48 protein-coding genes and 3 pseudogenes (1 of these 51 only partly in view) are annotated in these 56,461 nt (G+C 72.0%); 32 read left to right on the top strand and 19 right to left on the bottom strand.

Translation table 11 applies throughout. The annotated features are described in order from the left end of the window. Positions 1–64 precede the first annotated feature (64 nt). Positions 65–505, top strand: coding sequence for a MarR family winged helix-turn-helix transcriptional regulator (locus tag ACFXKG_RS02480; RefSeq protein WP_384830987.1), 441 nt, complete (start codon positions 65–67; stop codon positions 503–505). 84 nt (positions 506–589) lie between these two features. Here ACFXKG_RS02480 and ACFXKG_RS02475 read toward each other — a convergent pair whose 3' ends face one another. Together ACFXKG_RS02475 and ACFXKG_RS02470 are read right to left on the bottom strand one after the other, a co-directional pair. Continuing rightward, positions 590–892 (bottom strand): ABC transporter permease, encoded by a 303-nt coding sequence (locus tag ACFXKG_RS02475; RefSeq protein ID WP_384830985.1) that lies wholly within the window; start codon positions 890–892, stop codon positions 590–592. A 92-nt stretch (positions 893–984) separates the two neighbouring features. Continuing rightward, a pseudogene (locus ACFXKG_RS02470) lies at positions 985–1,419 on the bottom strand (ABC transporter permease); the annotation flags it as partial. A 1-nt stretch (position 1,420) separates the two neighbouring features. Between ACFXKG_RS02470 and ACFXKG_RS02465 the strand changes: the two are divergent. After that, positions 1,421–1,624, top strand: a pseudogene (locus ACFXKG_RS02465) (ATP-binding protein); the annotation flags it as partial. Between the two features lie 39 nt (positions 1,625–1,663). Here the strand turns inward: ACFXKG_RS02465 and ACFXKG_RS02460 are convergent. Both ACFXKG_RS02460 and ACFXKG_RS02455 read right to left on the bottom strand, forming a co-directional pair. Next, positions 1,664–2,173, bottom strand: a complete 510-nt coding sequence (locus ACFXKG_RS02460) for an excalibur calcium-binding domain-containing protein (protein WP_384830982.1) — start codon at positions 2,171–2,173, stop codon at positions 1,664–1,666. A gap of 214 nt (positions 2,174–2,387) precedes the next feature. Next, positions 2,388–4,259, bottom strand: coding sequence for a potassium transporter TrkA (locus tag ACFXKG_RS02455; RefSeq protein WP_384830980.1), 1,872 nt, complete (start codon positions 4,257–4,259; stop codon positions 2,388–2,390). A 259-nt stretch (positions 4,260–4,518) separates the two neighbouring features. On the opposite strand from ACFXKG_RS02455, the gene ACFXKG_RS02450 reads away from it, so the two are divergent. The 8 genes from ACFXKG_RS02450 to ACFXKG_RS02415 all read left to right on the top strand — a co-directional run bounded on the left by ACFXKG_RS02450 (position 4,519) and on the right by ACFXKG_RS02415 (position 13,372). Next, positions 4,519–6,180 (top strand): hypothetical protein, encoded by a 1,662-nt coding sequence (locus tag ACFXKG_RS02450; protein WP_384830978.1) that lies wholly within the window; start codon positions 4,519–4,521, stop codon positions 6,178–6,180. A 125-nt stretch (positions 6,181–6,305) separates the two neighbouring features. Continuing rightward, entirely contained in the window at positions 6,306–6,953 is a 648-nt protein-coding gene (locus tag ACFXKG_RS02445) for a C39 family peptidase (RefSeq protein ID WP_384830975.1), read from the top strand. A 230-nt stretch (positions 6,954–7,183) separates the two neighbouring features. Beyond that, a complete protein-coding gene (locus ACFXKG_RS02440; RefSeq protein WP_384830972.1) occupies positions 7,184–7,357 on the top strand; it encodes a hypothetical protein in 174 nt (57 codons plus the stop codon). A 245-nt stretch (positions 7,358–7,602) separates the two neighbouring features. Continuing rightward, positions 7,603–8,349, top strand: a complete 747-nt coding sequence (locus tag ACFXKG_RS02435; protein WP_384830969.1) for an SDR family NAD(P)-dependent oxidoreductase — start codon at positions 7,603–7,605, stop codon at positions 8,347–8,349. Positions 8,350–9,011: 662 nt separating this feature from the next. Further along, entirely contained in the window at positions 9,012–10,127 is a 1,116-nt protein-coding gene (locus ACFXKG_RS02430; RefSeq protein WP_384830966.1) for an ABC transporter substrate-binding protein, read from the top strand. A gap of 42 nt (positions 10,128–10,169) precedes the next feature. Next, on the top strand, positions 10,170–11,021 hold the full coding sequence (locus ACFXKG_RS02425) for an ABC transporter ATP-binding protein (RefSeq protein ID WP_384830963.1): 852 nt from the start codon (positions 10,170–10,172) through the stop codon (positions 11,019–11,021). Beyond that, positions 11,018–11,818: an ABC transporter permease gene (locus ACFXKG_RS02420; RefSeq protein ID WP_384830960.1), complete on the top strand. Its 801-nt coding sequence runs from the start codon at positions 11,018–11,020 to the stop codon at positions 11,816–11,818. The genes ACFXKG_RS02425 and ACFXKG_RS02420 overlap by 4 nt, the downstream gene beginning before the upstream one ends. 84 nt (positions 11,819–11,902) lie before the next feature. Further along, positions 11,903–13,372 carry a dihydroorotase family protein gene (locus ACFXKG_RS02415; protein WP_384830957.1) on the top strand — a complete coding sequence of 490 codons (1,470 nt, stop codon included), beginning with the start codon at positions 11,903–11,905 and terminating at the stop codon, positions 13,370–13,372. Positions 13,373–13,478: 106 nt separating this feature from the next. On the opposite strand, the gene ACFXKG_RS02410 is transcribed toward ACFXKG_RS02415, so the two are convergent. The 5 genes from ACFXKG_RS02410 to ACFXKG_RS02390 form a co-directional block, all read right to left on the bottom strand. Beyond that, complete coding sequence (locus ACFXKG_RS02410; RefSeq protein WP_384830954.1) at positions 13,479–14,507, bottom strand: alpha/beta hydrolase; 1,029 nt, start codon at positions 14,505–14,507, stop codon at positions 13,479–13,481. A gap of 18 nt (positions 14,508–14,525) precedes the next feature. Then, positions 14,526–14,876, bottom strand: a complete 351-nt coding sequence (locus ACFXKG_RS02405) for a hypothetical protein (protein ID WP_384830951.1) — start codon at positions 14,874–14,876, stop codon at positions 14,526–14,528. Continuing rightward, the gene (locus ACFXKG_RS02400; RefSeq protein WP_384831765.1) at positions 14,851–15,396 is read right to left on the bottom strand and encodes a TetR/AcrR family transcriptional regulator; all 546 of its coding nucleotides are present in this window, start codon (positions 15,394–15,396) and stop codon (positions 14,851–14,853) included. The genes ACFXKG_RS02405 and ACFXKG_RS02400 overlap by 26 nt, the downstream gene beginning before the upstream one ends. Positions 15,397–15,477: 81 nt before the next feature. Continuing rightward, positions 15,478–16,443, bottom strand: coding sequence for a pirin family protein (locus tag ACFXKG_RS02395; RefSeq protein ID WP_384830949.1), 966 nt, complete (start codon positions 16,441–16,443; stop codon positions 15,478–15,480). A 46-nt stretch (positions 16,444–16,489) separates the two neighbouring features. After that, complete coding sequence (locus ACFXKG_RS02390; protein ID WP_384830946.1) at positions 16,490–17,896, bottom strand: NADP-dependent succinic semialdehyde dehydrogenase; 1,407 nt, start codon at positions 17,894–17,896, stop codon at positions 16,490–16,492. 233 nt (positions 17,897–18,129) lie between these two features. Between ACFXKG_RS02390 and ACFXKG_RS02385 the strand changes: the two genes are divergently transcribed. Further along, positions 18,130–18,576 carry a DUF5709 domain-containing protein gene (locus ACFXKG_RS02385; protein WP_384831763.1) on the top strand — a complete coding sequence of 149 codons (447 nt, stop codon included), beginning with the start codon at positions 18,130–18,132 and terminating at the stop codon, positions 18,574–18,576. Between the two features lie 10 nt (positions 18,577–18,586). Here the strand turns inward: ACFXKG_RS02385 and ACFXKG_RS02380 are convergent, their stop codons facing one another. Together ACFXKG_RS02380 and ACFXKG_RS02375 are read right to left on the bottom strand one after the other, a co-directional pair. After that, on the bottom strand, positions 18,587–19,096 hold the full coding sequence (locus tag ACFXKG_RS02380; protein ID WP_384830943.1) for an ATP-binding protein: 510 nt from the start codon (positions 19,094–19,096) through the stop codon (positions 18,587–18,589). 640 nt (positions 19,097–19,736) lie between these two features. Further along, a pseudogene (locus tag ACFXKG_RS02375) lies at positions 19,737–20,636 on the bottom strand (amino acid ABC transporter permease); the annotation flags it as partial. Between the two features lie 743 nt (positions 20,637–21,379). Here ACFXKG_RS02375 and ACFXKG_RS02370 point away from each other — a divergent pair. The 11 genes from ACFXKG_RS02370 to ACFXKG_RS02320 all read left to right on the top strand — a co-directional run bounded on the left by ACFXKG_RS02370 (position 21,380) and on the right by ACFXKG_RS02320 (position 32,662). After that, complete coding sequence (locus ACFXKG_RS02370) at positions 21,380–22,516, top strand: LLM class flavin-dependent oxidoreductase (protein ID WP_384830940.1); 1,137 nt, start codon at positions 21,380–21,382, stop codon at positions 22,514–22,516. Next, positions 22,513–23,040 (top strand): GNAT family N-acetyltransferase, encoded by a 528-nt coding sequence (locus ACFXKG_RS02365; RefSeq protein WP_384830937.1) that lies wholly within the window; start codon positions 22,513–22,515, stop codon positions 23,038–23,040. The genes ACFXKG_RS02370 and ACFXKG_RS02365 overlap by 4 nt, the downstream gene beginning before the upstream one ends. A 12-nt stretch (positions 23,041–23,052) precedes the next feature. After that, positions 23,053–24,000: an ABC transporter substrate-binding protein gene (locus tag ACFXKG_RS02360; protein WP_384831760.1), complete on the top strand. Its 948-nt coding sequence runs from the start codon at positions 23,053–23,055 to the stop codon at positions 23,998–24,000. 16 nt (positions 24,001–24,016) lie between these two features. Beyond that, positions 24,017–25,063 carry an amino acid ABC transporter permease gene (locus tag ACFXKG_RS02355; protein WP_384830934.1) on the top strand — a complete coding sequence of 349 codons (1,047 nt, stop codon included), beginning with the start codon at positions 24,017–24,019 and terminating at the stop codon, positions 25,061–25,063. Between the two features lie 59 nt (positions 25,064–25,122). Continuing rightward, positions 25,123–25,875: an amino acid ABC transporter ATP-binding protein gene (locus ACFXKG_RS02350; RefSeq protein ID WP_384831757.1), complete on the top strand. Its 753-nt coding sequence runs from the start codon at positions 25,123–25,125 to the stop codon at positions 25,873–25,875. A 129-nt stretch (positions 25,876–26,004) separates the two neighbouring features. Further along, positions 26,005–27,015: an ABC transporter substrate-binding protein gene (locus ACFXKG_RS02345; protein WP_384830930.1), complete on the top strand. Its 1,011-nt coding sequence runs from the start codon at positions 26,005–26,007 to the stop codon at positions 27,013–27,015. A 511-nt stretch (positions 27,016–27,526) separates the two neighbouring features. After that, positions 27,527–29,470, top strand: coding sequence for an APC family permease (locus ACFXKG_RS02340; protein WP_384831754.1), 1,944 nt, complete (start codon positions 27,527–27,529; stop codon positions 29,468–29,470). 117 nt (positions 29,471–29,587) lie between these two features. Next, positions 29,588–29,755, top strand: coding sequence for a hypothetical protein (locus ACFXKG_RS02335; RefSeq protein WP_384830927.1), 168 nt, complete (start codon positions 29,588–29,590; stop codon positions 29,753–29,755). After that, positions 29,752–30,519 carry a hypothetical protein gene (locus tag ACFXKG_RS02330; protein ID WP_384830924.1) on the top strand — a complete coding sequence of 256 codons (768 nt, stop codon included), beginning with the start codon at positions 29,752–29,754 and terminating at the stop codon, positions 30,517–30,519. The genes ACFXKG_RS02335 and ACFXKG_RS02330 overlap by 4 nt, the downstream gene beginning before the upstream one ends. 152 nt (positions 30,520–30,671) lie before the next feature. Then, complete coding sequence (locus tag ACFXKG_RS02325; protein WP_384830921.1) at positions 30,672–31,595, top strand: DUF6895 family protein; 924 nt, start codon at positions 30,672–30,674, stop codon at positions 31,593–31,595. Next, a complete protein-coding gene (locus ACFXKG_RS02320) occupies positions 31,592–32,662 on the top strand; it encodes a serine hydrolase domain-containing protein (RefSeq protein WP_384830919.1) in 1,071 nt (356 codons plus the stop codon). The genes ACFXKG_RS02325 and ACFXKG_RS02320 overlap by 4 nt, the downstream gene beginning before the upstream one ends. A gap of 91 nt (positions 32,663–32,753) precedes the next feature. On the opposite strand, the gene ACFXKG_RS02315 is transcribed toward ACFXKG_RS02320, so the two are convergent. Continuing rightward, positions 32,754–34,121, bottom strand: a complete 1,368-nt coding sequence (locus ACFXKG_RS02315; protein WP_384830916.1) for an LCP family protein — start codon at positions 34,119–34,121, stop codon at positions 32,754–32,756. Positions 34,122–34,447: 326 nt separating this feature from the next. Between ACFXKG_RS02315 and ACFXKG_RS02310 the strand changes: the two genes are divergently transcribed. Further along, positions 34,448–34,927: a hypothetical protein gene (locus ACFXKG_RS02310; RefSeq protein WP_384830913.1), complete on the top strand. Its 480-nt coding sequence runs from the start codon at positions 34,448–34,450 to the stop codon at positions 34,925–34,927. Between the two features lie 49 nt (positions 34,928–34,976). Here the strand turns inward: ACFXKG_RS02310 and ACFXKG_RS02305 are convergent, their stop codons facing one another. Continuing rightward, positions 34,977–38,222, bottom strand: coding sequence for an alpha-L-rhamnosidase (locus ACFXKG_RS02305; protein WP_384831751.1), 3,246 nt, complete (start codon positions 38,220–38,222; stop codon positions 34,977–34,979). A 253-nt stretch (positions 38,223–38,475) separates the two neighbouring features. Here ACFXKG_RS02305 and ACFXKG_RS02300 point away from each other — a divergent pair, with 253 nt between their 5' ends. The 6 genes from ACFXKG_RS02300 (at position 38,476) to ACFXKG_RS02275 (ending at position 45,404) form a co-directional block, all read left to right on the top strand. After that, positions 38,476–40,236: a hypothetical protein gene (locus tag ACFXKG_RS02300; RefSeq protein WP_384830910.1), complete on the top strand. Its 1,761-nt coding sequence runs from the start codon at positions 38,476–38,478 to the stop codon at positions 40,234–40,236. Positions 40,237–40,369: 133 nt separating this feature from the next. Continuing rightward, complete coding sequence (locus ACFXKG_RS02295; protein WP_384830908.1) at positions 40,370–41,377, top strand: ABC transporter substrate-binding protein; 1,008 nt, start codon at positions 40,370–40,372, stop codon at positions 41,375–41,377. Next, positions 41,374–42,159, top strand: a complete 786-nt coding sequence (locus ACFXKG_RS02290; protein ID WP_384830905.1) for an ABC transporter permease — start codon at positions 41,374–41,376, stop codon at positions 42,157–42,159. Before ACFXKG_RS02295 ends, ACFXKG_RS02290 begins: the two co-directional genes overlap by 4 nt. Beyond that, a complete protein-coding gene (locus ACFXKG_RS02285; RefSeq protein WP_384830901.1) occupies positions 42,156–42,992 on the top strand; it encodes an ABC transporter permease in 837 nt (278 codons plus the stop codon). The genes ACFXKG_RS02290 and ACFXKG_RS02285 overlap by 4 nt, the downstream gene beginning before the upstream one ends. Then, positions 42,989–44,593, top strand: coding sequence for a benzoylformate decarboxylase (mdlC, locus tag ACFXKG_RS02280; RefSeq protein ID WP_384830898.1), 1,605 nt, complete (start codon positions 42,989–42,991; stop codon positions 44,591–44,593). The genes ACFXKG_RS02285 and mdlC overlap by 4 nt, the downstream gene beginning before the upstream one ends. A gap of 7 nt (positions 44,594–44,600) precedes the next feature. Beyond that, positions 44,601–45,404 carry an ABC transporter ATP-binding protein gene (locus ACFXKG_RS02275; RefSeq protein ID WP_384830895.1) on the top strand — a complete coding sequence of 268 codons (804 nt, stop codon included), beginning with the start codon at positions 44,601–44,603 and terminating at the stop codon, positions 45,402–45,404. Here the strand turns inward: ACFXKG_RS02275 and ACFXKG_RS02270 are convergent. From ACFXKG_RS02270 to ACFXKG_RS02250, 5 genes are all read right to left on the bottom strand, one after another. Then, the gene (locus ACFXKG_RS02270; RefSeq protein WP_384830892.1) at positions 45,388–47,244 is read right to left on the bottom strand and encodes a hypothetical protein; all 1,857 of its coding nucleotides are present in this window, start codon (positions 47,242–47,244) and stop codon (positions 45,388–45,390) included. The two genes, ACFXKG_RS02275 and ACFXKG_RS02270, sit on opposite strands and share 17 nt — an antisense overlap. A gap of 28 nt (positions 47,245–47,272) precedes the next feature. Next, positions 47,273–48,202: a carbohydrate ABC transporter permease gene (locus ACFXKG_RS02265; RefSeq protein WP_384830889.1), complete on the bottom strand. Its 930-nt coding sequence runs from the start codon at positions 48,200–48,202 to the stop codon at positions 47,273–47,275. Further along, positions 48,199–49,149 carry a carbohydrate ABC transporter permease gene (locus tag ACFXKG_RS02260; RefSeq protein ID WP_384830886.1) on the bottom strand — a complete coding sequence of 317 codons (951 nt, stop codon included), beginning with the start codon at positions 49,147–49,149 and terminating at the stop codon, positions 48,199–48,201. Before ACFXKG_RS02260 ends, ACFXKG_RS02265 begins: the two co-directional genes overlap by 4 nt. Before the next feature lie 2 nt (positions 49,150–49,151). Then, positions 49,152–50,396, bottom strand: coding sequence for an ABC transporter substrate-binding protein (locus ACFXKG_RS02255; RefSeq protein ID WP_384830882.1), 1,245 nt, complete (start codon positions 50,394–50,396; stop codon positions 49,152–49,154). A gap of 133 nt (positions 50,397–50,529) precedes the next feature. Beyond that, entirely contained in the window at positions 50,530–51,450 is a 921-nt protein-coding gene (locus tag ACFXKG_RS02250) for an ROK family protein (RefSeq protein ID WP_384830879.1), read from the bottom strand. 106 nt (positions 51,451–51,556) lie between these two features. Here ACFXKG_RS02250 and ACFXKG_RS02245 point away from each other — a divergent pair, with 106 nt between their 5' ends. From ACFXKG_RS02245 to manD, 3 genes are all read left to right on the top strand, one after another. After that, the gene (locus ACFXKG_RS02245; protein WP_384830877.1) at positions 51,557–52,759 is read left to right on the top strand and encodes an ROK family transcriptional regulator; all 1,203 of its coding nucleotides are present in this window, start codon (positions 51,557–51,559) and stop codon (positions 52,757–52,759) included. A 162-nt stretch (positions 52,760–52,921) separates the two neighbouring features. Further along, positions 52,922–54,481: a mannitol dehydrogenase family protein gene (locus tag ACFXKG_RS02240; protein ID WP_384830874.1), complete on the top strand. Its 1,560-nt coding sequence runs from the start codon at positions 52,922–52,924 to the stop codon at positions 54,479–54,481. 65 nt (positions 54,482–54,546) lie between these two features. Then, positions 54,547–55,761 (top strand): D-mannonate dehydratase ManD, encoded by a 1,215-nt coding sequence (gene manD / locus ACFXKG_RS02235; RefSeq protein WP_365809385.1) that lies wholly within the window; start codon positions 54,547–54,549, stop codon positions 55,759–55,761. Between the two features lie 83 nt (positions 55,762–55,844). On the opposite strand, the gene ACFXKG_RS02230 is transcribed toward manD, so the two are convergent. Then, positions 55,845–56,461 carry the end of a dihydrolipoyl dehydrogenase family protein gene (locus ACFXKG_RS02230; protein ID WP_384830871.1) on the bottom strand. The gene runs 817 nt beyond the window's last position, so only the last 617 of its 1,434 coding nucleotides appear in the window; its start codon lies off the right edge, out of view; the stop codon is at positions 55,845–55,847.

The raw sequence follows: 56,461 nt of genomic DNA, 5'->3' as shown, positions 1-56,461 counted from the left end.
CTGGATATTGCCCGAGCCTCCAGTTAAAGTCAAGCTGAAACTTTCCGAGGGGGAATGAGGAATCGTGACCGCCCAGCCACCGCCCACCAGCACCGCCTTCCTGCTCGCCGCCCTGGGGCGACGAGCACGTCAGGACGTCGAACGGGCCCTCAAGCCGACCGGTTACACGCTGCGTCATCTCTCGGCCCTCGGCCACCTGTTGAGGGAGCCGGGCATGTCCTACAGCGAACTGGGCCGTAGGGCGGGCATCACCGCACAGAGCGCCCAGGCGACCGTCCGGCAACTGGAGGAGCGCGGTGCCGTCGAGCGCCGCACCGACCCCGGACGGGGCCGCACCGCGGAACTCCACGTCACGGCGACCGGCCAGGATCTCCTGCGGGCGGGGCGCGATGCCTACGCCGAAGTGGATGCCGCCCTGGAATCCGTGCTCGGGAAGCAACGGCGCCAGGACCTGACCGGGCTTCTCCTGTCGGCGTTGTCCGGAGGCTCCTCAGGAAAGGGCTGAGCCGCTCGGTGCGATACGTGTCGGCCCGCCTCCGGATGCGGTGGCAGCCGCACCCGGAAGGGGCAGTGAGCCCTCTCCCGCGGCTCACGTCGCCGCCAGGGCTTCGGTCGGGGCCAGGCCGGAAGCACGGACGGAGGGACAGAGGCCCGCCCCCATACCGACCACCAAGGCGCCGAGGCAGCCGCCCGCCACCGCCAGGAGCGGCACCACCGGAGGCCAGTCCTGGTAGGCGGCGTAGCCGACCGTGGTGAGGATGCCCAACAGGGTCCCGGCCAGCCCTCCCAGGCCGGAGAGGGCCACGGATTCGGTGAGGGACCGGACCCGGATCTGACCCCGGCTCGCGCCCAGCGCTCGACGCAGCCCGATCTCCCGGCGGCGTTCGAGCACCGAGATGAACATCGTGTTGGCCAGCCCGATCCCGCCGCCCGGACGTAGATCACCGTGGGGTTACCGCCGAACCGCAGCAGTTCCCGGGCGGCCGGCCAGCCCACGAGGACGGTCCGGTCGAAGTCGGCCGCCAGGGGAACCGGGTCGAGGACACCGATCACGGTGAACCAGCGCTGGCCGATGCAGATCTGCGGATCCGGTCCGCCCGGCGTGAGCCCCCCGATCCCGAGGCGGGCCGCCGCGCGGGAGCCGAGGACCGCGGTGGGGAAGCGCTCGTCGGCCTGGCCGAGGAACCGGCCGGAGGCCACGGCGCCGCTCACCGCGTCCAACAGGTCAGGTCTGGCCGCCAGTACGGTCGGGCCCGAGAAGTCGCTGGCCGCGATACGGTCGGACCGGCGGACGATGGCGTGGGTGTTGGCGACCGCGCTCACCTCGGTGACCGGGCCGATACGTCGCACCATGCCGATCGACTCCTCCGGCAGCAGCACAGGTGACTGCTGCTCGGGGACGGGTTCCACCCGCAGCATGGCGGAGAAGTCCCGCAGCAGAGACAGCGGGGGCAGCGGAGGCAGCGGCCTGGATCTCTCCATCGTCAGGCAGCTCGTCGAAGCCCATGGCGGAACGGTCTCCGCGACGAGTGTGCCCGGCACGGAGACGGTCTTCAGCCTGCGCCTGCCCGCCGCTCCACCGTCGGCCGGTCCGAAGTCGGCCGGTCCGAAGGCCTGCCCGTAAGTCGGCCGGCCTCAGTGCGTCGAGGGGCGGCCATGACGTCTACTCACAACCGACGCCGTCTCCGTCGCGGTCGAGGTGGCGCCCGTACCCGGGATCCCCGGCACGCACCGGCGCCGCACCGGCGGCTCGGGCGGCGGTGCAGTTCTTGTAGTACACGGACTCGTCGTTGCCACCGCCGGCGTCGACAGCAGGCTCGGCGGTGACCTCAACCGTCTTCGTCTCCGTCACGGTCGGCGCCGGCTTCGGCTTGGCCGTGACGGTCTCGGTGACCGCCGGCACAGGTGCGGCCGTCTCGGTCGTGGTCGCCGTGACAGTCTCCGTGGGTGCCGCGGGTGCCGCTTTGACGCTGGAGGCCTTCTCGGACTGGGCCGGGTCCTCGCCCGTACCGATACCGATGCCCGCGAAGAACAGGAGCCCGGCGGCCGGGAGGAGGACACGCTTCCGGGTCCACTTGGGGCGGTTGGGGGAACCCGGTGCGATGTACGGGTTGGTGCCTGATTGGGGTGACTGACCCCAAGGTGTCGGCTGCGAAGGCGGATTGTTCGGCATGAGTCCCCCTGAGGTGGTTCGTGAGCGATGACCGTAACGGGGGATGTAAGCATCAGGTGACAGATACGCGTGAGTGGTGACCGATTTGTAATCAGAGAGTGGAGGAAGCCGCAGGACTGACCGATGACGAGAAGGCACGAAGCAGCAGGCAGGAGCCGGCCCATCAGCTCGACGGAAGCAGGGACCGGCACTCCGGGCGGCGTGAAACCAACTCCTAGTCCTCCGCGAGCACCACGACCGTGTCGCCCCCGCGCAGGGTCAGCGGCGCGGTCTTCGAGGGGTTGAGACTCACCCCGTACAGCGGCGGTTCGTCGCTGCGCTCCGCGAGCCGGTAGCCGATGGCCGTCTCGCCGCGCTGCCGGGCCGCCTCGATCACGGTGGCGAAGTTCGCCTCGGCTCCCGGGAGGAGATAGCTCGGCGCCGGTTTGAGGTAGATCTCCGAACCCTCGGGGTCGAAGAGGTCGGCGAACACCGCGACCAGTTGGCGGTTCTCGCTGAGCTGGGTGAGCAGCAGGCTGATCACCTTCGTGCTGACGATGAAGTCGTCGGCCTTGGTGACCTGCGCGACCTCGCGGTTGGCGTCGTCGTTCATCTCCGTGACGATCGAGTACGGATCGCCGAGCCGGATCTCGATGTCCCGCAGATGGAGCAGGGTGACCAGGGTGCGGTCGTCGGCCCGGCCGGGATCGATCGTGTCGTCCGTGAGCACCACGATATGGCGATAGCTGTCCAGCTCCAGGGACTCCAGTGACGGCCGGCTGACCGGGTCGCAGTGTTTGAAGCCGACGGTCAGGTTCTCCAGTCGCCCGGTCAGATCCTCCCGCGGCTGCCGGGGGGCCGCGATGTCCACCGCGGAGCCGGGCTGCACCAGACGGTCGAGCAGTGAAACGATCTCCGCCGCCCGGGGGTTCCAGCCGATGATCAACGTCCGGTCGGGCAACGGCTCCGGAGCCTCGGCCGTGGTGATCGCCGAACGTACGATCGTGGGCGGGGCAGCCGCCCGCTCGATGAGCAGATCGTCCTCGGCGACCATCAACAGCCGGTCACCGCGCTCGACGACGGTGTCCATCGACGGGTTGACCTGTATCTTCCCGTCCTCCCGCTGCAGGCCGATGGGGATGCCGCGTTCGAAAGCCGTCAGTGACTCCCCGTAGGTGGCACCGGCCAGCGCCGGCTCGCTCCAGGGGTAGATCTCGTTGCCCATGAAGCTGAGCAGTTCGTTGAAGACGGTGGACAGCCCGGACTGCCGGTGGGCCTGCACGATCAGCCGTACGGCGATGTCGTCGACATCGATCACCAGCGCGGCGTCGCCCGCTGCCAGCCGGGCCGCCGCCAGGTTGGTGGAGTTCTGCACGGCGGCCACCACGGTGGGGCGCCGCCCGGGCCATCTACGGTTGTTGAGCAGCAACAGCACCTTGATGACGTCGATATCGCTGTCGTCGGTGAGCGGCGGCAGCACCATGATCGCCTTGGCGGTGTCCGGACTGACCAGCTCCAGGTCCTCGCGCTGCAGGGGGCTGCCGGAGCGGCAGATCACCCGGGTCTTCCCGGTGTCCGGGATGCGCCGCCGGATCTCGTCGTCCATGTCGACCTTGTCGCGGTCGGCGAGGATCACCACACAGGAGCGCCGCTCGCTCTGGTTGGCCTCCACCAACTCGGCGATCACCGTGAAGATCTGGTCCGACCAGCCGAGCACGATGGTGTGCCCGCGCTCGATCAGTTGGGACTTGCCCTTCCGCAGTTCCTGGATATGGGTCTCCAGGCCGGTCGTGATCACACCGATCAGCGCGCTGACGATGAAGATCCCCCCGATGGTCACCGTGAGCATGAGGATCAGGAACAGCGGCTGCCCGGTGTCCCCGCCCATCGTGCCCGGATCGAGGGTACGCAGCAGGCTCATCCAGACGACGCCCGCCCAACCGCCGTTCTCCTCCGTGTCCTTGTGGGCCAGCACCACCACCGCGCTGGAGACCAGGGTGATCAGTGCCAACGAGGCCAGCCCCAGCCAGCCGATCAACGCCGGGGTGCCACGGTCCATCGTTCCGTCGAACCAGTACCGCAGCCGCTCCCGCAGCGTCTTGCGCATGCCGTAATCCTCCGTCGTTCCATCCGCCGCCGTGCCCAACAGGGCGGTCCGGACGGCGTGTTACCCATAAGAGGGTGTCGCCCATCCCCTGACCACGCCAATCGCGGTGACAAAGTCGGGCAGAACGCGGCACGCGCCCACCCCCCGGACGGCGACGGGCGTGATCGGAACAGCCACGCCGCACAACCATTCGCCGCACCCATCTGTCACACCAGGCATCTGCGAGAAGGCTTCCACTGAACGGAAGGGTGTATGCCACATGTCATTCCCCGGACGGCACCGGCGCTTTGCCGCCCTGACCGCCATCGCGGTGGCCCTGCTCGGCGTCGGGCTCGGCGGCGCTCCCGCCCAGGCCGAACCGTCGGGCGGCAGCGCCGCGCAGTACGGTCCGGAACTGAACTTCACCGTATCCCGGGACAAGATCGGTGTGCCGCAACCACTGGTCTACCCGGGCGATCCGGCGCAGATCAGCTGGGGCCTGCCCGGCGATCCTGACGGTGGCACCGCCAAGGACGTGGTCGTCACCATCGACGTGTCCGGCATCTCCGCCTTCGCCGACGTCAGGGGCGTCAGCTGCCGCGAGAACCTGTGTTCCTGGCCGGTCAGGGACATCGAGGCGGACGGTTTCGCCGGCGGCCTCCTGGAAGTGCTGGCCAAGCCGGACGCTCCGCTCCGCACCACCGGGACCGCCCGGCTCACCGCGACGTCCTCCAACGCGACGATCGCCCCCCTCACCGTGCAGGTCACCGTCGGCACCATAGAACTGGTCGTCAACCGTCTGCCGCAGAAGGACGGTGCGGAGCCCGGGACTTCGCTGGCAGCCCCGATCACCGTCGCCAACATGGGCTCGCTCACGTCACCCGGCGTGGAACTGAAGCTGACCACCACCCAGGGCCTCGGCTTCGCACCGCGGTTCGCCAACTGCGCCTACGGTACGACCGACAACCCCCCCTACGGCCACGGGCGGACGCTGGAATCCGCCGTCTGCCGGATCGGCACACCGGTCGAACCGGGCAAGCGCTACCGGCTGTCGGCCCCCGTGGGCCTCGACGTCAAGGGGACGGCGCTCTTCGAGTTCCTGGACTACCGGGTGAAGCCGCCGGCCGACGCCGTACGTACCGCCGCGGACCCGCGCGACGGCGGCTCCCAGGGCTCCGGCCCGGGCGGCGAAGCACCCGTGCTCACGCTGGTGCCGGACGGCGAGGCGCCTGCGCCCGGTACCGTGACGGAACAGGGGATGTGGATGATCAACGCCGCCAACACCGCCGATCTCGCCGTCACCGGCGACTCCGCCGAGGCCGGTCCCGGCACCGAGGTGACGCTGACGGCGAAGCTGCGCAACGACGGACCCGCCACCTTCGACCTGCTCACCTCCGACGACCAGATCGGGCTGCTGGTCGACATTCCCAAGGGCACCACGGCGGTGAAGGTCCCCGAACGCTGCCGCCCCTGGAACGGCCTCGGAACGGACGACCCCCGCCCGGGCGCCCCCCAGTACATGTGCGCGTTCCGCTCGCCCTTCGCCGTGGGCCAGGCCGTGGACCTGCCGTTCACGCTGCGCGTCGCGGAGGACGCACCGGCCACCACCCGTGCCACGATGCGCACCATGTCGGTGAACGGCGTGGAGTTGGCGTTCGACACCCACCAGGCCAACAACAGCGCCCAGTTCACGGTGCGGGTGAAGAAGGGCGCGGGCAACGGCGGCACGCCCGGCCCGGACGGCGCCGACGGCGGAAACGGCAACCAGCCCAGCACCCAGACCATCAGCGCGCCCCGGACCTCCCCGGACACCTCAGGCATGCTGGCCGCCACCGGCAACAGCGGCGCGGCGGCCGTCGCCTGGGTGAGCGGCACGGCAATCGTCATGGGCACCGCGCTCCTGGCCGCCACCCGCGGACCCGGACGCCGCACCGCCGGCTGACCCTGCGGGAGACTCCGTGTGCGCCGATCAGCCGGTGCGCCCGGGGGCCTAGCCGGCGCAGCCGGGTGGTCCGCAGGGAGGGGAGTTCACCGAACCGGCCTGCGTTCCGTAGCAGACTAGGGGCCATGACCGGCTCTTCGACGACGCATCCCGTGCCCTACTACGCGCAGTGGGAATCCGCCGGCCTGGTGCCGGAGTTCATCTCCGGCACCAGGCCGGCCGCATCCGACCCGCTGTGGCGGAAATCCGGAGCGGCCACTGCCGCGGAGTACGGCTTCTGGGCTCCGCGTATCTGCGGGATGGCGTGTCTGCGTATGGCCCTGGACCACTGGGGCCACCGGGTGCCGCCCTCCGTTCCGCTCCTGCACGAAGCGCTCGAAGCCGGCGCGTACGTCCGCAGCGGCGAGACGGTGAAGGGACTGATCTACGATCCGTTCGCCGAGTACGTCACCCGCCGCTGGGGCCTGCACACCCGGGTCCGTCCCCGCGACCTGACGCACGACGAGATCCGTGACGAGATCGGCGGCGGCCGCCTGGTGATGCTGTCCGTTCACCGGACGATCCGAACCCTGGAGCCCGCACCGCCGCAGCGCGGCGGGCATCTGGTACTCGCGGTCGGCGCCGATCCGGCCGGGGTCGCCCTGCACAACCCGTCCGGATTCCCCGGACACTCCCAGCAGTTCGCGCGGGTGCCCTGGACCGACCTCGACAGGTTCTTCGCCGGCCGCGGCATCATCCTCGGCGACCGCGAACGCGGCGCCCGTTCCAGCTGAGCTCCCGGGGACCGTAGCGGGCGCGTGGTACGCCCCGCGACAATCAGGCGCCCCACCCCTCGTCTCGGCGTGGTCGGCCTCGTGGTGCCACCGTCCCTCCGCGGTCGGGCGGTGTGCGGGCTCAGGACGTGGAACGGGGCCACAGTTCGCAGCCCCTCTCCCCGAGCCGTGCGCCGTCCCGGGCGGTCCAGTGGCGGCGCAGGACGCGCACGCCGACACAGGTGTTGACCGTGGTGACCATCAGCTCCCGGGTGCGGCGCTCCAGCTTCGAGAGCTGGTCGGGCGAGGTCAGTCAGCCGCTCGCGGGTGACCTGGACCGCACCACCGACCTGCCCGACCGTACGGCGCTCACCGCAGGCACCCTGCACGCGCCGGCCCTGCGCGACGGCGGCGCCACGGAGTGAGGACCGGCCGGTGGGAGCGGCCCAGCACTCCGTAACACTGCTCGACCACACCGGGCCGTCGGGCCACGGTGTTACGCGACACCGGCACCAGAACGCCGGCAGGGCGCAGGGCATCGTCGGTGAGGCAGCCGTGCGGTGCTCGCTGCGATCACCTTCGTGGCCACAGGGGGGTTGTGAGGCCCGAGGTATATTTTGGTACTGGGTTCCGAAATTCGGATTTCCCGTAAGGACGAAGGAGTCCTCTCGTGGGCCGTCTGGACGACAAGGTCGCGATCATCACCGGAGCGGGCCAGGGCATGGGCGCCTCGCACGCACGCCGCTTCGTCAAAGAGGGGGCGAAGGTCACCCTCACGGACCTCAACGAGGCCGCCATCCGTGAGCTCGCCGATGAACTCGGCGACAACGCGCGGTATACGGTGCAGGACGTCACGCGGTACGACGACTGGAAGCGTGTCGTGGAGGAAACCGAAGCGGCGTTCGGAGACGTCACCGTGCTCGTGAACAACGCGGGCATCCTGGGGCCGATCGCCAAGACGGCGGACCTCGACGAGGACGACTACCTCAAGGTGTGTGCCGTCAACCAGCACTCCCAGTTCCTCGGGATGAAGGCCGTCATCCCGTCGATGCAGCGCGCCGGCATCGGCTCGGTCGTCAACATCTCGTCGCTGGCGGGTCTGCGCGCGAACTACGGCTTCCCGAGCCTCGCCTACGTCGCGAGCAAGTTCGCCAGCCGGGGGATGACGAAGGCGGCCGCGCAGGAGTACGGCGGTGACAACATCCGGGTGAACTCCGTGCACCCGGGCTTCATCAACACCCCGATGATGGTGGAGGCGACCGACGAGGGAGGCGGTGACGCGCTGGCGCAGATCTTCCTCGGCCGGCTCGCGGAGGCGGACGAGGTGTCCTCGCTGGTGCTGTTCCTGGCGTCCGACGAGTCCTCCTACATCACGGGCGCGGAACACAAGATCGACGCGGGCATGTCCGCGTCCTGACGTCGCACTGCCGCACCGCGAGCCGGTCACGGCCGCCCCAGGGGTCTCGGGTTTCGCCGAGTTGGCGGCCCCCGACTCCTGGCCACCACGTTGCGGCGGACGGAACAGGAAGCACACCGCCCACAGCAATCCCCGCGGCGGACCAGCGTGCGGCCATGACCCCCGCAGTCCGCCGGCTCTTCACCCCGGATGTCTTCGCCACCCGTCCCGGCGTCATCCGCACCCGGACCCGATGCCATGAAAGGGTGGCCCGCACACCTGACCCGTGCCTACGTCATCGGCATCATTCCCGGCGACGGCATCGGAGTCGGCGTCACCGAATCGGCGGTACGGCCACGGCGGGCGAACCCCTGGCCGGAACAGCGGGAGCGGCGGGTGGCCCGGGACGGGGCTACGGGGTCCGGCTCCACCCTTACTCGTTCACAGGCGGTCAACTACGGTGCGCTTGGGCAAAGTTACCCGGTGACACCCTCCTCCGGCGTACGCTGAGGGAAGCCTCCGGGACCACCCGGGCCCGCGGCGGGCTACGTACCGCCGCGGACTTCGCCGAGCAGCGCGGCCGCGGGCTCCACACCGGCACTTCGGCAACGACCTGACCGTGACCAGGACCGGTCCCGGTCGACGGACACCCTTGCTCCACCGGATGGATTGAGGTGCCGAACATGAATCAGTCCACACGCCTCGGCGTGGCAGCCGCCGCCCTCGCCACCCTCCTGGCGCTCTCCGCCTGCTCGGGAGGATCCGGGCCGCCCGCCAACGGTGGCCCGGACGTCCGGGCCACGCTCGGTCTCGCCGTACCCTCGGCCGTGATGGCTCCCAAGGAAGAAGTCGCCACGTACGCGGTGGGTGACACCGAGGGCTACTTCTCCCAGGAGAAGCTGAAGGTCGACGTGATCAACACCGACGGTTCGGTCGCCGCCGTCCAGGCCGTCGCCTCGGGCAGCGCCGACATCGCGCCGGCCGACGCGGGAGCCATCCTCGCGGCGCGGGAGAAGGGCGTTCCGGTCAAGGCTGTCGGCGGCCTGGTGCGCAACTGGCCCTGGCGCATGGCGGTCCTGCCGGACAGCGGGATCACGTCCCCCGCCGACCTCAAGGGCAAGAGGATCGGTGTCATCAGCCTCGCCTCCGGCTCGGCCATCTTCGCCCGCGCGTACGCCGGCGACGCCGGGCTGGACGCGGCCGAGGACATCGATCTGCTGCCGGTCGGGGTGGGCGCGCAGGCCCTGTCCGCACTGAAGGCCGACAAGGTCGACGTCCTCGTCCTGTTCACGCAGGCGTACACCACGATCGAGAACACCGGCACGGAGTTCCGCTACCTGGACAACTCCGCCGCCTTCGAAGGCATCCGCTCCCTGACCTTCGCGGTGGCCGAGAAGACCCTGCGGGAGAAGAAGGACGTACTGACGCGCTACCTGCGCGCCTCGTACAAGGCACTGCTCTTCTCCGCCGTCAACCCCGGGGCCGCCATGCGTGACGGCTACCGGGCCTTCCCTCAGCTGCTGGCCGGCAAGAAGGCCGCCGACCGCGTCGCCGACGACACCAAGACCCTTGAGGCATGGATAAAAACCGCGGTCCCGGTCACCGGTGAGCCCGAGGGCTTCCGGGACTGGGGCGCGATCAGCGACGAGGAGTGGCGCAGGACGGTCGCCTACACCAGGACCTCCGGTCAGATCACCAAGGACGTCCCGGTCCCGGAGGTGTGGGACGGCAGCCTGCTCCAGGACGCGAACGACTTCGACGCCGCCGCCGTGATCGAGAAGGCGAAGGCCGCCGGGTAGCGACCGGACACACCGTCAGGAAGGTAGGGAGGGGAGGCCGCCATGGTGATCAGAGGTCTGGGCCGAGGCCGCCGGAGCGTGCGGGGCCGGGGCGGGGTTCCCGCGCCCGATGTGGACGAAGGCCGCTGGATCGAGGTCGACGCCGTGCACAAGACCTACCGCCCGCGCAGGTCCGAGCCGACCCACGCGCTCTCGGACGTCACCTTCACGGTCCGGCGCGGCGAGTTCGTCTCGGTCGTCGGCCCCTCGGGGTGCGGCAAGACCACCCTGCTGAAGATCCTCGCCGGGATCGTCGCCGGCAGCCGGGGGACGGTCCGGGTCGCCGGCCACGAGGTGGCGGGTCCGCTGCCCGAGGTGGGCATGGTCTTCCAGGCGGCCACCCTCCTGCCGTGGCGCACCGTGCTGCAGAACGTGATGGTGCCCGTGGAGGTGCGGAAACTCGACGCCCGGGTGTACCGGGAGCGGGCCGAGCGGCTGCTCGCGATGGCCGGCCTCGACGGCTTCGAGGACAAGTACCCCCACGAGCTGAGCGGCGGGATGCAGCAGCGCACCGGAATCTGCCGGGCTCTGGTGCACGACCCGGCGGTGCTCCTGATGGACGAGCCGTTCGGCGCCCTCGACGCCCTGACCCGCGACCACATGAACGTCGAACTGCTGCGGATCCGGCGGGAGAGCGGCCAGACCATCGTGTTCGTCACCCACTCCATCCCCGAGGCGGTCTTCCTCTCCGACCGGGTGGTCGTCCTCAGCCCCCGCCCCGGCCGTATCGCCGAGATCGTCGACATCGAGCTGGCACGCCCACGTGCGCTCAGCGCCATGGCCTCGGACCGGGCCGGGGTCTTCGTCGAGCGGATCCGCAAGCACTTCGACAGCGCCGGTGTGATCGACCGATGAGGTTCCTCAGGGCCAGGACCGTCAGAGAGCGCCCCGAACTGCTGCTCGTGCCCGCCGTCTTCGTGATCGTCATGCTGGTATGGGAGTTCGCGGTCCCCGCTTTCGGAGTCGACGACTATCTGCTGCCGCGCCCCTCCCGGATCGCCGACGCCCTGTGGACCCAGCTGTTCGACCCGCTGTTCTGGCGCCATCTGAGAGTCACACTGCTGGAGTCGCTGTACGGTTTCCTCCTCGGCGCGGGCGCGGCGCTGCTGCTCGGTACGGTGATCGCGCAGGTGCGGCTGATCGAGCGCACGTTCATGCCGTACATCGTCGCCTTCCAGACGGTGCCCAAGGTGGCCCTCGCGCCGCTGTTCGTCGTGTGGTTCGGCTTCGGCATGACGAGCAAGGTCGTCATGGCGGCGGTGATCGCGTTCTTCCCGATGCTGGTCAACGTGATCGAAGGGCTGCGCTCGGCCGACGCCGACCGGATCCAGATGCTCACGGTGTTCGGCGCGGGCAGGTTCGAGGTCTTCAGGATGGTCCGGCTGCCGAGCGCGCTCCCCTTCATCTTCGTCGGTCTCGACATCGGGATCGTCTTCTCGATCCTCGGCGCCGTCGTCGGCGAGTTCATCGGGGCGAAGGAGGGCCTCGGATACCTCCTGCTGCAGGCCAACTACAACTTCGACATCGCAGGGATGTTCGCCGTGCTGGTGGTGCTCTCCGTGGTGGGGCTCGTCGCCCACTTCACCGTTCGTCTCGCCCAGAAGCGCTTCGTCTTCTGGGCCGGGGACAGCCGGGTGACCGGGGCCGCGTGACCAGGACATGAGCACGGATCAGAACGGCTTCGGCGACCGGCCCGTGGCGGAGCCCGGGCCGCCTGACACCTTACGGAGTTCACCGTGACCGAGTACGACCTGGTGCTGAAGAACGCCCGTGTCGTCACCCACGATCATGACGGCGCGCGGCCCGCGGACATCGCCGTCAGCGGCGGGCGGATAGTCGCCGTGTCCCCCGGCATCGCCACGGAAGGCGCCCGGCGGGTGGTCGACGCCCGCGGCCGGCTGGCGTTCCCCGGTGTCGTCGACGCCCACCAGCACTGGGGGATCTACCATCCGCTCGCCGAGGACGCGGCCACCGAGAGCCGCGCGTGCGCGCAGGGCGGCGTCACCACCGCGCTGACCTACATGCGGACCGGGCGGTACTACCTCAACAAGGGAGGCGCGTACGGCGACTTCTTCCCCGAGGTGCTGGACGCCGCCGCCGGCCGGGCCCATGTCGACTACGGCTTCCACCTCGCGCCGATGTCACGCGGACACATCGACGAGGTTCCCGCCCTGATCGAGCGGTTCGGCGTCACCTCGTTCAAGATCTTCATGTTCTACGGCAGCCACGGCCTGCACGGCAGGTCCGCCGATCAGAGCGCGTTCCTGATGATTCCCGAGAACGAGCGGTACGACTACGCGCACTTCGAGTTCGTCATGCGCGGGGTGCGGGCCGCCCGCGAGCGCTTCCCCCACCTCGCCGAGGAGATCTCGCTCTCCCTGCACTGCGAGACCGCCGAGATCATGACCGCGTACACCGAGCTGGTCGAGGAGGCGGGCGACTTGACCGGGCTCGCCGCCTACAGCGCCTCCCGGCCGCAGCACTCCGAAGGGCTCGCGGTCTCCATCGCCGCCTACCTGGCGCACGAGACCGGGCTGCCGACCGTCAATCTGCTGCACCTGTCGTCCCGCAAGGCGGTCGACGCGGCCGTGCGGATGAGCCGGGCGTTCCCGCACATCGACTTCCGCCGCGAGGTCACCGTCGGGCACCTGCTCGCCGACATCACCACCGCGCACGGCCTCGGCGGCAAGGTCAACCCGCCGCTGCGGCCCCGCGAGGACGTCGAGGCGCTCTGGGAGTACGTGCTCGACGGCACCGTCGACTGGGTCGTCAGCGACCACGCGTGCTGCCGGGAGGAGGTGAAGTTCGGTGAGCCCGAGGACGATGTCTTCCTCGCCAGGTCCGGATTCGGCGGAGCGGAATACCTCCTTCCCGGCCTGATCACCGAGGGGACGAAGCGCGGCCTGCCCCTGGGCCGGATCGCCGCACTGACCTCCTGGAACCCGGCCCGGCGCTACGGGCTGCGCACCAAGGGCAGCCTCGCACCCGGCTTCGACGCCGACATCGCCCTGGTCGACCCGGGCCGCCCCTGGACGGTGCGCGCCGCGGAGTCGGAGTCGGCGCAGGAGTACACCCCGTTCGAAGGCTTCGAGCTGACCGCGCGGGTCACCGACACCTTCCTGCGAGGCCATCACATCCTGCGGGCGGGCCAGGTCACCGGCGAGCCCGCCGGCACCTACCTGCACCGCCCGACTCGCGGCGCCTGACGCCCGAACACCGCTTTCAGCCACATCGAACCGCCCGTGGAGTCCCGGTGGGGCTGCTCTTCGTGTGGAACGCGGAGGCGGTTCGGGGTGTCGCTCTCGGGCTGCCTCAGCGTTCCGTGAACCGGCGCAAGGCGTCGAGCGCGGCCGGGGCGAGGGTGTCCGGGTGGTCGGCGTCGTGCAGCAGGTGGTCCACGCCGGGCAGTGGCACCCGACCCGGTCCCTCGACGTGTGCGCGGCGCAGGGCGGCGGTCAGGGCGTTCGTCGTGGAGCAAGGAACCTGGACGTCGTTCGTGCCGCACGTCAGCAGCACCCTGGTCCCCGGCCGGAGTGCCGCGACGGTGTCCGGCGGGTAGATGGCGTCGTCGCTCTCCACGAACCGAGCACTCGGCCCCTGGAAGGCTTCGAAGAGTTGGGCGACCGCGGGCGGCAGGTCGGTGGTGTCGACCGGTCGGTGTGCCCGCAGGGCGGTGACGGCGGCGTCCACGGCCGCGTCGACAACGCGCTGCTGCTCCGGGGTGAACTGGCCCTGCCGGGTCGCCTCGGCGATCTGGGCGTGCAGTTGCAGCGCGACCAGGTCCAGGAAGCGGATCGCCTGCGGTTGCAGCAGTGCCAGGCCGGCCGGGCGCGGGCGGACGGTGCCGCCGAGCAGCAGCCCGGTCATCGCGCCCTCGCTGTGCCCGACGACCAGCAGCGCACGGGGGTCGGTCTCGGGCTGATCGCGCAAGGACTCGTAGGCGGCCTTCGCCTGGCGGACGAACGCCGGGTAGTCGAGTTCCTCCGGGCGGTCGCGGTAGGCACCGAGCCCGGTGCGGCCGGTGCCGTACTTGTCGAACCGCAGCGTGGCGACTTGGTCATTCCCGAGCATGTCGGCCACCTGCGCCAGGGTGTCCGGGCGGGACGCGGGTGGCTGGTTGCCGTCGCGGTCGGTGGGGCCGCTGCCGGGCAGCAGCAGTGCGGCCCGCAGCCGTTGCCCGGCACGGTGCGCGGGAACATGCAGGGTGCCGTACGTCGTCGTCCCGTCGACGGTGAAGACGACCTCGCGGTCGGCGGCGGGCACGAGAGCCGGAGCCGCCTCGGCCGGGGTGGCGGTCACGGCGGTCAACGCCAGCACGACGGCGGCCAAGCGGAAAAACATCGGTCTACCTCTTTCAGTTCAGATGAGGGCGTTCTCGACCAGCGCGACGGTCGCGCGAGGGTCCTCGACCTGGAGGACCAGGCGGGCGTAGCGCTCGTCGGCGAGTTCGACCACGACGGTCTTCGACGGATCCTTGACATCCCAGAAGACCGTCTCGCCATCGAGATGGAAGGTGCCCGCCGTGATCAGACCGGGTACGCGGGTGCCAGGCGCGCGAATCCCCTTGGGATCGGCGGCGATGCCGGGGTCGGCGGTCGCGCCACGGACGTTGACCAGCGGGATGGTCAGGCTGCTCTTCATAGCCCAGAGCTTGCCGAGCCCCTCCATCACGACGACGAGGTCGTCACCGTCGATGTGAACCAGTGCCATGTCGGTTTTCCTTGTCAGGCGAGAGAGTCGAATCGAGACGTCGGGACAGCGCGGTGCCGACGCCGTCGGGGTTTCCGCGCAGGAGAATGCCCAGTGCGGCGGCCGTGAGGGCGGCGGCCAGGTCGGCGGAAATGCCGAGCGCGTCGGCGATTGCGCTGTCGAGGGCGCCCAACGCGGCCATCACCTCGGCGGCGACCTCCTCGTCGACCGGCGCCCGTTCGACCGCCGCGAGCAGCAGCAGACCGAGGTCGGCCGACGTGACGAGCCGCAGCGCGGTCGCGGCGTCCGGTGCCGCGGCGAGCGCGTCGGCCAAGGGACGGACATCGTCGGCGAGGTGGCGGCGCAGGGCGACCAGGTAGAGGCCGCGCTTGCTGCCGAACGTCTTGTACAGGCTGTTGCGGTGCACGCCGAGACGGGTGACGAGATCATCGACGGACACACCGTCATACACGCGGCCGCCGAACAACCCTACGGCGGCGCGCACCACCTCGTCCTCGTCGAACGCTCTTGGCCTACCCATGACATGACCATAGCCAGTTGAGGAACGATCAGTCAAGAACGATCGTTCCTCAACTGGCGGCGGCTACGCGCGTGCCGCGGGTCAGCGCACCCTTCCCCGTGGTTTCAGGGCCACCGGGGGGAGTTCGGGGGCGGGGAGGCGGTCGCCCGCGTAGCCTCGTACCTCGCCGAAGCGGGAGGTCTCCGTCCAGTCCTTGCGGGCCGTCTCGATCTCCTCGTGCGAACGGCCGATGAAGTTCCACCACATGACCAGTTCCTCCTCGAAGGGCTCACCTCCGAGGAGCATCAGTCCCGCGTCGGACTGTGCGCGCAGGGGGAGTTCGGTGCGGCCGCAGCCGAGGTAGAGCATGGAGCCGGGGAGTACGGGCACTCCGTCGACCTCGGTCTCGCCGGACATGCACAGGATCGCGTACTCGAAGTCGGGTTCGAGGGGGAGACGGGTCTCGGTGCCGCGGGCCAGTGCGAGGTCCGCGGCGAGCAGGGGGGTGTAGATGGTGCCCGGGGAGACCGCGCCGTCGAGTGCGCCGAGGATGACGGTGGCGGTCAGGCCGGGGGCGGTGACGACGGGCAGGTCGGCGTGGTGCTGGAAGTGCGGTGTGACCTCGCGGTGGGCGTCCGGGAGCGCGACCCAGAGCTGGGCGCCGTGCAGGAAGCGGGCGTGGGAGCGGGGGCTCTCCTCCGAGTGGGAGATCGCCCGGCCCGCGGTCATCAGGCCGAGTTCGCGCGGGCGTACGGTCTGGAGGCTGCCGAGGCTGTCGCGGTGCAGCACCTCGCCGTCGTGGAGCCAGCTCACCGTCTGGAGCCCCATGTGCGGGTGGGGCGGGACCTGCATGCCGGGCTCGTCGGCGATGTCGTCGGGCCCGTAGTGGTCGACGAAGGCGAACGCGCCCACCATGCGGCGGCCGAGGTTGGGCAGCAGTCTGCGGACCTCGGTGGACTCACCCAGCCGGACCGCGCGGGGGCTCAGGAGTTCTCGTACCGGCTCGGCGACGACGAAGCCGCGACCGCCGCAGACGGTGGCGGTGGCCTGACGATCAAGATTACTCATGGCGACCAACTTAGTACGGGACGGGGCGTGCCGGTCCGGTCGCGGTTCACCGGTCGCCGGTGTCCGGGGCGTGCCAGACCGTGGTCGTGTTGCAGAAGGCCCGGATGCCCTGGCCCGACAGCTCCCGCCCGTACCCCGAACGCTTCACGCCGCCGAAGGGGAGGGCGGGGTGCGAGGCCGTCATGCCGTTGAAGAACACACCGCCCGCCTCCAGGTCGCGTACGAAGCGGTGCGTCTCGGGCTCGTCACGCGTCCATACGTTGGAGCTCAGCCCGAACGGGGTGTCGTTGGCGAGCGCCACCGCCTCGTCGAGGTCCCTGATCCGGTAGAGCGTGGCGACGGGTCCGAAGGTCTCCTCGTGGTGGATCCGCATCGCGTCCGTGATCCCGGCGAGGACGGTCGGTTCGTAGAACCACCCCTTGCCGCATTCCTGCGGGCGCTGCCCGCCGCACAGCGCGGTCGCTCCCCGGCCCAGCGCGTCCTCGACCAGTTCCTCCAGATCGGCGCGGCCCCGCTCGCTGGCGAGGGGGCCGATGTCCGTGGACTCGTCCATCGGGTCGCCGACGGTCAGGTCGCGCATGCCTGCGGTGAACAGGGCGGCGAAGGTGTCGAAGACGTCTTCGTGGACGATGAAGCGCTTGGCGGCGATGCACGACTGGCCGTTGTTCTGCGTCCTGGCGGTCACCGCGGTCCGCGCCGCCCGTTCGACGTCCGCCGAGGGCATCACGATGTACGGATCGCTGCCGCCCAGCTCCAGGACGGTCTTCTTGATCTCGTCGCCCGCAACGGCCGCGACGGCGCGGCCGGCCGGTTCGCTGCCGGTGAGGGTGGCGGCGGCCACCCGGGGGTCGCGCAGGACGGCCTCGACCGCGTCCGACCCCACCAGCAGGGTCTGGAAACAGCCGGGTGGATAGCCCGCCCGGCGGAAGAGATTCTCCAGGTAGAGGGCGGTCTGCGGAACGTTCGAGGCGTGTTTGAGCAGGCCCACGTTGCCGGCCATGAGGGCCGGGGCCGCGAACCGTACGACCTGCCAGAGCGGGAAGTTCCACGGCATGACGGCGAGGATCACCCCGAGAGGGCGGTGGCGGACGCTCGCGCGGGCGGCGCCGGAGTCCCGTACGTCGGCGTCCGAGGGGTGTTCGTCGGCGAGCAGTTCCGCGGCGCGGTCCGCGTACCAGCGCATCGCCTTCACACACTTGGCGGCCTCGGCCCTGGCCGCGGCGACGGGCTTGCCCATCTCGGTGGTCATGGTGCGGGCGATGTCGGCCTCGTCGTGCTCCAGCAGGTCGGCGGCGCGGTTCAGCAGCCCCGCCCGCTCGTCGAAACCGGTGGTGCGGTACTCCCGGAACGTGCTGTGGGCCGCGGCCAGGCGGGCCTCGATCTCCTCGGCCCCCAGCGGGTCGAAGGTCAGCAGTGTCTCTCCGCTGGCGGGGTTCACCGTCGCGATGGGCATGGCGATTCCTCCTCGAATCGGTCCGCCGGCCCCCGCCGTCCCGGCTTCTCAGGACCCTTCCCGGCTTCGCCGTACCGCGCAACAGGGCGGGGCGCGCGGGGGCCGGTTGCCGCCGTTTGACACGGTGGTGAGAGGTGGGAGGGTGGAAAGGCGGAGGGCGGCCACGGCCGTCCGTCCCGGCTCCGGGCGCAAGGAGAACGGAGAGCGACGTGAGCGGCGACAGCGCTGCGGCGATGGGAGACGAGGTCTACCAGCCCGACGGCTCCGAGGTCGGCGACGACCAGGGCATCCTCGACGCCGAGGACACACTGCTCGACCGCGGCTCCGACCCCTTCGACGAGGGGTGGTCGCCGCCCGAACGGCCCCTGGGCGTCGAGTGCAGGGGAACGACCGCCGCCGAGCGCTCGGCGGGCGAGACGCTCGACGAGCGGCTCGCCGAGGAGGTCCCCGAGGTGTGCGCGCCGGACGGGGACGACCTCGGGGACCTGCCGTACGGCGAGGGCGAGCTGCTCGACGACGAGGTGGGCGACCACCGGTCCGGGCGGCTGGTGGCCCCGGACGAGGGCGCCCACGAGGACGCCGAGAAGGACATGATCGCCACGGATGTCGGCATCGACGGCGCGGCCGCGTCGGCGGAGGAGGCCGCCGTCCATCTCGTCCCCGAGGCCGACATGGAGTGACACCGCTTCCTCACGCCAGAGGTACGGGTACGGGGTCGAGGAGCGCGGTGTCGAGCGGTACGAGGGGTGGCGGGACGACCCTGAACACGTTCTGCGGTGCCCGGACGCTCCTGGTGAACCAGATGACCTTGCCGTCCGCCGTGGCACAGGTCCCCCAGCTGTCGCTGAGCGCGGCCACCCAGGCGAGTCCGCTGTCCCCCGCCGTGCGCAGGCGCGGCAGGCGCGGGTCGCCGTCCTCGACGGAGGCGGTGAGGTGACGGCCGCTCCAACGGAGTTCCACCGCACACCTGTTGTCGGGTCCGGAGTGCCGGTGGGCACGGGACAGCAGTTCGGCGACGCCGCGGGCGACCGGCTCGGCGTGCAGATCGAGCCTCCAGTGCCGAAGGTGCGCGGCGACGGTCCGCCGGAGCGGCGCCAGGTGCTCGGGGGAGGTGTACGACGCGACCGCGTAGCGGCGGTCCTGACAAGGGCGTCCGGGGTGCGGACGCCCGGTGCACATGCAGTCGGGCGGAACGGTCATGGTGCCGGCTCCTCGGGAGGGGCCCACGTGCTTCACCGCGTGGTACCGGCGTCAGCGCGGTGTACCAGCGGTCCCCGAGCACGAAGCGTGAGCGAAAGCCACGTCTGGGTCACCCTCAGGTTGCCGCCGAACGGCCGAACCCGCAACACGGACGGGCGCGGGACCCTCGTCGACGGGCGCCCCGGAGTCACCGGCTCTCCAGGCGTACCTGGACCTCTTCCTCCTGGTCGCCCGAGGCCGTACCGACGACACGGACGGTGAAGGCCGAGGCCAGGGTCTCGCGCACATGGTCCACCGCCGAGTAGCCGCCCTGGAGGGTGGCCACGACCGGTGCCGTCAGCCGGGTGGCGCCGGGGTCGCGCCGTGCCTCCGTCGTGTCGAAGGTCGCGATCCACACGGTCGGGCGCACTCCGGGCACCGCCTGCGGGCGGTCGTCGGGCGCGCGGTCGCAGGAGTAGGCCGTACGGAGCGCGCTGAACACCGCGTGCGCGTCCTCCTTCGCCCCGTCGGTGAGGGCCACGACGACCTCTGCGCCCGCGTGGCTGACCGAACCGTTACCGTTCGTACTCTTCACGTGGATCGTTCCTCTCCGCCGTCGCCTCGGGCCCCCCGTCCAGGCTCTCCCCGGCGGCCCGGCGCCGCGCGCATAGTGACGTTCGACGAAGAACTGTGCCACCGACAGCACGGTGGTGACGACGACGTACCAGATGGTCGCGACCATCAGCAGCGGGATGATCTCGTACGTGCGGTTGTAGATGAGCTGTACGGAGAAGAGCAGGTCCTGGACCGCGAGCACACTGACGATGCTGGTGCCCTTGAGGGTGCCGATGAGCATGTTGCCCGCCGTGGGGACGATGGAGCGCATCGCCTGCGGCACGATCACCCGGCGCAGCACCCGCCACCGGCTCAGGCCGAGCGAGGCGGCGGCCTCCGTCTGGCCGGCGTCGACGGAGAGGATGCCGCCGCGCACCACCTCCGCCGCGTAGGCGGCCTCGTGCAGGGTCAGTCCGATGAGTGCGGTGAGGCCGGGCCCGAAGAGGTTCACGGTCGTGACGGTGAGGAACTCCGGCCCGAAGGGGATGCCGAGGCCCAGGGTCGGGTAGAGCGCGCCGATGTTGAACCAGAAGAGCAGCTGCACCAGCAGCGGCGTGGAACGGAATATCCAGATGTAGCCCCAACTCAGGCTCTGGAGAACGGGGTTGGCGGAGAGCCTCAGCACCGCGAGGAAGGTGCCGATGAGGAAGCCGAGCACCATCACGGCCGCGGTCAGCCAGAGGGTGAGCAGCAGGCCGTCGAGGACGGCGGGGGTGGTGAAGTACCGGCCGACCACGCCCCACTGGAACCGTTCGTTGCGGACGACCGAGTGGACGGCCATCGCGAGGAACAGCAGGGCGACGGCGGCGGACAGCCAGCGGCCGGGGTGGCGCCGGGGGACGATACGGGTGGGTTCACCGGGCTCCGCCGAGGGCTGCGGGGAGTTCCCTGGTGAGGCGGTCGCGAGGGGTGCGCGCGGTCCGTCGAGCGAGGGCGACAGGGACATGTGAGGGCTCCGCGGAGATCAGGAGATCAGGAGATCGAGGATCGCGCGATCGAGGATCGGGAGATCAGGCGATGCGTCGGTGTGGCACGGACCTGGTGAGCAGGGTGTCGTCGTCACACGTACCGCGTCCCTCAACACGGCCGGTGCGTACCGGAGTCACCACGGACGCGCAGCGCGGCTCGCCCGTGCCGGCCGGCGCCGCACACCGCTCGATCGTACGGGCGTACGACGGACGGGTGTCAAGTACGCGGCCCTGGCAGGTGCTACGCCGACCGGAGCGGGGCGGCGGGCCGGGTGCCCACGGTGCGAGCACATGTTGACTTCGGCGGACGTACCGTGCTCAATTGGCTCCATGCAGAAGCAGCAGCCGTTGGTCACCCGCGGCCACATCGACTTCGGTCGCGTGTGGTCCGCCTCTTGTCGCGCCTGACCCGGCAGCGGGCCGCCTGACCGGCCCCTCCCTCCCTCGGTGACCCCGTCGCGGGCCGAGTTCCTCTCTCACCGGGCGCACGCTGCCGCTCTCCCCCGGCTCCTCCCGGTACGCGTCCGTACGACGCGCCGTCCGTCGTCACGCACACCCCCGCACGTATACCCCCGCGCACCCAGCAACGCGTACACAGCCACGCGCACCGACACGCATCCGCGTACCCGCGCACCCGCTCATGTCGCCCTGCCCCGGGGCCGGTTCGGCATGCCGTCGCCGCCGTCCCGCCACGCCCCGGCCTCCGTACGAAAGGTCCGTCATGCCTGTGGAGTTCCTCGGTATCGCCGCCACCCACGACGGGTCGGAGACGACATCCCGCTCCGGCGCCTCGTTCGACAAGGAGTACACGCTCAGGCTCGCCCGCGCCCACGAGGACCACGGCTGGGACCGGGTGCTGTTCGCCTACGGTTCGGGTTCGCCCGACCCGGCGCCGGCCGCCGCATATGTCGCCTCCCGTCTCGACCGGCTCCAGATCCTGCTGGCGCACCGCCCGAACGTCTCCTACCCGACGTTCGCCGCGAAGACCATCGCGACGCTGGACCGGATCAGCGACGGGCGGCTCACCGTCCATTTCATCACCGGCGGCAACGATCACGAGCAGGGCCGTGAGGGCGACACCCTCACCAAGGACCAGCGGTACGCCCGCACCCGCGAGTACATCGAGATCGTCAAGCGCGTCTGGACGTCGCACGAGCCCTTCGACCACGAGGGCGGGCACTACCGGTTCCACGACTTCGTCAGCGATGTCTTCCCGGTCCAGCAGCCGCGTCCCGACGTCTCGTTCGGCGGCTCCTCGCCGGCGGCGTACGCGGCGGGCGGGGCCGAGGCCGACATCTACGCCCTGTGGGGCGAGCCGCTGGCGCGGACGGCGGAGCAGATCGAGGCGGTGAAGGCCGCGGCACGGGCCGCGGGACGTCCGGCCCCGCCGCGCTTCCAGGTGGCCTTCCGGCCGATCATCGCCCCCACGGAGGAGCTGGCCTGGGAGAAGGCGCACCGCACGGTCGCCGCGATCAAGGATCGTACGGCTCAGGGCAAGCGTACGGTCGTACGGGACCACCCGCGGCTCGCCCCGGAGAACACCGGGGCGCAGCGGCTGATCGCGATCGCGGAGTCGGGCGAGCGGTTCGACCGGGCGCTGTGGACGCCGACGGCCGCCGCCACCGGCGGCGCGGGCAACTCCAACGCGCTGGTCGGCACGCCGGAGACGGTCGCGCAGGCCCTGCTCGACTACTACGACCTCGGCGTGGACATCATCTCGGCCCGGGGGTACGACCTGCTGGGCGATGCCATCGACTTCGGGCGCCATGTCATCCCGCTGGTACGGGCCGAGGTCGCCCGGCGTGACGCGGCGGGCGCGCCGCGCGGTGCGCAGGCCCTGGCCGAGGCGGGCCGATGACCTCCGTCGCCGAACCCCGCAGGCTGACCTGGCGGCGGACCAGGGTCTCCGATCCGCTGGTGCGGCCGATGCTGGCGGAGCTGGGCCACGAGTACTCCGCGCGCTACGGGAAGGACGCGCACGGCGAGCTGGCCCGTTACCCCGCCGAGGAGTTCGACCCGCCGCACGGCACCCTGCTGCTGTTGCTGGAGCACGGCGAACCGGTCGCCGGGGGTGCCTTCCGCCGCTACGACGCGCACACCGCGGAGCTGAAGCGGATCTGGACCCACTCCGGCCACCGGCGGCGCGGGCTCGGGCTGCTGGTCGTCGCGGAGCTGGAACGCACGGCGGGCGCCCGCGGCTACCACCGGGTCTTCCTCACCACCGGCCCGCGCCAGCCGGAGGCCCGCGGGCTGTATCTGGCGGCGGGGTACACACCGCTGTTCGACACCGCCGCGGATCCGGAGACCATCGGGCCGCTGCCGTTCGAGAAGCTCCTCGCGGGCCCGGCCGGCACCGGGAGCACCGCGGAAAGCGAGGGATGACCCGTGCGTACTTTGATCCCGGGCCGTTCCCGGCCCGCGCGCCGCACCGCGGCGGGCGCGCTGGTGGCCGCCCTGCTGCTGCCGCTCCTGACGGGGTGCGGTGCGGACGCGGCGTCCGGTGAGGAGACGGCCGGTGCCGCGCCCTCGGAGGACGTCACCGCCGCGCTGGAGAAGAACCCCGCGCTGGCGAGGCTGCTGCCCGAGGATGTGCGGAAGCGGGGGACGCTGACCCTCGGCGCCTCCGTGGGCGCGGCGCCCAGCTCCTACTTCCCCAGCGCGTCGAGCAGGACCCCGGCCGGCCAGGACGTCGACATCGCCGACGCCGTCGGCAAGCTGCTGGGCGTGCGGCTGACACGGCAGCAGGCGAGTTTCGACGCCATCCTGCCCGCGCTCGGCAGCGGCAAGTACGACGTGGGCACCGGCAACTTCGGTGTCACCGACGAGCGCCGGAAGACGATCGACTTCGTCACGTACATCAATGACGGACAGGGCTTCGCCGTCCGCGAGGACGACAAGACCCTCGGCAGGGTGACCCGGCTCGACCAGCTCTGCGGCAGGTCGGTCGGGGTGGGCGCGGGCACCACTTTCGAGTCGACACTCGAAGCCGGGAAGGGCGTCTGCGCCGCCACGGGCAGGAAGCCGTACAAGGTGAACGTCTACTCGGACAACGGGTCGCTGCTCACCAGTCTGCAGCAGAACCGGGTCGACGTGGTGATGTCGACGATCAACGGGCTGCGCCACCAGGCGGCCCAGCCCGCCGCCCGTACCCGGTTCCTGAACGAGTACCACCGGCTCGACGTGGGATTCGCGTTCAGGAAGGGATCCCCGCTGCCGAAGGCGTTCCGGGCGGCCGTCAACGAGCTGATCCGCAACGGTACCTACGGGAAGATCCTCGACAAGTGGGGGACGCGCGAGTCCGCCATCGAGGAGTCCCGGATCAGTCCCCCCGAGCAGAAGTAGCCGGCAGGAGCCTCCGATGACCACCGTATCCGGCTCCGCGGCCTCCGCCGCCTCCGAGACCGCCACCGTCCCCGAGGACGCCACTGTCTCCAAAGCGGCCGCTGTCCCCGAGTCAGCCGCTGCCCCCGAATCCGCCGCCGTCCCCGAAACCTCCGAGGTGCTCAGGGTCGTCCCCGCGCGGCACTACTGGCGCTGGGCGGCCGGTGTGGCGGCGCTCGTCCTCGTCGCCCAGTTCACCCACGGCCTGGTCACCAACCCGGGCTGGGAGTGGGACACCTTCTTCCTCTACCTGACCGCCGACACGGTCCTCGAAGCCGTCTGGGTCACGCTTCAACTCACGCTCTACGGAACGGTGCTGGGCTTCGCCCTCGGTGTCGTCCTCGCCTTCATGCGGCTGAGCAGGAGTGTGATCCTCCAGACCGTCGCCTGGACGTACATCTGGGTGTTCCGCTCGATCCCGCTCATCGTCCAGCTGCTGTTCTGGTTCAACCTCGCCTATCTCTACCAGGAGTTGGGAGTGGGCATCCCCTTCGGCCCGGTGCTGTGGAGTTTCGACACGATGAACCTGGTCGGCGCGCTCTCCGCCGCCGTCATCGGTCTCGCGCTGCACCAGGCCGCGTACGCCGCCGAGATCGTCCGGGGCGGGATCGTCTCCGTCGACGGCGGGCAGTTGGAGGCCGCGGCGGCCCTGGGCATCCCCCGGGCGCGGCAGCTCCGGCGCATCCTGCTGCCGCAGGCGATGCGCGGGATCCTCCCCAACGCGGCGAACGAGGTCATCTCCCTGTTCAAGGGCACGTCGATCGTCTCGGTGATGGCCATCGGGGAGCTGTTCTACCAGGTGCAGGTGATCTACGGCCGCAACGGGCGGGTCGTACCGCTGCTGATGGTCGCCACCGTCTGGTACATCCTGCTGACCACCCTGCTCTCCGTCGTCCAGTACTACGTGGAGCGGCACTTCGCGCGCGGCGCCGAACGTACTCCCCCGGCCACCCCGCTCCAGCGGGCGAGGGCCTTCACCCACAGGATGCGGGCTGCCGCCGCCACCGGAGGTTTCCAGAAATGACCACGGCCCCCGTCTCCGAACCGGCCGGCGCGGCCACACCCCCGGCGGACTCCCGTCCGATGGTCGACATACGCGGCGTCCACAAGAGCTTCGGCCCCCTCGACGTGCTGCGCGGGGTGGATCTCCAGGTACGCGCCGGAGAGGTCACCGCGGTCCTGGGCCCGTCCGGCTCCGGCAAGTCGACACTGCTGCGGAGCATCAACCATCTCGAAAAGCTCGACCGCGGTCACATCAGCATCGACGGGGAGCTGATCGGCTACCGCCGCTCCGGGTCCACACTGCACGAGCTCAAGGAACGCGAGGTGTTGAAGCAGCGCCTGCACATCGGGTTCGTCTTCCAGAACTTCCATCTCTTCCCGCATCTGACGGTGCTGGAGAACATCATCGAGGCGCCGGTCTCGGCGCTGCGCCGGCCCCGCGCGGCCGCGGTTGCACAGGCCCGGGCGCTGCTGGAGCGGGTGGGACTCGACGACAAGGCGAGCACCTATCCGCGGCAGCTCTCCGGTGGCCAGCAGCAGCGGGTGGCCATCGCCCGGGCGCTCGCGCTGGAGCCGAAGGTGCTGCTCTTCGACGAGCCGACCTCGGCGCTCGACCCCGAGCTGGTGGGCGAGGTCCTCGATGTGATCAAGGATCTGGCCCGCAGCGGCACCACGATGATCATCGTCACCCATGAGATCGGCTTCGCCCGCGAGGTGGCCGACACCGTCGTCTTCATGGACGACGGTGTGATCGTCGAGCAGGGTCCGCCCGCGGAGGTGCTGGACCGGCCGCGCCACGCCCGTACCAAGGCCTTTCTGTCGAAGGTCCTCTGAGGGCCGCCGGTACCCGGCCGCCGGCATCCGCCGTCGCCCCTGTGCCCCTCCTCCTCTCCTCGGTCCCCTCTCTCCTCCGCCCCCGCTCTCCCCCGTCCCCTTCCTCCGCCGTCCTGACAAGGAGCCCCCGTGCCGCCCCGCCGTTCTCCCCGTGCCGTCACCGCCGCCCTGCTCGGTCTCGTCTCCGTCCTCTCCCTCACCGCCTGCGGCAACCCGGCCGGCGGGACCGGCTCGGAACCGGGCGGCGGTGCCGCGTCCGCCGCCGGGGCCGGCGGCGGGAAGAGCCTCCAAATCAATCTCGGCCCCGACCAGAAGCGGGTGTCCACCCCCGAGGTGGCGTCCATCGCCGCCCTCGTCCCGGCGGAGATCCGCGCGAGGGGCACCTTGGAGGTCACCAACTCCGCAGGCTCCGTGCCCCCGTTGACCTTCTACGCCACCGACGACAAGACCGTGATCGGGGTGGAGCCGGACATCGCCTCGCTCGTCGCGGACGTGCTCGGGCTGAAACTCCGCTACCACCCGGTCGACTGGGCCAACATCTTCGTCGGGCTCGACAGCGGCAAGTACGACCTCGGGCTCAGCAACATCACGGTGACCGAGGAGCGCAAGGAGAAGTACGACTTCGCGACCTACCGGCTCGACAACATCGCGTTCGAGGCGAAGAAGGGCTCCGGCTGGAAGGTGCGGGGGCCCCGGGACGTGGCGGGCCGGACCATCGGGGTGGGCTCCGGCACCAACCAGGAGAAACTGCTGGTCGACTGGGACAGGGCCAACGTGGCGAAGGGGCTGAAGCCCACCGACATCAAGATCTACCAGAACGCCGGCGACTACTACCTGGCGCTCGGTTCCGGCCGTCTCGACGCCTACTTCGGCCCCAACCCGGTCGCCGCGTACCACGCCGCCTCCACCGGACAGACCGAGATCATCGGTACGTTCTCGGGGGCCGGCGACGCGCTCCAGGGCGAGATCGCGGCCACCACCAAGAAGGACAACGGTCTGATCAGGCCCGTCCAGGAGGCGCTGAACACCGTGATCGAGAACGGGGCGTACGGGAAGGTCCTGGCGCGGTGGGGACTGGCGGAGGAGGCCGTGCCGTCCTCGGAGCTGAACCCTCCGGGGCTGCCGAGGACCGCCTCCTGACGGCTGCTTCTCCCCCGGCCGCCCGCGCCGCCCCGAGGAGCGCGCGGGCGGCCGGGGGCCCGTCGTCCCGGCTCGGCGATCCGATGGGCCGTCGGCCGGGTTCGGCCGTACGGGTTGTCGCCGTGCGAGGGTGTGTGTCGCGGGCGGCAGCCGGAGCGGCGGGCGCGGTCCGGCGAAGAGACTCGTCGGCGTGACGGATATTCAGCCCTCCCGGAGGGACGACGAGACGCTGCGGCTGATCGGGCAGGAATGGGGGCGCGTGTCCGCCGCCCCGGCCGCCTGGCGGGGCGCGCTGCCCGTCGACCCGGACCTCGGCAGCTACCCGGAGCCCGAGCAGATCGTGCCGCCCCGCTTCGGCAGGTTCGTCCGGGTCACCACGGTCGGCGGGCCGCCGAGGGCGACCGTGGCCGCGAGCCGTGCGGAACCGGCCCCCGCCCCCGGGTTCGGGGCCCGGCTGCGGCGGGCCGTGCTGGGCGCGCCGCTGCGGTCCACCGCGGTCGTACGGGAGCGGATGCGCAAGCTGGTGGCGCTGCCGGTGCTCTCCGCGGACGCGCTCTCCTCGGTGGCGTACGGCCCCGAGGCGCTGCTCGCGGTGCTGGTGCTGGGCGGTACGGCGGGACTGGCCTGGTCGGTGCCGGTGTCGCTGGCGATCGTCTTCCTGATGCTGGCCGTGGGGCTGTCGTACCGTCAGACGATCCGGGCGTACCCGCACGGCGGCGGCTCGTACATCGTCGCGACGGACAATCTGGGGCGGGTCCCCGGCCTGGTGGCCGCGGCGGGGCTGATGACGGACTACGTCCTGACCGTGGCGGTCTCCGTGTCGTCCGGGATGGCCGCGGTCACCTCGGCGGTCCCCGGCCTCTCCGGGGACGTGGTGCCGATCGGCGTGCTGGTCATCGTCGTCCTGCTGGCGGGGAACCTGCGGGGGGTCAGACAGGCGGGCGCGCTGTTCGCGGCGCCGACGTACGCCTTCATCGTCGCCATCGTCGCGCTGGTCGCCTTCGGTCTGTACGACGCGGCGGGGCGCGGCTTCGAGCCCGTTCCGCATCCGCCGCTGCACGCGGTGGAGGGGGTGGGGGTGCTGCTGGTGATGCGGGCGTTCGCGTCGGGGTCGACGGCGATGACCGGGATCGAGGCGATCTCCAACGCCGTACCCGCGTTCAAGCCGGTCCCCTGGCGCAACGCGCGGACGACGCTGGCCTGGATGATCGGGCTGCTCATCGCCCTGTTCGCCGGGACGATCGCGATGACGCATCTGGAGGGGGTCGTCCCCCGGTCGGGCGAGACGGTGCTCTCGCAGCTCGCGCACCGCAGCTTCGGCTCCGGCGGGATGTACGTCTTCACCCAGGCGGCGACGGCGCTGGTGCTGCTGCTCGCGGCGAACACCGCGTACAACGACTTCCCGCGGGTGCTCTACCTGCTGGCGCGGGACAACCACGCGCCGCGGATCTTCCTCCGGCTGGGGGACCGGCTGGCGTTCAGCAACGGCATCATCGTGCTCTCCGTGGCGGCGGCGCTGGTCTATGTGGCGTTCGACGGCGACACGGCGGCGCTGATCCCGCTGTACGCCGTGGGGGTGTTCCTCGCCTTCACCCTGTCGCAGAGCGGCATGGTCGTGCACTGGTGGCGCAGGAGGGACCGGCACTGGCGCAAGAGTCTCTGCTTCAACGCCACCGGCGCGGTGCTGTCCGCGCTCGTCTTCATCACGGCGGGCATCACCAAGTTCACCGAGGGCGCGTGGCTCGCGATCCTCACGGTGGGGGTGTTCCTGCTGGTGACGACGCGGATCCACCGCCACTACGCCCGGGTCGCCGAGGCACTGCGGCTGCGGCCCCAGAAGATCGAGATTCCCAGCCGTACGATCGCCCCGCGGGCGGCGCGCGACGCGGTGGCCGCCGATGGCACGGCGGCCATCGACGCGGCGAAGGCCACCGGTGGAGCGGAGGCGACCGGTGGAGCGGAGGCCGCCGGGCCCGTGGACGGGACCGAGGACGCCGAGCCGGAGGAGTCCCCGGAGGAGATCCTCCACCTGTCCGTCGTCCCGCTCGACTCGCTGCACCGGGCGAGCATGCGCACCCTGGCCTACGCCGCCTCGCTCCAGCAGCCCGTCCTCGCCCTGCACGTCAGCCCGAGTGACGAGGACGCCGAACAGTTCCGCCAGGCATGGCTGCTGTGGGGCGACCATCTGCCGCTGCGGATCATCGTCTCTCCGTACCGTGCGATCGTCACTCCCCTGATCAGTTATGTGGAGTCGCTGCACCGTCAGCGGCCGGATCTGACCATCACCGTCATCATCCCGGAGATCGTCGTACGCCATTGGTGGCACCGCGTTCTGCACAGTCCGCTGGCGGGGCGGCTACGGCACGCACTCCGGCCGCTGCCGAAAATCGTGGTGACGACGGTCCCGTTCCACATCTCCGACGGACACTCAACCCCGAACGGACATACGGAATGAATCATCAAACTATTGTCCCAACTGGTCGATTTATCGACCTTTGCCTAAAGTTGGCAGCGGCACGGCCAGTCAGGGCCGTGGCATCTACATGAGGAGCCCACGATGCTTTCTCAGACCATGAGGCCGACCGAAATCACCCTGGACATCGAAGCGTTGGGAACGGCGATGGCCGAGCCCGAGGCACCCCTGAGCGACGCGCCCGTGTACGCGCCGGAAGCGGCGGGCGTGCTGCTCCTGCTGGCCCTTCTCTCCCCGAAGGAGCCCAAGGAGCCGAAGGGCCGATGAGCCCCGACCGGTCGCGGACCTCCTATCAAGAAGCAGCGGCCGGCCTGGCACGACGTGCCCTCGGTGCCCTTCGGGGCGCCGGGGGCACGGCCATGGTCGCCGAACACGTCGAGAGCGCGCCGGACCCCGGCGCGGCGCTGGCCGCCATCAGGATCCTCGGCGCGGACACCCTCGCCCCCGCCCTGCTGGCCGGAGCCCCCGTGCACCCCCGGGACGCGGAGGCGGTGGCGCTGGCCTTCGGCGCACTGCCCCCCGCGCGGGACGGCACGCCTCCGCCGCCCGCCGGGCCCGCGGGCCCCTGGCTGATGGCATGGCGCGACTGGGGCACCCTCACCCTGCTGGCCGTCCTCTCCGACCAGGCCGGCGGCGGGCGGGCGCGCGGCGGCGACGGGCGTCCCGCGGCGGTCCGGCCCGCGCCGCCCCCGCCCGCCGGACCCGCGGCGGACAGCAGCGATGCCTGGGCCGCCTGGTCGGTGACGATGGGGCAGCTCTGCACGCTGGCCCTGCCCGGCCTGGACGGCCCGGTGCACGACGCGGCGCGCAGCTCCGCGCTCGGCCTGGCGCGCGGGGCGACCCGTGCCGTACTGCGCCGGGACTACCCGACCGCCGCCCGGATCGTCCGCTGGCTCGCCTGGCTGCACAGCGAGGGGGTACGGATCCCGCTCGACCCGAAGCCGCTCGTGGAGCACATCTCCCTGCTGGCGGGCGGTGACCGGCTCGCGCTCGACACGGCGATCGCCGGCCGGCTGCTCGGGTCCGGCTGAGCGGCCCCTGCCGTCCGGCGCCGGCATCCCCACCACACGACGCGATCCCGCGCGACACCGCAACGACTCGCGCGACACCGTACGACCCCCGGCGGTCCCGGCCGCCGACCGTCCCGTACCACGCCGAACCGCCCCGATCGGACCGAGACCCGATGGCCATGTCCGTCACACAGCACGCCCACCGCGTCAGCCTGCGGGCCCTGCACTGGCTGCACACCCACCGTGAGCACGGCGCGCTCCCGCCCGACACCACCGCCGAACTCGCCGAGCCCGACACCGTCTACAAGCCGCTCGGCGAGACCGCGCTCGCCGCCTCGCTGGTCCTGCGGGAGGCGGTGGCCGGCAGTACGGAGCTGCGGCTCGCCCGCGAACTGCTGGACTTCGCCTGGAAGCAGCTCGGCGGCGGGGACATGCTCCACGAGCGGCTGCTGCGCTATCCGCTGATGAGCGACCCGCTGGAGACGTACGCGCACTTCGCGCGGAGCGGCTACCGTCACGAAGCCCTGGACCGGCTGCTCGACCACACCACCTCGCTGCGCTCGGCGCGCGCCATGGAGCTGCTGCCCAACCGGCGTCTCGCCGTCGCCAACGCGGCGCGCATCAGCGGATTCGACGGGGGCGGCCGCGCCGTCGACTGGGACCGGCTGACCCGTGCCACCTGGCTGGGCGCGCTCCCCGAACCGTGGCTCATCGACTGGATGACGGCGTACAACATGACGCACACCGTCTTCCACATCACCGACTGGGGGCGGCTGCCCGACGAACTGCCCGCCGATCTGGCCGGCTACCTCACCCGCTGGCTGCCGGCCTGGATCGACATCTGGGCCGAGATCGGCGAATGGGACCTGGTGGCCGAGCTGATGATCGTGGGCGGTTGTCTGCCCGAGCCGCACTGCGACCCCGCCGACTGGGCGCGGCTGGCCGCCGTCCAGTACGAGGACGGACTGCTGCCCCGGGACGGCCGACCGGTCGACGCCGACGCCGGCGAACGCTTCGCGACACACCACCACACCACCGTGGTGGCGGCCGTCGCCGGCACACTCACGGTCGCGCGCGCCCTCGGCACCGGCCGGTGAGCCCCGAGTGGGCGCGTGGCCCCGCCGCCGCCCTCGCCGCCTCGGCCCGCGGCGCCTGCGCGGTCGTGGTCGCGCTGCGCCGGGGCGACGAGCGGGCCGTCGTGCCGTACGGCGCCACCGCGTTCGGCGGCGGTGAACCGGTCACGACCGACACCCGGTTCGAGATCGGCTCGCTCACCAAGTGCTTCACGGCGCTGCTCCTCGCCGAACAGGCCGCCAGGGGCGAGGTCGCCCACGGCGATCCGCTGGGCCGGTTCCTGCCGCCCGAGGTGCTGCCCCGGCAGCGCGGCGGACCCATCACCCTGCTCCATCTCGCCACCCACACCGCGGGGCTGCCCCGGCTGCCACCCGGGCTGCTCGCCGGGGCGGCGTCCCGCTGGTTCGCCAATCCGTACGCCGCGTTCACCACCGGCGACCTGCTGCGCTCCCTCGCCAGGACCCGGCCGCACGCCCGCCCCGGCGACCGGGTGCGGTACTCCAACTTCGGTGTGGGGCTGCTCGGTCATCTGCTCACCCGGGCCGCGCCGGGCGGCCCGGAGTACGGGGACCTCCTCGCCGAGCGTGTCCTCGGCCCGCTCGGGCTGCGCCGTACCGGGTGCGCCCCGGGACTTGCGCAGGCCACCGGCCACTGGCACGGCAGACCGCGCCCGTCCTGGCTGATCCCGGGCCTCCCGGGCGCGGGCGCGCTCCGCTCAAGCGCGCCCGATCTGCTGACCCTGCTCGACGCCCTGGCGGACGGGGCATCGGGCGGCTCTCCCGGCGCGGCGGACGGCTCCCTCCACCCGGCGGGCGGCCCTCTCGGCGCGGCGCTCGCCGACGCGGTACGGCCCCGGCTCGCCCTGCGCGGCGGCACCCGGCGGCTGGCGCTCGTCTGGAACATCCGCGTCCGGCCGGACGGCGCGGTCTACCACCACTCCGGCGGCACCCGCGGCTTCACCGCCTTCGCCGGGTTCGTGCCGGAGCGGCGCACGGCCGTGGTCGCCCTGGCGAACAGCACCCCGGCCGCCGACCAGGCGTTCCTCCAGTGCGCGTACACCACCTTGGTCACCCTGCACCGGGAGGGGTGACCAAGGAGGGGTGGCCAAGGGCCGGTGACCAGGGACTGGTGACCTGGAGCTGGTGACCAGAGGCGGGCCGCCCGTACACCCGTACCCCCGTTCACCCCGCGGGCTCCGGCAGGTCCGGGCCGACGGTGAGCGTCACCGCCCCCGGAGCCGCCCCGGTGTCCGGGACCGGGTCGAGACCGGGGAGCCGCGCGGCCAGGGTCCTCGCCTGGTCCGCGAGCCCCTCGGGATAGGTGAGGGAGGAACTCGCCGCCGGTGCCGGGGCGTTGCCGGTGGCGGCGATACGGAAGCCCAGCTCCCGCAGCCTGCCTGCGGTCTCGCGCGCCCTGCCGGGGACATCGGTGCCGTTGAGGACGGTCACCGCCACGGTGCCCGCCGCCGGGGGCAGCGGCGGCGTCGCCGCTTCGAGCCGGGCGCGGGTCAGCTCCCGGTCGTGGGTGAGCGCGGTGAAAAGCGTCCGGGCGGCGGACGGGTGCCACAGGACGTTGGCCGTGTCGGCCGGCACATCGCGCTGCCGGGGGTAGTTGGGCACGGTCAGGAACGAGATCCGGTCCGTGGGCAGGCTCCTGAGGGCGGCGGCCAGCTCGCGCAGCGGACCGAGGCCGGCCAGTTCGGGGTCGGTGGTGAGTGCCCCGGTGGCGGAGTCGAGGAATCCGTAGAGTGCCGTCGGCCGGTGGAGCGTGGCCTTCGCCTTGGCGGCGAGGGCGCGCAGGAACTCCTGCTGCCGGCCGATCCGGCCGAGGTCCGTACCGTCGCCGAGGCTGTAGCGGGCCCGTACGTACCCCAGCGCCTGCTCGTTCCTGACCGTCTGGCAGCCCGCTTCGAGATCCAGGGCGGCCTTCGTGTCGTGGATCGGTGCCGTGGGGCAGACCTCGACACCGCCGAGGGCGTCGACCATGCCGGTGAACCCCCGGAAGTCCACGATCACGAAGTGGTCGACGCGGACCCGGGTGTTCTGCTCGACCGTTCTGATGGTGCAGGCGGCGGCCTTGGCCGGGTCCCCGCGGAAGCCGCCGATCGCGAACGCTTGGTTGATCTTGAAGTGGTGAGGGGTGGAGGTGGCGCCGCCGCCCTGGTCGCAGGCGGGGATCGAGACCCAGGAGTCACGCGGGAAGGAGACCACCGTGGCCCATCGGCCGCTGCCGCCGACGTGCAGCAGCATCAGCGTGTCGGACTGCATCGAGGTCAGTCCTCCGCCGTAGGCGTCACCGGTCCCTGACCGGCTGTCCGAGCCGATGACCAGGATGTTCTCGCCGCCCTGGGTGGCGCGCGGACGGTTGTCGCCGAGCGCTCCGGCCACCCCCGCGCCGTGGATGTTCCCGTTGAGCCGGGTGTAGAGCCAGCCGCCCCCGGTGGCCGTGGCCAGCACGACGAGCGCCGCCGCCAGCGCGAACCAGCGGCCGATGCGGCGGCGCGGGCGCGGGGCCGGCAGGTTCCACAGGCTCTTGTCGCTCGGATTCACGCCGTCAGACTCCTCACTGCGTCACTGCTGTGTCACTGCGTCGCTGCTGTGCGACCGCATCGCTGCTGTGCGACCGCGCCGGCGCGTCACCGCGCCGGATCGGCCACCCGGTCAACAGCCGACCCGGCCCGCTGGGCACGGTCACCGCCTCCGTACGTCAACCGGCCGCCAACGCCCGTATGCCGATATGACGACATGCCAGTACGCCGGTACGTCGGACGGCTCTGTCCGGTGGCCCGGCTCCGGAGCGTGCCGTGTAGTGGGAGGTGTCGTGCCGCGGGGGCCGCGCGGCGGGGGAGGTACGGCCACCGAGCCCGGGAGGAACGATGTCCTCGATCCCGTCCGCCGCGCCCCCGTCCCCGCGCCCGCGGCGGACCCTGTGGAAGCTGCGCGCCGTGGCGAGGGTGCTGGCCGCGGCCGGGCTGGCGGTGGACGCGTATCTGCACGCGCATCTCGCGGACCGGTACGACAGCGTCTCCGCCGGCATCAGCCAGGGCGACCTGTTCCGTGCCGAGGCGGGGCTCGCGGCGCTCGCGGCGCTGCTCGTCCTGGTCTGGCGCCGGGTGCCCGGCGATCTCTTCGCCTGGCTGGTCGCGACGGGCGGCCTGGCGCTGCTGCTGATCTACCGCTATGTCGACGTGGGCGAGCTGGGCCCGGTCCCCAATATGTACGAGCCGGTCTGGTACGGCGAGAAACGGCTGACCGTCGTCGCGGAGGCCGTCGCCGTACTCGCCACCATCTTTCTGCTGTGCACGTATCCGCGCCGCCGGGGCGGCGCCCACGCGCGGCGGAACCGCCCCGCGTGAGCGCCGGCCGCGGCGCGTGGTCCGGCGCGCAGGTCGAAGGGCCGGTGGCTCAGCTCGCGAAGTGGTGGGTGCCCGGTCCCGCCGCGTACACCGCGCAGCCCTCCGCCGTGCGCAGGAGCCGGGTCTCCCCGTGGCGGACGCGCGCCGCGTCCGTGGTGGGGATCCAGACCTCCGCGGTGGTGTTGGCGGGCAGTCCGACCGTGAGCCGGAAGCCGCCGGAGCCGGCCTTCCAGCGGGTGGTGACCGGTCCGTGGAGGGAGTCGAAGCGCCCGCTCGCCTCCGTCACCCCGCCCCCGGGGCGCGGCCGGACGATGATCTTCCGGAAGCCGGGGGCGCCCGGCGCGATGCCCGCGATGTTCGCGTACATCCACTCCCCCACCGAGCCGTACGCGTAGTGGTTGAAGGAGTTCATGCCGGCGTCCTGGAAGGTGCCGTCGGGACGGATGGAGTCCCAGCGCTCCCACATGGTCGTGGCGCCCCGGTCGATCTGGTACCCCCAGCTGGGGAAGGTCCGCCGGAGCAGCAGCCGGTAGGCCACGTCGATGTGTCCGGTGTCGGTGAGGACGGGGAGCAGCCGCGGCGTGCCGAGGAACCCGGTCGACAGGTGCCCGCCCTTGGCCTCGACGAGCTGGACCAGCCGGTCCGCGGCGGGCGCCCGATCGGCCTCGGCCAGCAGGTCCATGGAGAGGGCCAGGACATACCCGGTCTGGGTGTCCCCCTTGATCCGGCCGTCGGCGGAGACGTATGCGGCGCGGAAGGCGTCGCGTACCGACCCGAACAGGGTGGTGTACGGCGCCGGGTCCTTGCCGAGGACCTCGGCGGTCCGCGCGACGAGGTCGGCGCTGTGGGCGAAGTAGGCGGTGCCGATGACGTCCTTGGGCGTCTCGTCCTCGATGTTGAGCCAGTCCCCGAACCCCTCGGCGGGGCGGAGGAATCCGCTGCTGTGCCGCTTCAGGTAGTCGAGCCAGGCGAGCATCGGGGCCCAGGACTCCTCCAGCACGCGGGTGTCCCCGTACGCCTGGTGGAGCGCCCAGGGGACGGTGACTCCGGCGTCTCCCCAGCCCGCCACCCCCTTGCCGATGATGTCCTCGCCGACGATCGGGGCGACATCGGTGAACGCGCCGTCGCTCTGCTGGCCGTCGCGCAGGTCGCCCAGCCACTTGGTGAGGAAGCGCGCCGACTCCATGGTGTAGGCGGCGGTGGGGGCGAAGACGTTGATGTCGCCGGTCCAGCCGAGCCGTTCGTCGCGTGCGGGGGTGTCGGTGGGCACGGAGAGGAAGTTGCCGCGCTGTCCCCAGGTGATGTTGCTGTGCAGCTGGTTGAGCATCGGGACGTTCGTCCTGAAGTCCATGGTGAACGGCGCGGCGGTGTGGATGACCCGTCCCACGACCGCGTCGGCCGACGGCCGGTCCGGAACCCCGGTCACCTCGACGTAGCGGAAGCCGTGGAAGGTGAAGCGCGGTTCGTACGTCTCGGTGCCGCCGCCCTTGAGGGTGTACGTGTCGGTGGCGCGGGCGGTGCGCAGATTGGCGGTGTAGAGCGTGCCGTCGGGGTTGAGGACCTCGGCGTGGCGCAGCCGTACGGTGGTTCCGGCGGCGCCCGAGACGGTGAGCCGGACGGTGCCGACCATGTTCTGGCCGAGGTCGAAGACGAAGACTCCCGGCTTCGGCTCGGTCACCTTCCTGGCGCGGAGTTCCGTCTCCACCCGGGAGGGGGCGTCGATCTGCGCGACCAGTGCGGGGACCCGGGCGGTGGCGGCGGCGGTGGCGTCGGTGACGACGGTAGCGTCGACGGGGAGCCACCCCGTCGCGTCGAAGCCCGCGCGCGTCCAGCCGTCGGTCTCCCGCCGGGCGTCGTACTCCTCGCCCATCACCAGATCGGCGGAGGTGACCGGTCCGGCGGCGGCCCGCCAGTCGGTGTCCGAGACGATCCGTTCGGTCGTGCCGTCGGTGTAGGTGATCTCCAACTGGGCTAGGAGGGCCGGGCGTTCGCCGTACTTGTGCGAGCCGAACCAGGCGATGTTCCCGGCGTACCAGCCGGCCGCGAGCGTGACCCCGAGCGCGTTGGTGCCGGATCCGAGCAGGGTGGTGACGTCGTACGTCTGGTACTGGACGCGCTTGTTGTAGTCGGTCCAGCCGGGTGCGAGCCGGTCCTCGCCGACGCGTTCGCCGTTGAGGTGCGCCTCGTACAGGCCGAGGGCCGTGGCGTAGAGCCTGGCCCGCGCGACCGTCCGGTTCCCGAGGCGGAACTCGCGGCGCAGTTGGGCGGCGGGGGCGTACGGGACGGCGATCCGGCCCCAGGGTCCCGACCCCCAGGGCGCGAGGACCTGGGCGGCGGGCCAGGACCCGTCGTCGTAGCCGGCGGACGTCCAGTCGTCGGTGGGCCGCCGGTCGGTGGCGCGCCAGGTGGCGCCGGTCGGGACCACGTGCACGCCGTCGGCGGTGGTGAGTTCCAGCAGCCCGAGCAGGCCCGCGGGGCTCTCGGTCGCGTTGACGGCCGACACGGCGATCACGTTGGTGCCGGGGCGCAGGGCGTCCGTCACTTCGGCGAGGACGGGGCGGCGCCAGTTCTCGGCGGGCCCGTCGGCTTCGGTGTGGGCGACCTGGACGCCGTTGACCAGGGCGGTGTATCCGTCGTCGGCGGTCATGACGAGGCGCGCCCGGGTGACACCGGCCGGGACGTCGACGCGGGTACGGAACCAGCGGGTGGCCGCGGGGGCGCCGCTCGCCGGATCGCCCTCGGGGAACCAGATCCAGGAGGCGCCGTCCAGGGAGGGGGCGCCGACGAGTTCGGCCGGCGCCCCGATCCAGCGCGCCGACCAGTCGGCGGGGTCGGTGAGCCCGGTCTCCCACCAGGACGGGGTGGCCCAGTCGGAGGGCGCGCCGTCGGCGTCCCAGACGCGCACGGTCCAGTGGTAGCGGGTCCGGGAGGCGAGCGCCGGGCCCGCGTACGGCACCAGGACGGATTGCTCCGAGGCCACCTTGCCGCTGTCCCAGACGTCGGGCCGGGTCAGGCGGTGCGGGGCGGTGGCGACCCGGATCCGGTACGCGGTCTGCCGCTCCCCGGGGCGAGCCGAGACGAACGGCCAACTCATCCTGGGGTGTGGGGTGTCGAGGCCCAGTGGCTGCCGTGCGTACTCGACGGTCGGCGCGGTGACGCGCAGCGCCGCCGTCGCGTCCCCCGCCGTTCCGGCGGCGGTGGGGGTGGCGGCCCGGGCGGCGGGCAGGGGTCCGGTGGCCAGGGTCGTGCCCAGGGCGGTTGCGGTGGTACCGAGCAGTCGTCTTCTGCTGATCACCATGCGACTCCGATACGACTCGGCGATGAATCGTTTCACTGCCCCGTGAAAGTAGGGAGCCCCGTGTGACCTGTCAAGGGCTCCGTGACACGGGGGACGAGCCGTGGGCCGCAGCCGTCCCTGGCGTCCCGCGGGGTTCCGGCCGAGGCCGGGGGGCGCGCGTGCGGAGGTTCGCGAAGAGGCCGACATGGCCGGGATGAGCACTACAATGCGGGTCTGCACACGGTGTGTTCGACGACTGGGGGGAGTCGCGATGTCTTGGGACGAGCAGCGCGGAACCGGTGATTCCGACAGATCCGGCGGGTTCGGCGGAAGCGGCGGGGCCACCGGGTCGGGTGGGTTCGGAGAGCCCGAGGAGCGCGGCGGGTTCGGCGCGTACGGCGGAGCCCGTGACGTCGGCGGCGCCGGTGGTCCGGGGGGATACGGCGGATTCGGCGGGGCGGGCGGATTCGGCGGGGCGGGCGGGGCCGGTGGCTTCGCGGCGCCTCCGCCGCCGCCCGCACCGCCCGCCGTGCCGCCCGGGCCGGCCGACCCGCTGCGCGCCGTCGCGGTGGCGCTGCTCAACCTCAGCGGTCTCGGGCTCGGTTACGCGCTGGCGCGCCGCCGGCTCGCGATGGTCCTCTGCTGGGTGGCGACCGGAATCCTGCTGCTGATCGCCCTGCCCGCCGACCCCGACGGCGTTCCCGACGGCACGCTCATCGCCTACCTCCTCTTCCTCGCGCTGGCGGCCGCCCACGGCGCCGCCGTCGGGCTGCGCACCCCGCTGGCCTGGCCGCCGCGGGCGCCCGTCGCCGTCGCGCTCGGCCTCGCCCTGCTCGCCGCCCCCGTCGGCGGCGTCGTGCTGTACGACGGCGCGCGCGAAGAGGCCACGCAGAAGCTGCTGCTGGACCGTCTCGACGAGGCCGACCGGCTCGTCGAGAGCGTACGGAGCCAGCCGTTCAGTACGGCCATGCCCTCCTTCGACCGGGCGCTCACCGCCTACCGCGATCTCCAGGAGGACCACCCGGACTCGCGGGCCGCGGCGCGCGTCCCGAACCGGCTGACCGCGTACTACGAGGCGGTCGGCAGCCCGTACGACGAGAGGAACTACTGCGGCGCGATAGAGCCGTTGAAGTATCTGCGTACGGTTCCGGGCACGGTGGGCAAGAAGCGCCTCGGCTCCCTGGCCACCTGGCCCGACGACCGGCTCGCCACCTCGCTGTACGAGTGCGGGGTCGGCGTCCTCGGCAACCCCAGCTCCGTATCGCAGGACGGCGGCCACCTCGGCGAACTGCTCACGGACTTCCCCGAGTCCCGCCAGGCCGCGAAGGTCGAGCCCGCGGTGCGCGCCTCGATCGGGACGACCGCCAAGGGCCTCAAGGGCGCCAACCCCTGTGATGTCACCGAGGAGTTGCGCACGCTCCGGGCCCAGGCGGCGGCGCTCCCCGGTGAGCGGGCGGGCGTGGCCGACGCGCTGACCGAGGACACCGGCAAGGCGGACGCGCACATCCGTTCCGGTACCTACGCGTGCGGTGTCGACCAGTACAAGGACGGCGACTTCGCGAAAGCGTTGACCACCCTGAACGACTTCGTCAAGACGTACAAGAAGGACGGCAACCGGGCGCGGGCCGAGAAGATCGCCATCGCGGCGGAGATCGCCGAGGACGAGCCGGCGGCGGGGAAGCGGCTGCCCACGACGGCCTCCGGCGGCTCCATCTCCGTCACCATCAAGAACGACAGCCCCGACGCCGTCGAGGTCCTGTACACCGGCCCGGTCACCGGCCGCGTCACCCTCCAGGGGTGCGGAAGCTGTACGCGGTACTCCAGCGCGCTGTCCGCCTCGGTGAGCGCCTGCAAAAGCACCAAGAGCTACCCGCAGAAGACGATCAGCCTCCCGGCGGGCACCACGTACTTCCTGCACAAGTCCAAGAGCAGCACGGCCACGTCCTCCGGCGCCGACAAGGCGAAGATCCAGCCGGGCTACCTCTACACGGAGTGCGCGTACGTGGTGGAAGGCGCCATCACCGGGTTCTAGACGCCGCGGCGCCGGGGGCCGTGCGGGGGCGGGGGCCGTGCGGGGGCGGGGGCCGTGCGGGGGCGGGGCGCGGCGCCCGGTCCGGGGGACGCCCTATGGTGCGGTCGGTCGCCCCCCTCTATGGTGCTGTGATATGGGACTCCAACTGCGCCGGTTCCGCGTGAGGTTGGCCGTCGTCGGGCTGATCCTGCCCCTGCTCCTCGCCGGCTGCGGAGGAGGCGGCGCGGAAGGCTCCGGGGGTTCCGCCGGCGCGTCGGGCGACCCGGGCGGTCCGGAGAAGAGGACGCTCACCGTCGCCGGTCTTCCGCTCACCGACGTCGCCGCGCTGCACATCGCCGTCGACCGGGGGCTCTTCGCGGAGCAGGGGCTGACGGTGCGTGTCCAGCAGGTGCAGCAGAGCGTCCAGGCGCTGCCCGCGCTCGCGAACGGGCAGGTGGACATCATCGGCGGCGCCAACTTCGTGACGTTCCTCCAGGCCCGGGAGAGGGGCACGCTCACCACCCGGGTGCTCGCCGAGGGGGCCAGGAACGCCCCGCGGATGATGGGCGTTCTGGTGCTGCCGGGCTCGAAGATCACGACACCGGAGGATCTGCGGGGCAAGCGGGTCGGGGTGAACATCCTCAACAACATCCAGTCGCTCACCCTCAACAGCGAGCTGGGCGAGCGCGGCGCGGGGCTCCCGGCCTACCGCCAGGTGCCGTTCCCGCAGATGGGCGCGTTGCTGGAGCGGGGCCAGGTGGACGCCGTACACGCGGTCGAGCCCTTCGCGTCGGCCATCAAACGCGATCTGAACGCCCGTACGGTCATCGACGGCGCCGCGTCTCCCGCCGACGGGCTGCCGCTCAGCGGCTATGTCACCACGCAGCGGTTCGTCGACACGTACCCGAGGACCGCCGCCGCCTTCCAGCGCGCGATCGCGGCGGCCCAGGCGATCGCGGACCAGGACCGCGACGCCGTGGAGCAGGTGCTCCCCGGCTACACGAAGATCACGCCGGCCGAGGCCGCCGCCATCGGACTGCCGGGCTATCCGCCCACGTCGAGCGCCGCGGAGCTGAACAAGCTCATCGCGATGATGCGGGACCAGGGGCTGCTGACCCGGGCCATGGACGCGGCGGACCTGCTCTACGAGCCGGGCAGGTGAGACGGGGCGGCGCACGGGAGAGGCTGCTCGGGGCCGTCGGGGTGCTCGCCGCCTTCGCCCTCTGCGAGGCGCTCGGCCGCTCGGGGCTGGTACGGAGCTCCTATCTGCCGCCCGCCTCGGAGGTGCTGGTACGGGCCGTCCGGCTCGGCGGGGACGCCGCGTTCCTGCGGGGCGTACGGGCCACCGTGGAGGCATGGGCCGCCGGGCTGGCGCTGGCCTGCGCCGTCGCGGTTCCGCTCGGACTGCTGCTGGGCAGCGTCCCGGCGGTGAACGAGTCCGTACGGGTACTGATCGAACTGGTACGCCCGGTGCCGTCCGTGGCGCTGATCCCGCTGGTGTCGCTGCTGCTGGGCGCGGGCGCCGGGACCACCGTCGCGCTGGTCGCCTTCGCCGCGGTCTGGCCGGTGCTGTTCAACACGGTCTACGGGCTCGGCGAGACCGATCCGCTCGCCGAGGAGACCCTGCGGGCCTTCGGCTTCGGGCGGCTCGCGGTCCTCCTGCGGGCGGGGCTGCCGTCGGCCGCGCCGTTCATCGCGGCCGGGGTACGGATCTCCGCGGCGACGGCGCTGATCCTCGCGGTGGCGACGGAGATCCTGGCCGGGTTCGGCGAAGGTCTCGGGATCTTCATCGCCCAGGCGGGCACGGCCACGGACGGCACCACGGACGTCCTGGCCGCGGTGGTGTGGGCGGGACTGCTGGGGCTGCTGATCAACGGGGTGCTCCTGGCGGCCGAGCGGCGGCTGTTCCCCTGGACGCCGGAGCACCGGGGGGCCGGCACATGAACTCCCGCGCCCTGCCCTACCGTACGGTGCTGCCGCGCGTCGGCGTTCCCCTCGGGGCGGTGGCGGCCTGGCAGTTGGCGGCGTGGGGGTACGGCAGTGTCTTCTTCCCCACCCCGGCGAGCATCCTGGCGCACGGCCACGCCCTGTGGTTCGCGGGACCGCCGGGGCGGCTCTTCCTCACCGACGACGCCGTCGCCAACCTGCTGCCGAGCCTCGGCCGGGTGGTCGCCGGGTTCGCTCTCGCCGCGCTCTGCGGCATCGTGCTCGGGCTGGCGCTGGGCCGCTCGCGGGACGCGTACGCGCTGTGCGACCCGGTGCTCCAGTTCGCGCGCGCCGTCCCGCCGCCCGCGCTGGTGCCGGTCTTCGTGGTGCTCTTCGCCCCGGGCACCCGGATGCAGCTCGCCTCGATCGTCTTCAGCGCGGTCTGGCCCGTGCTGATCAACACCGCCGACGGGGTCCGGAGCGTGGATCCGCTGCGGCTGGAGGTCGCCGCGGCCCTGCGGATGTCCCCGGCCGAACGGGTGCTGCTGCTCCATCTGCCCGCCGCGCTGCCGCGGGTCTTCGCCGGACTGCGGCTGAGCCTGTCGCTCTCGCTGATCCTCATGGTCTTCTCCGAACTGCTGCCCGGCACCGCGAACGGCATCGGCTTCCAGCTCGTCGACGCCCAGACACGCTCCGATCTACTGACCGTATGGGCGGTGATCGTGCTGCTGGGCGTGGTAGGGCAGGTACTCAACAGTGCGCTGGTGGCCCTCGAACGACTGCTCCTCGGCGGACGGCGCGAGGGGCGCGCCCCTTCCCCCACGAGACCCGAGAGAGGCGGTTCCCGATGAGTACGACCGTCCGTCAGGCGGTGGTGGAGCTGTGCCGCGACACCGGTATGACGACCGTCTTCGGCAACCCCGGCTCGACCGAACTGCGGATGTTCCGCGACTGGCCGGACGATTTCCGCTACGTCCTCGGGCTCCAGGAGTCCACCGCCGTCGCCATGGCGGCCGGCCACGCGCTGGGCACCGGACGGGCCACGCTGGTGAGCCTGCACTCCGCCGGGGGCGTCGGCCACGCGCTGGGCGCGGTGTTCAACGCCTGCCGGGACCGGGTGCCGCTGGTGGTCGTCGCGGGCCAGCAGTCCCGCGCACTGCTGCCCCTCCACCCCTTCCTCGGCGCCGACGAGCCGACCCAGTTCCCGCGCCCCTACGTGAAGTTCAGCCGCCAGCCCGAGCGGGCCGCCGATGTGCCCGGCGCGCTCGCCGAGGCGCACCGCGTCGCCATGACCCACCCCCGGGGCCCGGTCTTCCTCTCCGTACCGGAGGACGACTGGGACCGGCCCGCCGAGCCGGTCGCCCCGCGCACCGTGCACAGCGGATACGGCGCGGATCCGGAGGCTCTGGCCCGGCTGGCCACCGCGCTCGACGGGGCGCGGCGGCCCGCGCTGGTGGTCGGGCCCGCCGTCGACGACGAGCGGGCGGGGTCCGAGGTCGCCGAACTGGCCGGGCTGACCCGGGCGGCCGTCTGGATCAGCCCGCTCTCCGGCCGCTCCGGGTTCGACGAGCGCCATCCGTACTTCCAGGGCTTTCTGCCGCCCGTGGCCGACCAGTTGGCGGAGCGGCTCGCTCCCTACGATCTGGTGGTCGCGCTGGGTGCCCCGCTCTTCACGTACCACGTGCATGTGGCGGGGCCGCCGCTCGCGGCCGGCACCGAGCTGTACCACCTGGACTGCGATCCCGGTCAGGCCGCCTGGCTGCCGGTCGGCACGAGCATCGTCACCACGCTCCGCCCGGCCGTACGGGCGCTCGCCGGGCTGGTGCGGCAGGCCGACCGGCCGGTGCCCCCGGTGCGGGCGGTGGCGCCGCCCGCGCGGCGGGGCCCGGAGATCTCCCCCGAACTGCTGCTGGACCTGCTCGGGGAGCGGCTGCCCCGGTCCACCGTGCTGGTGGAGGAGGCGCCCAGCCACCGGGACGCGCTGCACGCCCGGCTGCCGGTGAGCGCGGAGGGCGGCTTCCTCACCACCGGCAGCGGCGCGCTCGGGTGGGGGCTGCCGCTGGCGGTGGGGCGGGCGCTCGCCGGTGGTGGGCGCGTGGTGTGCGTGCTCGGTGACGGCTCCGCGCTCTACTCGGTGCAGGCGCTGTGGACGGCCGCCCGACAGCACGCCCCGGTGACGTATCTCCTGCTGGACAACGGCGGTTACGGCGCGGTGCGGGCACTGGGGCACCGGATCGGGGTCGCACCGGTCCCGGGGACGGACATCACCGGGATCGACTTCGCCGCGCTGGCCGCCGCGTTCGGCTGTCCCGGCCATGCGGTCGAAGAGCCCGGGGAACTGCCCGCGGCGCTGGACCGGGTGCTCGGGCTGGGCCCGGACGACGGCCCCGCGCTGCTGCGGATCCGGGTGCCGGCCGACGACTCCCCGCTGTACGAACCCTGGGCCCGGTGACGGGGGCGTGCTGCGGATCGAAGGACTCGGCCACCAGTACGGCCACCGGCACGGCCGCGGGGCGGACCGGACCGCCGGGGCACACACCGCGGACGGCGGGACCGAGGCGTTACGCGGCATCGAACTCACCGTTCCCGACGGCCAGTTGCTCACCATCGTCGGGCCCTCCGGGTGCGGCAAGTCCACCCTGCTGCGGTGTGTCGCCGGGCTCGTCCGACCCACCTCGGGCCGGATCACCCTGGACGGCGCGCCCGTCGACGGGGTGCCCGACCGGCTAGGGATCGTCTTCCAGGACTACGGCCGCTCGCTCTTCCCGTGGCTGTCCGTGCGGGACAACGTGGCACTGCCGCTGCGCCGGCACGGTCTCGGCCGCGCCGCGCGCCACGCCGCGGCGGCCCGGATGCTGGAGCAGGTCGGGCTGGCCGGAACGGCACGGCGCCATCCCTGGCAGCTCTCCGGCGGCATGCAGCAGCGGGTCGCCCTGGCGCGGGCGCTCGTGGCCCGGCCGTCGCTGCTGCTGATGGACGAGCCGTTCGGGGCCCTGGACGCGCAGACCCGGGAGGAGCTGGAGGATCTGCTGCTGCGGCTGCACCGCGCGGAGGGCATGACGGTCCTGCTGGTCACCCACGACATCGACGAGAGCGTGTACGTGGGCGACCGCGTGGTCGTCCTGGCACCGGGTCCCGGCCGGATACGCGCCGATCTGCCGGTCGGGCTCCCGGCGGAGCGCGACCAGATCGCCACCCGCGGGCTGCCGGAATTCACCGGGCTGCGCTCCGCGGTGGGCCGGGCGGTCAGGGGCGGGGACTGACGAGTTCGTCAGCTCCGGTGAGGGTCAGGGTGTAGGAACCGGGGACCCGGCCGGTGATCCGGACGCGGGTGCCCGGCAGGGTGTCCCGCGCACCCAGGTGGGTGAAGCGTTCGCCGTCGTCGAAGAGTGCGGGCTGCGCGGGGCCCGTACCGTTGCCGGGTCCGAAGCGGATGGTGTCCTCGCCCACGGTGTAGCTGCCGGTGCCGTCGGCCAGCTCGAACGCGTCGCTCCCGGGCAGGGGGCGGGCCCCGGTCAGAACTCCCCCGCCCCGGAAGGTGAGTTCGAGGACGAAGGAGGTCGGGACGCCGGTCAGCCCGAGCCGTACGTCCACACCGGATCCGGTCGGGACGACCTCGGCGTCGACGCGCAGCCGGTGCTCGTCGGCGGGGCGGTGTCCGAAGTCCATGGCGGCGAAGAAGCGTCCCTCGCCGCCCAGTTCGTACCCCCCGCCGGGGCGCCGCCGGTCCTCGGGCAGCGGCTGGTAGAAGCGGGCGGTGGTGGTCCTGGTCAGCGAGCAGCGCCCGTCGTCCGCCACCCGCAGGCCGTCGCCGCGGAACGGGCCGAGGCCGAAGAAGTTCACCGAGAGCCGTACCGCGTCGAGGACGGCGGCGCCCTGCCGGAACCTCAGGAAGGTGGGGTTGGTGGCGAGGCCCGAGGCGATGTCGGGGAAGCGGGCGTTGTCGCCGCCGCCGTAGACCGTGACGGTACGGCGTCCCGTACGCCACCGGGCCAGACCGGAGTCGGCGAGGACGGTCCGCGCCGGGCCGGCCCCGGCCGCCGGGACCGCGGCCGGGGGCACGGCCGCGGCCGGGGGCGGCGGCGGGGGAAGCGGCCGGGCGAGGGTGGGGTCGAGCAGGGTCTCCGCGAGGACGTCGGCGGCGAGTTCCGCGCCGACGGGGCGCGCGAGGATGCCGGTGACGACCGCCGCGTAGTCGGCGCGCCCCTCCCGTACGGCGAACCTCCGGTACGGCAGCAGGAATCCGGCCCCGTCGAAGGCGGTGCGCTGGTCCTGGCGGCGGGAGTGCACGGACTCCACCGCTCCGTCCTCGTCGAAGAGTTCCGCGAAGGCGTCGAGGTTGCGCCGTACGGGATCGAGCAGTTCGGGTCGGTCGAGGGCGTCCGCGACGGCGAGGAGGGACGGGTTGGTCACGTGTGCGGCGTACAGGGGGCTGCGCTCGGAGTACATCCCGTCCGGCTGGAGGTCGACGCCCTCCGCGAGCCACTGGCCGACGCGGGCGGGCAGCCGCGGGTCCGGGTCGAGGCGGTGCAGCCTGGCGAGGGCGGCACACAGCTCCCAGCGGTGGTTCGGGGTGTGGACGCCGCCGGTCAGCAGCGCGGGGGTCACGGCGCGGCGGATCGCGGCCAGCCCGGAGCGCAGCCCGGTCAGCTCCGTACCGCCTTCTCCTTCAGCGGAATTGCCGTACGCGTCGATCAACCTGGTCGCCACGCACACGTCGTTGACGGTGAAGGAGGAGTCGGGCGGTGAGGCGAGGTTGTCGCCGCCGAAGAGTCCGTCCGCGCCCTGGAGTGTGGCGAGTTGGTCGAGCAACCGCCGGGCGGGGGGCAGGAGTCCGGGGTCGGCGTGCCGGCGGGAGCGCGGGTGGAGGAAGGCGGTGAGGAGTGTCTTGACGGCGCTCGCGAGGGCGCGGTGCTGGGCGGTGGCGTACGCGCCGTCCGCGAGTGCGGCGCGCAGCTCGGGCACGTACCGGTCGAGCGGGGCCATCAGGGTGTCCACGAACGGCAGGTCGGTCCCCGGCGGCAGCGCCCGGTCCCGCCAGGGAGCGGGGTGCGGGGTGGAGTGAGGGGCGGAGTGACGGTGAGGGGTGGAGTGAGGGGGCATCGGCTGGGTCACGGTGTTCGGCTCGCTCTCAGTCTTTCAGGCCCGCGTTGATGTCGGCGTTCATGACGTAGCGCTGGAACACCAGGAACATCACCAGCAGCGGCAGCAGGGAGATGACGGACGCGGCGATCAGCACCGGCCAGTCGATGTTCTGCGCGCCGATGAGGTTGCGCAGCGCGACCTGGAGGGTGAACCGCTCCTGGTCGCCGAGGACGATCAGCGGCCAGATGTAGTCGTTCCAGCGCCACTGGAAGGAGAAGATCGCCAGCGTCACCACGATCGGCCGGGCGATCGGCAGCATGATCCGCGTGAAGATGCCGATCTCGCTCGCGCCGTCGATGCGCGCCGCCTCCAGGATCTCGTCGGGGACGGTCATGAAGAACTGGCGGAACATGAAGATGCCGGTCGCGGTGATGATCGACGGGACGATGATCCCGGCGAGGGTGTCGTACAGCCCGAGTTCCCGCACGACGGCGAAGGACGGGGTGAGGATGACCTCGGTGGGCAGCATCGTCGTCGCGAGGACGCAGACGAAGAAGACCCTGATCCAGCGGGCGGAGTACTTCGCGAGGGCGTATCCGGTGCCGGCGCTGGCGAGGACCGTGAGGACGGTCGTGACGGAGGCGACGAGCAGGGTGTTGCCGAAGTAGCGCGCGAAGTGGATCCGCTGCCAGGCGTCCACGAACCCCTGGACGGTCCAGTCGCGGGGCAGGACGGAGAGCGGATAGCTGAAGAGTTCGCTGCCCGGTTTGAAGGCGCTGAGGACGAACCACAGGACCGGGAAGGCGAAGCAGGCGGCCAGCGCCCACAGCGCGAGGGTGACGGCGACCGTACGGGGTCCGTTCCCGCCGCCCGGGACCGGCCGCTTCCGGTCGGCGCGGCCCGGCCGCTTCACGCGGCTCCCCGTGTCCTTCACGCGGCTCCCCGTGTCCTTCACGCGGCTCCCGGTGTCTTTCATGAAGCTCCCCGCCCTCGGCCGAGACGCATCTGCACCAGCGCGACCACCAGCAGGATCGCCATCAGCACCATGGAGACCGCGCTCGCGTAGCCGACCTCGGCCCGCTTGAAGCCGGTCTCGTAGATGTACTGCACGATCAGGCGGTTGTCGGTGCCGGGACCGCCGCCGTTGAGCGCCTGGACCATCGCGAATTCCTTGGTGGCGTTGATCGTCGCCAGCAGGATCACCATGAAGGAGGTGGGGGCGATGGCCGGCAGGGTGATGTGGCGGAACCGCTCCCATCCGTTGGCGCCGTCCAGTTCGGCCGCCTCGTAGTACGACGTCGGCACGTTCCTCAGGGCCGCGATGAACAGCAGCATGTTGAACGCCGTGCCGCCCCAGGCGGTCGCGAGGACCACCACGGCGAGGGCGAGGTCCCCGTCCGAGGACCACTTGACCTCCGAGACGCCGAGGGTGCCGAGGACGAAGTTGACGAAGCCGAAGTTCTCGCCGAAGAGCCAGCGCCAGATGACGCCCGTGACGATCGGGGAGATCAGCCACGGGAAGAAGAAGACGACCTTGGCGACGGTCGTGCCGCGGGCGAACCGGCTGACGAGGAGCACCGCGACGAGCAGGGAGAGGACATAGGTGAGCGGGACGGACAGCACGACGTACACCGCCGTGCGCCCCAGGGCCGCGTAGAAGTCCGTGTCCCCGAAGAGGGTGCGGTAGTTGTCGAGGCCGACGAAGTCCGGCTGCCCGAAGCCCCGGTAGTCGGTGAACGAGTAGAGCAGCCCGAGAGCGCCCGGCCAGACGAAGAACAGCAGGAACATCACGATGTTGACCGCGGCGAGCACGATCGGAGCCGACCGGTAGCGGCCGGGCCGTCGCCGGCGGGGCGCCGCGGAGCGCGGCGGCGGGATGCTGCGGCGGCCTGCCACGACGGCCGCCGTCGACGTCGACTTCATGATCAGCGACCGGCCTCGGTGAACTTCTTCTCGATGGCGGCGACCGTGGTCCTCACGTCCTGGTCGCCGTTGAGGTACTTGACGGTCTCGTCCTTGATCGGATCGTCGGTGGACCCCTTGCCCCGGTAGGCGTCGGTCAGTTCGCTCCGCATCTGGAGGGAGCTGATCGGGCCGGACGAGGCGATCTCATCGTTGTAGACGTCGAAGGCCTCCTTGTTCGCGGCGTACTTCACGCCGATGCCGTCCTCGACGGGGAGGAAGCCGGAGATCTCGCAGAGCTTCCGGTAGTTCTCCGGCGTGTACAGCCAGTCGATGAACTCCGCCGTCTTCTCCGCGGCCGGACCGTCGTACCCGACGACGTAGTTGGTGCCGAGGTTCGTGGCGCGCACGGGCTGCTTCGGCATGAGGACGGACTTCCACTCGAAGTCCTTGATGTTCTGGGAGAAGTCGGTGATCTGCCAGACACCCGAGTAGTACGCGGCGACGCGGCCGCTCTTGAACAGGGCGTTGGCGTCGTCCCCGGAGAGCCAGACGGAGCGGGGCATCATCTTGTCGTCGTTCAGCGCCTTGAAGCGCTCCAGGCCGGTGGTGGTCTCCGGGTTCGCGGCGTACGCGCCGCCCGCGTCCGGTCCGAAGCCGTTGCTGCCGTACTGGTAGAGGAAGGAGCGCAGCCGGTGGCTCGAACCGTCCATCACCATGCCGTACTTGGCGTCCGTCGCCTGCTGCACCTTCTTCAGCGAGGCGGTGAACTCGTCCCAGGTCCACTGGTCCTCGGCCGACTTCGGGTACGGTACCCCCGCCTTGTCGAAGAGGCTCTTGTTGATGAACAGGCCGACCGCAGTCAGGTCGGTCGGCAGTGCGTTGATCTGCCCCTTGGACGACTTCGCGAGGAGGTTGGCCTTGACCTTGTTCTTCTCGGCCGTGCCCGTCAGGTCGAGCAGGGAGCCCGCCCAGAGCGGGTCCACCGAGGGCACCCGGGCGAGCGCGGGCAGATCGCCCGCCTGGGCCGCGTTGCGCAGCTTGGTGCGCAGGTCGTCGTAGGGGATGTCGACGACATCGATCTTGACGCCGGTCTCCTCGGTGTACTCCTTCGCCATCGTGGCGAAGCCACCGCCCTGGTTCCCGTCGCCGGAGAGCCAGAACTTCAGGGTGTCGGAGTCTCCCCCCGCGCTGCTCTCACCGCCGAACGCGCAGCCCGTGAGGGCGAGCGAGAAGACGGTCGCTATCGGGATGAACTTCTTTCGCATGCCGTCCAACTTTCTTGGTGTGACCGGGACGAACGGGGGGTGTCGAGGGGCCGCCGGGGGGAGCCGATCCCCGGAGCGGCGTGTCCGGGGCCGCGGGTGGAGCGGCTCCGGACGGCGAAGCGGTCCCGCCGCCTCAGGGACCGGGGCTCAGGGCCTCGCGCGCCGCGATCAGCGCGCCGGTGAGGGCGGCGTCGTCGTACGTACGGGAGCGCAGCAGCGTGGGCGGGAAGGGGACGAGCCGTTCCAGCGCCGCGGCGAGCGCCGTGAACACCTCGTCGTGCCGGGCCATCCCGCCGCCGACGACGATCCGCGCCGGGTCGAAGGCGATGGCGAGGTTGGCGACGGCGGCGGCGAACCGCCCGAGCCGGTCACGGATCTCCGCGCCGAAGCCGGCCTCGGTGGCCGCGAGTTCGAACGCCGTGCCGGCGGTGGCGTCCTCCCCTGTCCTGGCGCGCGCGAGCGCGGTCAGCGCCGCGCCCGAGAAGGCTTCCTCCAGGGGTGCCCGGTCCTCCCGTACGCCGGGGTCCGCGGGGTCGAGGACCTGGTAGCCGATCTCCCCGGCGGCGCCGTTCTCGCCGGTCAGTACGGTCCCGCCGACCACCAGCGCGCAGGAGAGGCCGGTCCCGACGTTGAGATAGATGCCGTGTCCGACACCGGCCAGCCGGCCCTCCCTGGCCTCGGCCAGCGCCGCGGCCTTGACGTCGTTCATGACGGTGATCGTGGCCCGCGGGAAGAGCGCGGTGGCCGCCCGGCGCACCCGCAGCTCCTCCCAGCCCGGGGTGTGGGGCGCGAAGAGCACCCCGGTCTCGGTGACGATCCCCGGGCAGACCAGCCCGGCGCTGCACACGTCCGCGCGCTCGGCCCCGGGGCCGAGCAGGGCGTCCACGGTGTCCGCGATCCGCGCGAAGAGGGGGTGCGGGCCCTCCTCGGGGCGCGTGGGTATGCGCTCGGTACGGCGCGCGGAGCCGTCCGCCCCGCCGGTGACGAGGAGCGCGGTCTTGGTTCCGCCGATGTCGACCGCCACCATGGGCCCCGGGCTGGCAAGCGCTTTCATGAGCGATGATTGTAAGGGAGCCTCCTAAATAAACAAGAGGTGCATCCGAACCTCCGTACGCCCGACGTGCGTCTGAACGGAAAGCCAGACCAGAGAAGAGGGCCCGTTGCCGAAGTCGTCCCCGATCGCGACCAGTACGACGTACATGCGCCACCTCAACGAACGATCCGTCTTCCACCACGCCTACGCCGCCGGATCCATCTCCATCCCCCAGCTCGTCACGGCCTCGGGGCTGTCGAAGCCCACGGTGAGCGCGGCGGTCGCCGCCCTGATCGACAACGGGCTGCTGCGCAGGCTGGGGGTACGCACGGGGCAGGCCGGCCGGGCCCCCCAGCTCTTCGGCCCCGAGCCCACCGCGGGCTGGGTCGCCGTGCTGGACATCGGGCGGCGCTGGGTGCGGCTGGCGCTGACCGATCTCACCGGTGACATCGTGCGGCACGTCCGGATGCCCTCCGCCCGCGACGCCGAGGGGCTGGTCGGCGTCATCGAGGAACTGGTGTCCGCCACCCTCGCCGAGCGGTCGCTGACGATGGCGGATCTCCTCCAGATCGTCGTGGGCAGCCCCGGGGTGTACGACCCCGGGGAGGAGTCCTTCCGGCTGGCCTCGAACCTGCCCGGGTGGGAGTACGCCCTGCACGTCAGGAGGCTCCGGGACTTCTTCGCCGAGGCGGGCGCCGTCCGCTTCGAGAACGACGTGGACCTGGGCGCCCTCGGCGAGCGGACCAGGGGTCAGGGCCAGGACATCGACAACTTCGTCTATCTGCACGTCGGTTCGGGGGTGGGCGCCGGGATCGTGCTGAACGGCAGGCCGCTGCGCGGCGCGCGCGGCATGGCCGGCGAGATCGCCTTCATGCCGGTCCTGCCGGTGCCCCGGCGCGGGCTGCCCGACGAGGTGCGCGAGCGCGGCATGCTGGAGACCGCGGCGGCGGCGGACGCGATCGTCGGCGCGGCGCGGGAGCGCGGGATGACGGACGCGACGACGGCCGAGGAGGTGCTGGCCGCCGCGGCGGCGGGTGACCCGCGGGCCCGCGAGGTGCTGACTGCGGAGGCCAGGCTGCTGGCCCTGGCCCTGGCTGCGGTCGTCACCGTCGTGGACCCGGCCCTGGTCATCCTGGGCGGCGGCGTGGGCCGCCGGCTCGGCGACTACATCCCGGCCGTCCAGGCGGAGTTGTCACTGATCCTGCCGTTCGAACCGCCGCGCCTGGAGGTGTCGCTCCTCGGGGACCGGGGGATCCTGTACGGCGGGGTCGCCGCCGGGGTCGAGCTGGCGCGGGAGATCGCCCTGGCCCGGCGCTTCGCCAACGACTGAGGGGCGGCCGGGGGCCGGTGGCGCGCGCGGCCACGGAGCCGGTGGCGCCACCATTGCCTCCTAACATACAAGGCTTGTATGGTAGTACTGCCGGAGATCAAGGACGCCGCGACGGACCGGCGTCCACCCCACCGGCGAAGACCCACCGAGGAGCCCCCCGCGTTGAACGCCAGCCCGAGCCAGAGCCGCGGCCCGCGCCCGATCCCGGACGTGCCGCCGCTCTCCCGCGCCCGCCTTCCCGTACCCGGCCTCGCCCGCCCCCGTACCGCGCCGGAGCGGGGCATCGTCCATCTCGGCCTCGGCAACTTCCACCGGGCCCACCAGGCGGTCTACACCGCCGAGGCACTCCGGCACGCCGAGGGCCCCTGGGGCATCACCGGGGTCGTCACCGGGCCGACGCAGCGCTCGCGGACCGTCGTGGAGGGCATGACCGCGCAGGACGAGCTGTACACCGTCCTCACCCTCGGCGGCGACGGCTCGGTACGCGCGGACGCCCCCGGGGTGCACCACCCGGGACTGCTCGGCGGGGACCAGGCCGAGGCGGTGGTGGACGCCATCGGCGCGGCCGGCACCCGGATCGTCACCCTGACCGTCACGGAGAAGGGGTACACGTTCACCCCGTCCGGCGGCCTGGACCTCGACGACCCACGTGTCGCCGCCGACCTCACGGGAGCCGGTGCCCCGCGCTCCCCGCTCGGCCTGCTGCTGCGCGGTCTGCAGCGCCGGGTGCGCGACCACGCCGCCCCGCTGACGGTGCTGACCTGCGACAACCTGACGGAGAACGGCAGCAGGCTGCGGCAGTTGCTGGCGGAGTTCGCGGCGGCCCTGCCCGCAGGTGAGCGCGAGGAGCTGACCGCCTATCTCGCCTCCTCGGTGTCCACGCCCTCCAGCATGGTCGACCGCATCGCCCCCGCCACCACCGACGAGCACCGTGCCCTGGTCGCCCGGCACTTCGGGGTGCGCGACGCGGTGCCGGTGCCGGCCGAGCCGTACCGGCTGTGGGTCCTCCAGGACGACTTCCGCGCCGGACGCCCCGCCTGGGAGAAGGCCGGCGCGGTCTTCGCACCCGAGGTGGCGGGCTACGAGACGATGAAGCTGCGGCTCCTCAACGGCGCCCACTCCCTGCTCGCCTACCTCGGGCTGCTGCTCGGTCACCCGTCCATCGACCGCGCGGTGGCCGACCCGGGGCTCGGCGCCGCGGTCCGGCACGCCATGACCCGGGAGATCCTGCCGAGCCTCGACGTACCGGACGGGGTGGACGGCGCCACGTACATCGAGGAGCTGCTCGAACGCTTCGCCAACCCCGCGCTCGGTCACCGCACCGCGCAGGTCGCCACCGACGGCTCGCTGAAGATCCCGGTGCGGTGGGCGGGCCCGCTCGCCCACCATCTCACCGCGGGCACGGTGCCCGATGTGCTGGCCCTCGGGGTGGCCGCGTACGTCCAGGTCGTCACGCGCGGCCGGGACGCCTACGACGAGCGGGCCCTCGGGGCCGTACGGGACGACGCCACCGCCCGGCTGCGCGCACTCGCGGCGCGCGCGGCCGAACCGGGCGCGGCGGCGCGGCTGGTGGTGGAGGCGGGCGACATCCTGCCCGAACCCGTCGCGGGGCGGCGGGAGTTCGCCGACCGTGTCGCCGGATACGCGCGGGACCTGGACCGGCACGGCCCCCGCGCCACCCTGGACGCCGCGCTGCGCGCCGCCACGGCTCCCCCTTCCTGAACGCCGCACCCCCGGCCGCAGAGCCGGCTCCCCCACCCACCACACGGAAAGGCGGTCCGCCCGCAATGGCCACCATCGTCGACGCCCAGGTGTTCGTCACCAGCCCGGGACGCAACTACGTCACTCTGAAGCTGACCACCTCCGACGGCGTCACGGGAATCGGCGACGCCACCCTCAACGGCCGTGAGCTGTCGGTGGCCTCCTACCTCAGCGACCATGTCTGCCCCCTTCTGATCGGGCAGGACGCGGACCGTATCGAGCAGATCTGGCAGTACCTCTACAAGGGCGCGTACTGGCGTCGCGGACCGGTCACCATGACGGCGATCGCCGCCGTCGACGTGGCGCTGTGGGACATCAAGGGCAAGGTCGCCGGGCTGCCCGTCTACCAGCTGCTCGGCGGCGCCGCCCGCGAGGGCGTCACCGTCTACGGCCACGCCAGCGGCAACGACATCCCCCAACTCCTCGACGACGTCGACCGGTTCCTCGGCCAGGGCTTCCGCGCGGTCCGGGCCCAGGCTGCGGTCCCCGGGCTGGAGCGCGTGTACGGCATGCGCAAGGGCGACGGCGTCACCTACGAGCCCGCGGACGGCGCCCTGCCGACCGAGGAGGCCTGGGACACCGGCGCCTACCTCGACTTCGTCCCCACCTACATGGCCGCGGTCCGGGAGCGGTTCGGCTACGGCTTCCAGTTGCTGCACGACGTGCACCACCGGCTCTCCCCGATCGAGGCGGCGCGCCTGGGCAAGTCCCTTGAGCCGTACCGGATGTTCTGGATCGAGGACCCGACCCCCGCCGAGGACCAGGACGCCTTCCGGCTCATCCGGCAGCACACCACCACGCCGCTGGCGGTCGGCGAGATCTTCAACAGCATCTGGGACTGCCAGCACCTCATCACGAACCGGCTGATCGACTACATCCGTACGTCGGTCTCGCACGCCGGCGGGATCAGCCACCTCCGCAAGATCTTCTCCCTGGCGGAGCTGTACGGGGTGCGCACCGGCTCGCACGGCGCGGGCGACCTGTCCCCCGTCTCCTTCGCCGCGGCGCTCCATGTCGACCTCTCCGTCGCCAACTTCGGCATGCAGGAGTACATGGGCCATCTCAGCCCGTACGAGGAGGTGTTCCGGACGTCCTGGCGGTTCGAGGACGGCCTGATGCACCCCGGTGACCGGCCCGGGATCGGCGTCGACTTCGACGAGGAGGCCGCCGCCCGCTTCCCGTACAACCGCAAGTACCTGCCGGTGAACCGGCTGCGGGACGGGAGCGTCCACGACTGGTGACGGCGCCGCCGTACAAGGCCCGGTGACGGACTGTCAGGTCACCGGGCCCACCCTCGCTCCCGCTTCACTTCCGCCGGGGCGCGTCACTGGTCGCGGTACGTCTCCAGCAGCCGCAGCCAGATCTCGCTGATCGTCGGGAACGAGGGAACGGCGTGCCACAGCCGGTCGATCGGCACCTCACCGACCACGGCGACCGTCGCGGAGTGCAGCAGCTCACCGACCCCGGGGCCCGCGAGGGTGACCCCGCGCAGGATCTCCCGGTCCAGGTCGACGACCATGCGGGCGCGGCCCCGGTAGCCGTCGGCGTAGAGGGCCGCGCCCGAGACGCCGGAGAGGTCGAAGTCGACCGCGCGGACCCGGTGGCCCGCCGCCTCGGCCTCCGCGAGGGTGAGGCCGACCGCGGCGATCTCCGGGTCGGTGAAGATGACCTGGGGGACGGCGGCGTGGTCGGCCGTGGCGGTGTGGGCGCTCCACGTATCGGAGGCGGAGACGGTGGCGCCCTTGGCGCGCGCGGCGATGGCGGCGCCCGCCATCCGGGCCTGGTACTTGCCCTGATGGGTGAGGAGCGCGCGGTGGTTGACGTCGCCGACCGCGTACAGCCAGTCGCTCCCGTCCACCAGGCAGGTGTCGTCGACCGTCAGCCACGAGCCCGGTTCGAGGCCGATCGTCTTCAGGCCGAGGTCGTCGGTGCGCGGGGCGC

Source organism: Streptomyces sp. NPDC059255 (assembly GCF_042752355.1).
Classification (GTDB): domain Bacteria; phylum Actinomycetota; class Actinomycetes; order Streptomycetales; family Streptomycetaceae; genus Streptomyces.
Note: the sequence above shows the minus strand (reverse complement) of the source record. Positions and strands in the feature narration are given on the sequence as shown.

What these genes read in the sequence shown, in the direction of transcription:
- ACFXKG_RS02310 (WP_384830913.1), top strand. Translation starts at nt 34,448, where the DNA reads ATGTCCTCGATCCCGTCCGCCGCGCCCCCGTCCCCGCGCCCGCGGCGG.
- mdlC (WP_384830898.1), top strand. Translation starts at nt 42,989, where the DNA reads ATGAGTACGACCGTCCGTCAGGCGGTGGTGGAGCTGTGCCGCGACACC.
- ACFXKG_RS02255 (WP_384830882.1), bottom strand. Translation starts at nt 50,396, where the DNA reads ATGCGAAAGAAGTTCATCCCGATAGCGACCGTCTTCTCGCTCGCCCTC.
- ACFXKG_RS02265 (WP_384830889.1), bottom strand. Translation starts at nt 48,202, where the DNA reads ATGAAAGACACCGGGAGCCGCGTGAAGGACACGGGGAGCCGCGTGAAG.
- ACFXKG_RS02365 (WP_384830937.1), top strand. Translation starts at nt 22,513, where the DNA reads ATGACCTCCGTCGCCGAACCCCGCAGGCTGACCTGGCGGCGGACCAGG.
- ACFXKG_RS02340 (WP_384831754.1), top strand. Translation starts at nt 27,527, where the DNA reads ATGCGCAAGCTGGTGGCGCTGCCGGTGCTCTCCGCGGACGCGCTCTCC.
- ACFXKG_RS02300 (WP_384830910.1), top strand. Translation starts at nt 38,476, where the DNA reads ATGTCTTGGGACGAGCAGCGCGGAACCGGTGATTCCGACAGATCCGGC.
- ACFXKG_RS02385 (WP_384831763.1), top strand. Translation starts at nt 18,130, where the DNA reads ATGGGAGACGAGGTCTACCAGCCCGACGGCTCCGAGGTCGGCGACGAC.
- manD (WP_365809385.1), top strand. Translation starts at nt 54,547, where the DNA reads ATGGCCACCATCGTCGACGCCCAGGTGTTCGTCACCAGCCCGGGACGC.
- ACFXKG_RS02330 (WP_384830924.1), top strand. Translation starts at nt 29,752, where the DNA reads ATGAGCCCCGACCGGTCGCGGACCTCCTATCAAGAAGCAGCGGCCGGC.
- ACFXKG_RS02420 (WP_384830960.1), top strand. Translation starts at nt 11,018, where the DNA reads ATGAGGTTCCTCAGGGCCAGGACCGTCAGAGAGCGCCCCGAACTGCTG.
- ACFXKG_RS02390 (WP_384830946.1), bottom strand. Translation starts at nt 17,896, where the DNA reads ATGCCCATCGCGACGGTGAACCCCGCCAGCGGAGAGACACTGCTGACC.
- ACFXKG_RS02395 (WP_384830949.1), bottom strand. Translation starts at nt 16,443, where the DNA reads ATGAGTAATCTTGATCGTCAGGCCACCGCCACCGTCTGCGGCGGTCGC.
- ACFXKG_RS02285 (WP_384830901.1), top strand. Translation starts at nt 42,156, where the DNA reads ATGAACTCCCGCGCCCTGCCCTACCGTACGGTGCTGCCGCGCGTCGGC.
- ACFXKG_RS02400 (WP_384831765.1), bottom strand. Translation starts at nt 15,396, where the DNA reads ATGGGTAGGCCAAGAGCGTTCGACGAGGACGAGGTGGTGCGCGCCGCC.
- ACFXKG_RS02445 (WP_384830975.1), top strand. Translation starts at nt 6,306, where the DNA reads ATGACCGGCTCTTCGACGACGCATCCCGTGCCCTACTACGCGCAGTGG.
- ACFXKG_RS02450 (WP_384830978.1), top strand. Translation starts at nt 4,519, where the DNA reads ATGTCATTCCCCGGACGGCACCGGCGCTTTGCCGCCCTGACCGCCATC.
- ACFXKG_RS02355 (WP_384830934.1), top strand. Translation starts at nt 24,017, where the DNA reads ATGACCACCGTATCCGGCTCCGCGGCCTCCGCCGCCTCCGAGACCGCC.
- ACFXKG_RS02270 (WP_384830892.1), bottom strand. Translation starts at nt 47,244, where the DNA reads ATGCCCCCTCACTCCACCCCTCACCGTCACTCCGCCCCTCACTCCACC.
- ACFXKG_RS02460 (WP_384830982.1), bottom strand. Translation starts at nt 2,173, where the DNA reads ATGCCGAACAATCCGCCTTCGCAGCCGACACCTTGGGGTCAGTCACCC.
- ACFXKG_RS02325 (WP_384830921.1), top strand. Translation starts at nt 30,672, where the DNA reads ATGGCCATGTCCGTCACACAGCACGCCCACCGCGTCAGCCTGCGGGCC.
- ACFXKG_RS02425 (WP_384830963.1), top strand. Translation starts at nt 10,170, where the DNA reads ATGGTGATCAGAGGTCTGGGCCGAGGCCGCCGGAGCGTGCGGGGCCGG.
- ACFXKG_RS02380 (WP_384830943.1), bottom strand. Translation starts at nt 19,096, where the DNA reads ATGACCGTTCCGCCCGACTGCATGTGCACCGGGCGTCCGCACCCCGGA.
- ACFXKG_RS02430 (WP_384830966.1), top strand. Translation starts at nt 9,012, where the DNA reads ATGAATCAGTCCACACGCCTCGGCGTGGCAGCCGCCGCCCTCGCCACC.
- ACFXKG_RS02405 (WP_384830951.1), bottom strand. Translation starts at nt 14,876, where the DNA reads ATGGCACTGGTTCACATCGACGGTGACGACCTCGTCGTCGTGATGGAG.
- ACFXKG_RS02410 (WP_384830954.1), bottom strand. Translation starts at nt 14,507, where the DNA reads ATGTTTTTCCGCTTGGCCGCCGTCGTGCTGGCGTTGACCGCCGTGACC.
- ACFXKG_RS02250 (WP_384830879.1), bottom strand. Translation starts at nt 51,450, where the DNA reads ATGAAAGCGCTTGCCAGCCCGGGGCCCATGGTGGCGGTCGACATCGGC.
- ACFXKG_RS02260 (WP_384830886.1), bottom strand. Translation starts at nt 49,149, where the DNA reads ATGAAGTCGACGTCGACGGCGGCCGTCGTGGCAGGCCGCCGCAGCATC.
- ACFXKG_RS02350 (WP_384831757.1), top strand. Translation starts at nt 25,123, where the DNA reads ATGGTCGACATACGCGGCGTCCACAAGAGCTTCGGCCCCCTCGACGTG.
- ACFXKG_RS02335 (WP_384830927.1), top strand. Translation starts at nt 29,588, where the DNA reads ATGAGGCCGACCGAAATCACCCTGGACATCGAAGCGTTGGGAACGGCG.
- ACFXKG_RS02455 (WP_384830980.1), bottom strand. Translation starts at nt 4,259, where the DNA reads ATGCGCAAGACGCTGCGGGAGCGGCTGCGGTACTGGTTCGACGGAACG.
- ACFXKG_RS02295 (WP_384830908.1), top strand. Translation starts at nt 40,370, where the DNA reads ATGGGACTCCAACTGCGCCGGTTCCGCGTGAGGTTGGCCGTCGTCGGG.
- ACFXKG_RS02370 (WP_384830940.1), top strand. Translation starts at nt 21,380, where the DNA reads ATGCCTGTGGAGTTCCTCGGTATCGCCGCCACCCACGACGGGTCGGAG.